This window comes from Methylorubrum sp. SL192, from assembly GCF_026672325.1.
GTDB classification, from domain to species: Bacteria; Pseudomonadota; Alphaproteobacteria; order Rhizobiales; family Beijerinckiaceae; genus Methylobacterium; species Methylobacterium extorquens.
In genome coordinates this window covers 1,022,712-1,077,555 of record NZ_JAPPQV010000003.1, presented here as the reverse complement: position 1 = coordinate 1,077,555, position 54,844 = coordinate 1,022,712, and the positions used below count along the sequence as shown (strand labels likewise).

Annotated in this window: 58 protein-coding genes (2 of these 58 only partly in view); 30 read left to right on the top strand and 28 right to left on the bottom strand. The window is 68.4% G+C overall.

Annotated features, from left to right (window positions below):
* A protein-coding gene (locus tag OVA30_RS05800; RefSeq protein WP_268174883.1) for a GumC family protein crosses the window boundary here: on the bottom strand, positions 1-609 show its 5' portion. Its footprint begins 1,794 nt before the window's first position; the window shows 609 of its 2,403 coding nt (coding positions 1-609); its start codon is at positions 607-609; the stop codon falls past the left edge of the window.
* Positions 610-830: 221 nt separating this feature from the next.
* Between OVA30_RS05800 and OVA30_RS05795 the strand changes: the two genes are divergently transcribed.
* From OVA30_RS05795 to OVA30_RS05785, 3 genes are all read left to right on the top strand, one after another.
* Entirely contained in the window at positions 831-1,409 is a 579-nt protein-coding gene (locus tag OVA30_RS05795; protein ID WP_003601790.1) for a polysaccharide biosynthesis/export family protein, read from the top strand.
* A 172-nt stretch (positions 1,410-1,581) separates the two neighbouring features.
* On the top strand, positions 1,582-2,841 hold the full coding sequence (locus tag OVA30_RS05790; protein ID WP_268174882.1) for a glycosyltransferase family 4 protein: 1,260 nt from the start codon (positions 1,582-1,584) through the stop codon (positions 2,839-2,841).
* A 131-nt stretch (positions 2,842-2,972) separates the two neighbouring features.
* Entirely contained in the window at positions 2,973-4,520 is a 1,548-nt protein-coding gene (locus tag OVA30_RS05785) for an undecaprenyl-phosphate glucose phosphotransferase (RefSeq protein ID WP_268174881.1), read from the top strand.
* Between the two features lie 103 nt (positions 4,521-4,623).
* Here OVA30_RS05785 and OVA30_RS05780 read toward each other — a convergent pair whose 3' ends face one another.
* The 10 genes from OVA30_RS05780 to OVA30_RS05735 form a co-directional block, all read right to left on the bottom strand.
* Positions 4,624-4,983, bottom strand: coding sequence for a hypothetical protein (locus tag OVA30_RS05780; RefSeq protein ID WP_003601795.1), 360 nt, complete (start codon positions 4,981-4,983; stop codon positions 4,624-4,626).
* A gap of 202 nt (positions 4,984-5,185) precedes the next feature.
* A complete protein-coding gene (locus OVA30_RS05775) occupies positions 5,186-5,587 on the bottom strand; it encodes an EF-hand domain-containing protein (RefSeq protein ID WP_003601797.1) in 402 nt (133 codons plus the stop codon).
* Between the two features lie 317 nt (positions 5,588-5,904).
* Positions 5,905-8,424: a TonB-dependent receptor gene (locus OVA30_RS05770; protein WP_326493609.1), complete on the bottom strand. Its 2,520-nt coding sequence runs from the start codon at positions 8,422-8,424 to the stop codon at positions 5,905-5,907.
* A 541-nt stretch (positions 8,425-8,965) separates the two neighbouring features.
* Positions 8,966-9,595 carry a hypothetical protein gene (locus tag OVA30_RS05765; RefSeq protein WP_238507089.1) on the bottom strand — a complete coding sequence of 210 codons (630 nt, stop codon included), beginning with the start codon at positions 9,593-9,595 and terminating at the stop codon, positions 8,966-8,968.
* Between the two features lie 10 nt (positions 9,596-9,605).
* Positions 9,606-10,499, bottom strand: coding sequence for an ABC transporter permease (locus tag OVA30_RS05760; RefSeq protein WP_238507088.1), 894 nt, complete (start codon positions 10,497-10,499; stop codon positions 9,606-9,608).
* Positions 10,496-11,245: an ABC transporter ATP-binding protein gene (locus OVA30_RS05755; RefSeq protein WP_015822387.1), complete on the bottom strand. Its 750-nt coding sequence runs from the start codon at positions 11,243-11,245 to the stop codon at positions 10,496-10,498. The genes OVA30_RS05760 and OVA30_RS05755 overlap by 4 nt, the downstream gene beginning before the upstream one ends.
* Positions 11,242-11,520 (bottom strand): hypothetical protein, encoded by a 279-nt coding sequence (locus tag OVA30_RS05750; protein WP_238507087.1) that lies wholly within the window; start codon positions 11,518-11,520, stop codon positions 11,242-11,244. Before OVA30_RS05750 ends, OVA30_RS05755 begins: the two co-directional genes overlap by 4 nt.
* 12 nt (positions 11,521-11,532) lie before the next feature.
* Positions 11,533-11,967: a hypothetical protein gene (locus OVA30_RS05745; protein ID WP_012253400.1), complete on the bottom strand. Its 435-nt coding sequence runs from the start codon at positions 11,965-11,967 to the stop codon at positions 11,533-11,535.
* Between the two features lie 91 nt (positions 11,968-12,058).
* A complete protein-coding gene (locus tag OVA30_RS05740) occupies positions 12,059-13,045 on the bottom strand; it encodes a YVTN family beta-propeller repeat protein (RefSeq protein WP_268174878.1) in 987 nt (328 codons plus the stop codon).
* Between the two features lie 166 nt (positions 13,046-13,211).
* Entirely contained in the window at positions 13,212-14,480 is a 1,269-nt protein-coding gene (locus OVA30_RS05735) for an ABC transporter substrate-binding protein (RefSeq protein ID WP_003601812.1), read from the bottom strand.
* A 232-nt stretch (positions 14,481-14,712) separates the two neighbouring features.
* Here OVA30_RS05735 and OVA30_RS05730 point away from each other — a divergent pair, with 232 nt between their 5' ends.
* The 8 genes from OVA30_RS05730 (at position 14,713) to OVA30_RS05695 (ending at position 21,286) form a co-directional block, all read left to right on the top strand.
* Complete coding sequence (locus OVA30_RS05730; RefSeq protein ID WP_268174877.1) at positions 14,713-15,246, top strand: DUF3280 domain-containing protein; 534 nt, start codon at positions 14,713-14,715, stop codon at positions 15,244-15,246.
* A gap of 45 nt (positions 15,247-15,291) precedes the next feature.
* Positions 15,292-16,002: a (5-formylfuran-3-yl)methyl phosphate synthase gene (locus tag OVA30_RS05725; RefSeq protein ID WP_268174876.1), complete on the top strand. Its 711-nt coding sequence runs from the start codon at positions 15,292-15,294 to the stop codon at positions 16,000-16,002.
* Positions 16,003-16,007: 5 nt separating this feature from the next.
* Positions 16,008-16,622, top strand: coding sequence for an amino acid kinase family protein (locus OVA30_RS05720; protein WP_268177459.1), 615 nt, complete (start codon positions 16,008-16,010; stop codon positions 16,620-16,622).
* Positions 16,619-18,193 (top strand): DUF6513 domain-containing protein, encoded by a 1,575-nt coding sequence (locus tag OVA30_RS05715; RefSeq protein WP_268174874.1) that lies wholly within the window; start codon positions 16,619-16,621, stop codon positions 18,191-18,193. Before OVA30_RS05720 ends, OVA30_RS05715 begins: the two co-directional genes overlap by 4 nt.
* Before the next feature lie 57 nt (positions 18,194-18,250).
* On the top strand, positions 18,251-18,847 hold the full coding sequence (locus OVA30_RS05710; RefSeq protein ID WP_268174873.1) for a DUF447 domain-containing protein: 597 nt from the start codon (positions 18,251-18,253) through the stop codon (positions 18,845-18,847).
* Between the two features lie 41 nt (positions 18,848-18,888).
* Positions 18,889-19,422 (top strand): SRPBCC family protein, encoded by a 534-nt coding sequence (locus OVA30_RS05705; RefSeq protein WP_268174872.1) that lies wholly within the window; start codon positions 18,889-18,891, stop codon positions 19,420-19,422.
* A gap of 66 nt (positions 19,423-19,488) precedes the next feature.
* Complete coding sequence (locus OVA30_RS05700) at positions 19,489-20,019, top strand: SRPBCC family protein (protein ID WP_015822376.1); 531 nt, start codon at positions 19,489-19,491, stop codon at positions 20,017-20,019.
* A 265-nt stretch (positions 20,020-20,284) separates the two neighbouring features.
* On the top strand, positions 20,285-21,286 hold the full coding sequence (locus tag OVA30_RS05695) for a beta-propeller fold lactonase family protein (RefSeq protein ID WP_442786090.1): 1,002 nt from the start codon (positions 20,285-20,287) through the stop codon (positions 21,284-21,286).
* Between the two features lie 2 nt (positions 21,287-21,288).
* On the opposite strand, the gene OVA30_RS05690 is transcribed toward OVA30_RS05695, so the two are convergent.
* Together OVA30_RS05690 and OVA30_RS05685 are read right to left on the bottom strand one after the other, a co-directional pair.
* Positions 21,289-21,489: a hypothetical protein gene (locus OVA30_RS05690; RefSeq protein WP_003604767.1), complete on the bottom strand. Its 201-nt coding sequence runs from the start codon at positions 21,487-21,489 to the stop codon at positions 21,289-21,291.
* A 52-nt stretch (positions 21,490-21,541) separates the two neighbouring features.
* Positions 21,542-22,576: a hydantoinase/oxoprolinase family protein gene (locus OVA30_RS05685; protein WP_268174870.1), complete on the bottom strand. Its 1,035-nt coding sequence runs from the start codon at positions 22,574-22,576 to the stop codon at positions 21,542-21,544.
* 3 nt (positions 22,577-22,579) lie between these two features.
* Between OVA30_RS05685 and OVA30_RS05680 the strand changes: the two genes are divergently transcribed.
* Positions 22,580-23,275 (top strand): HisA/HisF-related TIM barrel protein, encoded by a 696-nt coding sequence (locus OVA30_RS05680; protein WP_268174868.1) that lies wholly within the window; start codon positions 22,580-22,582, stop codon positions 23,273-23,275.
* Between the two features lie 139 nt (positions 23,276-23,414).
* Here the strand turns inward: OVA30_RS05680 and fae are convergent, their stop codons facing one another.
* The 7 genes from fae to OVA30_RS05645 all read right to left on the bottom strand — a co-directional run bounded on the left by fae (position 23,415) and on the right by OVA30_RS05645 (position 30,379).
* Positions 23,415-23,927: a 5,6,7,8-tetrahydromethanopterin hydro-lyase gene (gene fae, locus OVA30_RS05675; protein ID WP_003604760.1), complete on the bottom strand. Its 513-nt coding sequence runs from the start codon at positions 23,925-23,927 to the stop codon at positions 23,415-23,417.
* Between the two features lie 257 nt (positions 23,928-24,184).
* On the bottom strand, positions 24,185-25,054 hold the full coding sequence (locus OVA30_RS05670) for a triphosphoribosyl-dephospho-CoA synthase (protein ID WP_268174867.1): 870 nt from the start codon (positions 25,052-25,054) through the stop codon (positions 24,185-24,187).
* Positions 25,051-25,965, bottom strand: a complete 915-nt coding sequence (locus OVA30_RS05665; RefSeq protein WP_268174865.1) for an ATP-grasp domain-containing protein — start codon at positions 25,963-25,965, stop codon at positions 25,051-25,053. Before OVA30_RS05665 ends, OVA30_RS05670 begins: the two co-directional genes overlap by 4 nt.
* 275 nt (positions 25,966-26,240) lie before the next feature.
* Positions 26,241-27,212 (bottom strand): methenyltetrahydromethanopterin cyclohydrolase, encoded by a 972-nt coding sequence (gene mch / locus OVA30_RS05660; protein WP_003597572.1) that lies wholly within the window; start codon positions 27,210-27,212, stop codon positions 26,241-26,243.
* The gene (locus tag OVA30_RS05655; protein WP_268174864.1) at positions 27,142-28,266 is read right to left on the bottom strand and encodes an ATP-grasp domain-containing protein; all 1,125 of its coding nucleotides are present in this window, start codon (positions 28,264-28,266) and stop codon (positions 27,142-27,144) included. The genes mch and OVA30_RS05655 overlap by 71 nt, the downstream gene beginning before the upstream one ends.
* Before the next feature lie 110 nt (positions 28,267-28,376).
* On the bottom strand, positions 28,377-29,270 hold the full coding sequence (mtdB, locus tag OVA30_RS05650) for an NAD(P)-dependent methylenetetrahydromethanopterin dehydrogenase (protein WP_003597578.1): 894 nt from the start codon (positions 29,268-29,270) through the stop codon (positions 28,377-28,379).
* A gap of 110 nt (positions 29,271-29,380) precedes the next feature.
* The gene (locus tag OVA30_RS05645) at positions 29,381-30,379 is read right to left on the bottom strand and encodes a beta-ribofuranosylaminobenzene 5'-phosphate synthase family protein (protein ID WP_321162229.1); all 999 of its coding nucleotides are present in this window, start codon (positions 30,377-30,379) and stop codon (positions 29,381-29,383) included.
* A gap of 428 nt (positions 30,380-30,807) precedes the next feature.
* Here OVA30_RS05645 and fhcB point away from each other — a divergent pair, with 428 nt between their 5' ends.
* The 16 genes from fhcB to folK all read left to right on the top strand — a co-directional run bounded on the left by fhcB (position 30,808) and on the right by folK (position 44,816).
* On the top strand, positions 30,808-31,896 hold the full coding sequence (gene fhcB / locus OVA30_RS05640; protein ID WP_268174863.1) for a formyltransferase/hydrolase complex subunit B: 1,089 nt from the start codon (positions 30,808-30,810) through the stop codon (positions 31,894-31,896).
* Positions 31,890-33,536: a formylmethanofuran dehydrogenase subunit A gene (locus tag OVA30_RS05635; RefSeq protein ID WP_268174862.1), complete on the top strand. Its 1,647-nt coding sequence runs from the start codon at positions 31,890-31,892 to the stop codon at positions 33,534-33,536. The genes fhcB and OVA30_RS05635 overlap by 7 nt, the downstream gene beginning before the upstream one ends.
* A gap of 25 nt (positions 33,537-33,561) precedes the next feature.
* On the top strand, positions 33,562-34,497 hold the full coding sequence (gene fhcD, locus OVA30_RS05630; RefSeq protein WP_015822365.1) for a formylmethanofuran--tetrahydromethanopterin N-formyltransferase: 936 nt from the start codon (positions 33,562-33,564) through the stop codon (positions 34,495-34,497).
* Complete coding sequence (locus tag OVA30_RS05625; protein ID WP_268174861.1) at positions 34,494-35,291, top strand: formylmethanofuran dehydrogenase subunit C; 798 nt, start codon at positions 34,494-34,496, stop codon at positions 35,289-35,291. The genes fhcD and OVA30_RS05625 overlap by 4 nt, the downstream gene beginning before the upstream one ends.
* A gap of 163 nt (positions 35,292-35,454) precedes the next feature.
* On the top strand, positions 35,455-35,661 hold the full coding sequence (locus OVA30_RS05620) for a hypothetical protein (protein WP_012253382.1): 207 nt from the start codon (positions 35,455-35,457) through the stop codon (positions 35,659-35,661).
* A 108-nt stretch (positions 35,662-35,769) separates the two neighbouring features.
* A complete protein-coding gene (locus tag OVA30_RS05615) occupies positions 35,770-37,407 on the top strand; it encodes a sensor histidine kinase (protein WP_012253381.1) in 1,638 nt (545 codons plus the stop codon).
* Complete coding sequence (locus tag OVA30_RS05610; RefSeq protein ID WP_015950694.1) at positions 37,404-38,111, top strand: response regulator transcription factor; 708 nt, start codon at positions 37,404-37,406, stop codon at positions 38,109-38,111. The genes OVA30_RS05615 and OVA30_RS05610 overlap by 4 nt, the downstream gene beginning before the upstream one ends.
* Before the next feature lie 333 nt (positions 38,112-38,444).
* A complete protein-coding gene (pqqA, locus tag OVA30_RS05605) occupies positions 38,445-38,534 on the top strand; it encodes a pyrroloquinoline quinone precursor peptide PqqA (protein WP_012317526.1) in 90 nt (29 codons plus the stop codon).
* Positions 38,535-38,581: 47 nt separating this feature from the next.
* Positions 38,582-39,481, top strand: a complete 900-nt coding sequence (gene pqqB, locus OVA30_RS05600; protein WP_268174860.1) for a pyrroloquinoline quinone biosynthesis protein PqqB — start codon at positions 38,582-38,584, stop codon at positions 39,479-39,481.
* A 166-nt stretch (positions 39,482-39,647) separates the two neighbouring features.
* Positions 39,648-40,766 (top strand): pyrroloquinoline-quinone synthase PqqC, encoded by a 1,119-nt coding sequence (pqqC, locus tag OVA30_RS05595; RefSeq protein WP_268174858.1) that lies wholly within the window; start codon positions 39,648-39,650, stop codon positions 40,764-40,766.
* Entirely contained in the window at positions 40,763-41,917 is a 1,155-nt protein-coding gene (gene pqqE, locus OVA30_RS05590; RefSeq protein WP_012253377.1) for a pyrroloquinoline quinone biosynthesis protein PqqE, read from the top strand. Before pqqC ends, pqqE begins: the two co-directional genes overlap by 4 nt.
* On the top strand, positions 41,914-42,648 hold the full coding sequence (locus tag OVA30_RS05585) for a hypothetical protein (protein WP_268174857.1): 735 nt from the start codon (positions 41,914-41,916) through the stop codon (positions 42,646-42,648). Before pqqE ends, OVA30_RS05585 begins: the two co-directional genes overlap by 4 nt.
* Entirely contained in the window at positions 42,629-42,994 is a 366-nt protein-coding gene (locus tag OVA30_RS05580) for a hypothetical protein (protein ID WP_015822361.1), read from the top strand. Before OVA30_RS05585 ends, OVA30_RS05580 begins: the two co-directional genes overlap by 20 nt.
* Before the next feature lie 94 nt (positions 42,995-43,088).
* Complete coding sequence (gene folP / locus OVA30_RS05575) at positions 43,089-43,958, top strand: dihydropteroate synthase (protein ID WP_268174855.1); 870 nt, start codon at positions 43,089-43,091, stop codon at positions 43,956-43,958.
* Positions 43,951-44,343, top strand: a complete 393-nt coding sequence (gene folB, locus OVA30_RS05570; RefSeq protein WP_268174854.1) for a dihydroneopterin aldolase — start codon at positions 43,951-43,953, stop codon at positions 44,341-44,343. Before folP ends, folB begins: the two co-directional genes overlap by 8 nt.
* Positions 44,340-44,816 (top strand): 2-amino-4-hydroxy-6-hydroxymethyldihydropteridine diphosphokinase, encoded by a 477-nt coding sequence (gene folK, locus OVA30_RS05565; RefSeq protein ID WP_268174853.1) that lies wholly within the window; start codon positions 44,340-44,342, stop codon positions 44,814-44,816. Before folB ends, folK begins: the two co-directional genes overlap by 4 nt.
* 105 nt (positions 44,817-44,921) lie before the next feature.
* Here folK and xoxJ read toward each other — a convergent pair whose 3' ends face one another.
* The 6 genes from xoxJ to OVA30_RS05535 form a co-directional block, all read right to left on the bottom strand.
* A complete protein-coding gene (gene xoxJ, locus OVA30_RS05560) occupies positions 44,922-45,776 on the bottom strand; it encodes a rare earth element methanol dehydrogenase accessory protein XoxJ (RefSeq protein WP_268174851.1) in 855 nt (284 codons plus the stop codon).
* Positions 45,776-46,327 carry a methanol metabolism c-type cytochrome XoxG gene (gene xoxG / locus OVA30_RS05555; protein ID WP_012752609.1) on the bottom strand — a complete coding sequence of 184 codons (552 nt, stop codon included), beginning with the start codon at positions 46,325-46,327 and terminating at the stop codon, positions 45,776-45,778. The genes xoxJ and xoxG overlap by 1 nt, the downstream gene beginning before the upstream one ends.
* 193 nt (positions 46,328-46,520) lie before the next feature.
* On the bottom strand, positions 46,521-48,326 hold the full coding sequence (xoxF1, locus tag OVA30_RS05550; RefSeq protein WP_003597620.1) for a lanthanide-dependent methanol dehydrogenase XoxF1: 1,806 nt from the start codon (positions 48,324-48,326) through the stop codon (positions 46,521-46,523).
* Between the two features lie 706 nt (positions 48,327-49,032).
* Positions 49,033-49,806, bottom strand: a complete 774-nt coding sequence (locus OVA30_RS05545) for an ABC transporter ATP-binding protein (RefSeq protein ID WP_268174850.1) — start codon at positions 49,804-49,806, stop codon at positions 49,033-49,035.
* A complete protein-coding gene (locus OVA30_RS05540) occupies positions 49,787-50,521 on the bottom strand; it encodes an ABC transporter permease (RefSeq protein WP_268174849.1) in 735 nt (244 codons plus the stop codon). Before OVA30_RS05540 ends, OVA30_RS05545 begins: the two co-directional genes overlap by 20 nt.
* A 39-nt stretch (positions 50,522-50,560) precedes the next feature.
* A complete protein-coding gene (locus OVA30_RS05535) occupies positions 50,561-51,556 on the bottom strand; it encodes an ABC transporter substrate-binding protein (RefSeq protein ID WP_268174848.1) in 996 nt (331 codons plus the stop codon).
* Positions 51,557-51,782: 226 nt separating this feature from the next.
* Here OVA30_RS05535 and OVA30_RS05530 point away from each other — a divergent pair, with 226 nt between their 5' ends.
* Positions 51,783-52,160, top strand: coding sequence for a 4a-hydroxytetrahydrobiopterin dehydratase (locus OVA30_RS05530; RefSeq protein WP_268174846.1), 378 nt, complete (start codon positions 51,783-51,785; stop codon positions 52,158-52,160).
* A 7-nt stretch (positions 52,161-52,167) separates the two neighbouring features.
* Here the strand turns inward: OVA30_RS05530 and OVA30_RS05525 are convergent, their stop codons facing one another.
* A complete protein-coding gene (locus OVA30_RS05525) occupies positions 52,168-53,043 on the bottom strand; it encodes a dienelactone hydrolase family protein (RefSeq protein ID WP_268174845.1) in 876 nt (291 codons plus the stop codon).
* Positions 53,044-53,337: 294 nt separating this feature from the next.
* On the opposite strand from OVA30_RS05525, the gene OVA30_RS05520 reads away from it, so the two are divergent.
* Complete coding sequence (locus OVA30_RS05520) at positions 53,338-53,904, top strand: DUF1003 domain-containing protein (protein WP_056111326.1); 567 nt, start codon at positions 53,338-53,340, stop codon at positions 53,902-53,904.
* Between the two features lie 69 nt (positions 53,905-53,973).
* Here the strand turns inward: OVA30_RS05520 and OVA30_RS05515 are convergent, their stop codons facing one another.
* Positions 53,974-54,844 carry the 3' portion of an HpcH/HpaI aldolase/citrate lyase family protein gene (locus OVA30_RS05515; protein WP_003597628.1) on the bottom strand. Its footprint extends 104 nt past the window's final position, so only the last 871 of its 975 coding nucleotides appear in the window; its start codon lies off the right edge, out of view — the gene reads right to left on this strand; its stop codon occupies positions 53,974-53,976.

The window sequence follows — 54,844 nt, the reverse complement described above, 5'->3', positions numbered from 1 at the left end:
CAGCGACGCGAGGTAGAGGTCCGCCACCGTGTTGGCGCCGCGCGCGGCGAGTTCGGGATCGCGCGAGCGGAACTCGACGGCGAGGATGCGCGACTTGCCGACCGGATAGACCAGCAGGTGGTCGAGGTAGCTTTCGAGGATGCGATCCTCGGACGGACGATCCATCGGCGCCGAGACGAGCCCGAGCATCATCAGCGTGCGTCGGATCGCCGAGCTGCCCTCGGCCTCCGGATCGAATTCAGGGTTTCCGATCAGCTTCAGGCTGCGAATCGCTTCGCGGGCGATGTCACGCGACATCGCCACCTGGACTTGGCTCGCGACGGCCTGCTCGTCGATCGGCTGGGTCTGGTCCGTCCGCTCGGCAGCGGTGCGAGCGAAGGCAGGGTCGCGGCTTTCCAGCAGAACCTTGGCTTCGCCGGTGTAGCGCGGGGTCACGACCTGCACGAAGACGCCCGCCCCGATCGCGGCCGCGAGCGTCGGCACGGCGATCCAGGCCCAGGAGCGGCGCAGGACGCCGCCAATCTGCGCCACCGCCAATCCATCGCCGGGCCCACCGGGCCCACCGGAGGGCGGAAGAGACGGATCGGTCGACAGCCTGAGGCGCGGCATGGGCAGTCTTTACGAAGGCAGGACGCGGATCGGGGTGATCGATCCGTCTTGGGCCAGTTGAGGTCGTTAAGGTTGACTTCCCGTTAAGAGCCGCGGCCGGCCGTCTTCGGCATTCGAGACGAAAGGTCGAACCCGAGTTGTGATTCCGGTCGGTCACGCGGCCGGATCAGCATTCGTTAACCATGCGCCGCTAAGTAACGCCGAGGTTCTTCACAACGGCGATGGCGATGCAGCGGCGCGCATTTCTCCTGGCCCTTCCGTCCGTCCTCGCGCTCGGCGGCTGCCTGCGTCCGGATTTCCGGACCGTCGATCTCGATGCCACCGGCACCGGTTCCATCGGCACGCGCTACTCCCTGGCGGCGGGCGACAAGCTTCGGGTCATCGTGTTCGGGCAGGACAACCTGTCCAACATCTACGCGGTCGATGGCGGCGGGCGGATCGCGATGCCGCTGATCGGCGTGGTTCAAGTGGGTGGGCAGACGACGGCGCAGGCTGCCCGGCTGATCGAATCGAAGCTCGCCGCAGGATATGTGCGCGAGCCGCACGTGACGGTCGAGGTCGATGCCTACCGGCCCTTCTACATCCTCGGTGAGGTGACGACCTCGGGGCAGTACCCTTACGTCAACGGCATGACCGTCGAGACGGCCGTGGCGATCGCCGCGGGCTTCGGCCCACGGGCAGCACGCGACTACGCGGTGCTGACCCGCGAGGGTCAAGGCGGGCTCATCAACGGCATCGTCCCGATGTCCTACCCGGTGCGACCGGGCGACACGATCGTCGTCAAGGAGCGGTTCTTCTGAGCCGGCTCATCGCGGCGTTCACCAACCCCTAACCGCGATCCACGAAAGCCGGCCGGCAGAGGCCTCTGCCTACCGTTTGCGCTTGCCCTTTAACCGGGTGCTGACGGCGCCATGACGATCTTCCGCCGGTTCGGGCCCCGCATCGGGGCCGCCCGCGCGGAGACCGACTGCCGTGGCCTCTCCCTTCGCCGCTCCTCTGACCGCCGCCCTGACGCCACAGGGTCCGACGGGTCACGCGATCGCGGACCTGTCGTCCCGCGTCGGCACCGGTGAGCGGCACCGCATCCTTCACGTGTTCCGGGCCCCGGTGGGCGGCCTGTTTCGCCATGTCATCGATCTCACCCGCCTTCAGGCGGAGGCCGGGCACGCCGTCGGCCTCGTCTGCGACGCCTCGACAGGCGGCGAGCGGGCCGAACGGACCCTGGCGGATCTGGCCCCCTACCTCGCTCTCGGCGTCACGCGCGTTCCGATGCGCCGGAACCCGCATGCGAGCGACCTTCACGTCTTGCGCACCGTGCGAGCGCAGGCCCTCGCCCTCGGCGCCGACGTGTTGCACGGCCATGGCGCGAAAGGTGGCGTCTTCGCCCGCCTCGCTCCGCTCGGCAGCGCCGGGCGCGGCGTGATCCGCGCCTATACCCCGCATGGCGGCAGCTACAACTACCGTCCGGGCACGACCCTGCACCGGGTCTACATGGCCGCCGAGCAGGTGATGGCGCGGGCGACCGACCTGTTCCTGTTCGAGAGCGAGTACGTCGCTTCGCGTCATGCCGCCTTCGCCGGAGGCTCGCCGCGCCTCGAGCGGATCGTCCATAACGGCATTGCAGAAGCCGAGTTCGCCCCCGTGGAGACGGCGGATGACCCGTTCGATCTCGTCTATGTCGGTGAACTGCGCGAGGCCAAGGGATTGCCGGTGCTGTTGCGGGCGCTCGCGCGGCTACGAGGACAGGGCCGTGAGCTCCGGCTCCTGATGGTCGGCTCCGGGCCCGATACCGAGAGCATCGCCGCGATGGCCGAAAATCTCGGTCTGCGCCATGCCATCGCGTTCGAGCCACCCCAGGCGATCCGGCCGGTGCTCGGCCGCGGCCGCGTCATGGTGGTGCCCTCACTGGCGGAATCTTTGCCCTACGTCGTGCTGGAGGCTGCTGCGGCCGGTCAGCCCCTCGTGGCGACCAATGTCGGCGGCATCCCGGAAATCTTCGGAGCCTTCTCCTCTGATCTGGTCCCGCCCGGCGATTGCGAGGCTTTGAGCACCGCGATCCTCCACATCCTCGATGAGGAGCCATCACGCCGGCAGGGCCGCGCACGGGCGCTCAGCAATTCGCTGCGCACCCGTTTCTCCATGAACCGCATGGCGACCGACGTGCTGTGCGGCTACGCCGCCGCTTTCAGCGCGAAACGCATGCGGACGGCGGCTGTCCCGGCGACGGCTTGAGCGCGGACGGCGGTACGATCGATGTCCCCATTTTCCACAGCCCGGCCCGTCCGCGCATTAGGCTTTCGTGAAGGTCGATGCGGCACACTCGACGACCGGGGAGGCTCGATGTTTTCACGTGGAACATTCCGATGAGCGCCATCGACGTTCGGGATCTGCTGAAGGTCGCGAGGGAGAACGGCGCACTCACATCCGTGCCGACGCCGCTCGCGCTCCACAGCGACGAGAATTCTGACTCCGCGCAGCTCCCCGCGCCGACCCCGCCAAAAGGGGCTTGGCTGTCGCCGGTCGTGCTCGCCGGTTGCGTGCGGCTCGCCGAATTCTGCGGTTTGATCCTACTTGGCTTGGCTCTGCATCAAGCCCTGCTGCGCGGCGTCGTGCCGCTCGCCCCGCGCTATCACGCCGCCATTCTCGCAGTGACCCTGGCGGCGCTCGGACTGTTCCAGGCATCGGGCAGTTACCGGATCAGCGCATTCCGCGATCTGCCGAGAACGGCGGTGAAGCTCGCCACCGGCTGGTCCATCGCCTTCCTGATGGTGGCCGCGGCCATGGTGCTCGCCAAGGTCGCCGACCATTATTCCCGGATCTGGCTGCTCAGCTATTACATGGCGGGTCTCGGCATCCTGCTCGGCGGCCGCGCAGCGCTTTCGGCCTTCGTCCGCATGCAGATGGCCAAGGGGCGCTTCGACCGTCGTACCGCGATCGTCGGCGGCGGACCGGCGGCCGTGGAACTGATCCATGCCCTGGAAGCCAGCGGCGACAACGGCATCCGCATCATCGGGATCTTCGATGACCGGGGCGACGACCGATCCAGCACCGACGTCGCCGGCTACCCCAAGCTCGGCAATGTCAGCGACCTCGTCACCTACGCCCGCCACGCGCCCGTCGATCTCGTGGTGTTCACCCTGCCGATCTCGGCCGAGACGCGCATCCTGCAGATGCTCGCCAAGCTCTCGGTTCTGCCGGTCGACATCCGCCTCTCAGCCCATGCGACCAAGCTGCGCCTGCGCCCGCGCGCCTATTCCTATCTCGGCGGCGTGCCGCTGCTCGACGTGTTCGACAAGCCGCTGGCCGATTGGGACGTTATCCTGAAGGGCGCGTTCGACCGCGTCGTCGGCCTGCTGCTGTTGCTGGCCCTTTCACCGGCGATGATCGCCGTGGCGCTTGCGGTGAAGCTCACCTCACCGGGGCCGGTGCTGTTCCGGCAGAAGCGCTATGGCTTCAACAACGAGCTGATCGAGATCTTCAAGTTCCGCTCGATGTATGTCGACCTCTGCGACGCGGGCGCATCGCAGCTCGTTACCAAGACCGATGCCCGGGTGACGCCCGTGGGCCGCTTCATCCGCAAGACATCGCTGGACGAGCTGCCGCAGCTGTTCAACGTGATCCGCGGCGATCTCTCGCTGGTCGGGCCGCGCCCGCACGCGGTCCAGGCCAAAGCGGCGAACACCCTCTACGATCAGGTGGTGGACGGCTACTTCGCCCGCCACAAGGTCAAACCCGGAATCACCGGCTGGGCGCAGATCAATGGCTGGCGCGGCGAGACCGACACCAGCGAGAAGCTCCAGCGCCGGGTCGAGCACGACCTGCACTACATCGAGAATTGGTCGATCCTGTTCGACCTCAAGATCCTGCTCACCACGCCGCTCGCGCTCTTTAAGACCGACAACGCGTATTGAGGATCCTTGAGACCCGAACGGGACGAGGCCCAGGACCGCCAGAGTGCAGTCCTGGGCCTCTTCATTTCCCAAGAGATAATTGAGATCGGGCCGTGGCGCCGGATTACGGCAGCGCGCCGGCCTTTTCCTTCACCTTGGTCATCGTGTCCTGGCAGGCGGTCTCCTGGCCAGCCTTCTCCTGCTCCTTCGCCTTAGCGAGCAGCGTACGCGCCTCTTCCACGCCCGCCTTCGTCGGCTTGGTCGAGGGATCGGACGGGGCACCGGCCGGCGGCTTGTCGAGGGCCTTGGGCGAGTTCGAGGAGGTGACGCCGCCCGGCGGCTCCTTGCCGGTCACCTGCTCCGCACCGGCGCTGTTGAGCCGGCGCTCCACCGTGGAGATGTCGTCCTTGCAGCTGACGGCCAGGGCGGGGCCCGCGGTGACGAGGACGGCGAGGGCAACGGGCAAGGTCAGGGCAATGCGCATGGGGTTGGGGCTCCTCCGGATCAACTTGTGACGAGTCGGTCCCGTGACCGCTCGCTTCGGTCGGAACAGTCCCCGAAGGCCCCTCAGAGTTCCGCTCTGCGACGCTTCGCCCACGGCCCGGAGCAGGGCCGACGGACATGAAAAAGGGGTGCGGATCTCGCGATCCGCACCCCTTTTCGTCCCGAACGAAGCGTCGGGAAATTTAGCGGATCAGATTGACCAGGGCCGAACCGGCCGGGCTGGCCAGTTCCCTAGCGTCGATGGTGCCATCGTTGTCCGGGTTAGCGGCCTTGAACTGCGCCTCGACGGCGGCAAGGTATTCCTTCTTGTCGAGGGTGCCGTCGTTGTCCGGGTCGAGCTTCTTGAGGTCGGCCTCGCTGACGCGGCCCTTCAGCTCCTTGGCATCGAGCGTGCCGTCCTTATCCGGATCGAGCTTGTCGAAGGCAGCGGAGCCGGCGGCCAGGGCCTCCTTGAGATCGATCGTGCCGTCCTTGTCCGGATCGAAGGCGGCGATATCGACCTTCGTGGTCGTCGTCGGGGCGGCGTAGGCCGGAGCAGCGACGAGCGCAGCGAGCAGAACGGCAGAGGAGAGGCGGAACGCCATCGGGGCAAACTCCTGATCGAAGAGGCCCGGCGAAACCGGGCAAACGGCAAAATCGCGGAGACGCTTGCGACCGCCATACCTCAGGCAAACATGCCACCGGACGAGCGGCCGTTCGGCCTCGCTTAGATTGCGTAACTTGCCCGGGAGAAATTGGCAATAGGCGGGATGGAATTCACAGGTCCCGCCCAGCCGAAAACCCTGGAGTCAGGGTCAAATATGGAAGCGGCGCGGTCCAGGAGAACCGCGCCGCTTGCGTCGATCAAGAGATGTCCCGGACCGGATACGGTCCGGGAGCGTGCTCGGTTCTTAAGACCCGCTCAGCCCTTCCGGACCAGCGGGAACGGCTCCACCACGGGGGCGGCCGGCGGCGGCTCGAACAGGATGCGCAGGCCGCCGAAGGCCGCCACCGGCGCACCGGGCGCGAGGCTGCGGTTTGAGGTGGCGTTGGGCACCCGGACGATCGGGACCTCGTTCACCGGCGAGAAGGTGCCGAAGGTGGCGTAGTTGGCGTTGAAGGCGTTCTCGATGTAGCCGTAGAGTTCGATGTTCGACGCCACGCGGTAGCTCGTGTTGAGGCCGACCACCGCGAAATCGCCAGTGGTCTTGTTCTGGTTGGTCGGATCGCCGACGAGGAACTTGCCCGTGGCGAAGCGCGTGAGCGCGCCGACCCGCCATTCCGGCGTCACCTGATACTGCACGCCGACCTTAAGCTGGTGCGGCGCGACGCCGGGCAGGCGGTTGCCCGGACGCACGAGCACGACACCGCTCTCGTCGCCGCCCGCGCTGTTGAACGGGTTGCCGGGCGCGGCGAGCTCGACCGGCGACTCGAAGGTCGCATCAACGAAGGCGTAGTCGATGAAGGCGTTCCAGCGCGGCGCGTTGTAGAACAGGCTCGCCTCGACGCCCTGCCGTTTGGTCGAGCCGACGTTGCGGAAGAAGGCGCGGCCGATCGTGTCGGGGGCCGGCACGAACAGGATGTCGTCGTCGTTGCGGGTCGAGAAGAAGCCGGCCTTCCACGACAGGATACCGCCGAAATATTCGTCGGGCTGCGGGATGCGGCCGCGGACACCGGCCTCGACGGTGCGCGCCACGACCTGCTTCAGCGGCGGGTCGCCGACGAAGAAGTTGGTGAGCGAGCAGGGCGCCAGCGGATCGGCGCAGGAGAGTTCGGCCGGGGTCGGGGCGCGGTTGGCTTCCGTGTAGCCGCCGTAGGCGACGAGGTAGTCGGGGATGACCTTGTAGGTCGCGCCGACGCCGGGGTTGAAGCGCTGGTAATAGTGGTCGCCGTTCAGCGCCGTGCCGATCTGGTCGCGCAGGACGATCTTGGCCATGTTGAACCGGCCCTGCAGCGTCAGGGTCAGCCGGTCGGTCAGGTCGGTGTTGTTCGAGAAGTAGATGCCGCCGTAATCGTTCGAGGTGTGGACCGAGACCGGGGTGATGATGCCGTCGTCGCTGGAGACGACGATGCCGGGGGGCGAGAAGCCGCGGTCGAGGGTCAGGCCGCCGATGGAGTTGTCGGCCCCGAAGCGGGTGCGACCGCCGTCATACTGGCCGCCGAGCACGAAGCGGTTCGGCAGGCCGAACAGCGTCTCGCGGATCACGGTCTGGACCGTAGCGCCAAAATTGTCGGTGCTGGTACGGGTCTGGTTGAGGAAGGCGTAGGGTCCGCCCTCGTCGAAGCGGTCGGCGAAGGTCGGGTTGATCCCGCCGAAGTTGAAGGTGCGCAGCCGGTCGGTCCGCACGGGGCTGCCGGTGCGGTCACGCAGGAAGAACTGGTTGTCGTCCGCGCCCTCGGAGCAGACGAAACGCTCATCGACCTCGCAATTCTCCACGTCGGCGGCGTCGCCGTTGGCGGTGCGCTGGCGGAACAGGCCATAATAGGCGTTGCCCTGCACGGTGATGGTCGGCGTGACGTCGTAGGTGCCGGAGAGCTGGAAGCGCAGGAAGTCGTTCTTGGTCTGGTCGGGATAGGTGAAGACATCGGAGCGGTCGGCCTTCAGCAGCTCGACCGGGGCAGTGCCGTTGCCGGTCAGGCTGTTGCTGGCGCCGATGACGTTAAAGTGGAATTCGCTCTTCTCACCCTGCACGCCGAGATCGGCGTAGATCTGGTTGAGCCGCGACGGCGAGTGCTTGCGCCAGCCGTCCTCGCCGAGCTTGGTGCCGGCGACGTAGAGGCCGATATTGTCGATGCGCTGGCCGTGCTGGAACGCCACCGCGCCGCGGCCGAACGAACCGCCGAGCACGTTGATCTCGCTACCCTGGTAGGTGAAGCCGTTCTTGAGCGTCACCGCCAGCGAGCCGCCGAGCGCGTTGAGGCCGAAGGCCGGGTTCGAGCCCTCCAGCTCGATCCGATCGACGGCGATGTCGGGGATCAGATCCCACTGCACCGTGTCGCCGAACGAGGTGTTGAAACGGGCCCCGTTGAGATAGACGGCCACGCCCTGCGGCGAGCCGCCGAGCGGCGAGGCCTCGAAGCCGCGATAGGTGATCGTCGGCTGGAAGGGATTGCCCTGGGCGTTGTTGACGCTGATCGAGCCGACGCGCTCGTCGAGTGCCCGCACCGTGCTCGGAAAGCCGACGCGCGAGACGTCGCCCGAGGTCAGCACGCTCGTGTTCTGCGGCAGCTTGTTGCGGTCGATGCCGTCGAGGACCGTGACTTCGCGCGGACCCGACGGGGTCTGGGTGGCGACGACCCGGCGCGAGGCCGCAACCGGCGTGTTCGAGACGACGCTGATCTCTTCGAGCGTCACGGCCTGTCCACCGCCCGCGCCTTGCGCCATCACATGTCCCGGAAGCAGTGCAACCGATGCGATGAGGCTGCCTCGCAGCACCCGCATTGTCATTCCCCAGCCCTTATCATTCGTGCTTGCGGCCCGTTCGAGCGGAACCGTTGCCGGATGTTGCTGAAGGAGGGGGGCAACGACAATCGCTGCCGAGCTTCTACAGGACCAATTATGATGAGACGCTCAAGCTTCCGCCGGCGCGTGGTGTTCTGGCAACATATTTCTGCCGTTCCGTCAAAGACTTACGGACAAAAAGGCAGACTTTACCGGGATCATTCGGCAAGCTTCGATCGGCTTTAGCCGCCCGTTTCGACCAGGATTGCGCCGAGTCTCTTTCGCCCGAAAATCCGGTTGCCCGCATCCCACCGCTTCGGCGCGACCAAGATAGCCGATCCCGGAGCGCAGTGCGAAGTCATGCCGCTCGAGCCAAAGCCGCGTCGCGCCGGGCATCAGACGGCCGGCGGCCGTTCTCGAGGCGAAACGCTTCGACGGCCGCGGCCCGACTCCAGGCACGAAATCCCGGACCGGCCGGCCCGATACGCTCGTGCCGCGGCGTTCGGCGGAAACGGCTTCGTCGCTTCCGACCGAAAGCGGGTCAGAGATGCGCCTGGATGCGGCGGGCGATCTCGCCCAGGCGCTGCTCCAGAATCGTCGGGACCTCGCAGACGTAGGAGACCGACTGGTTGCGCTCGTCGAAGATGCGACGGTCCCAGTTGAACCGGCTTTCCAGGTCCGCAACCTCCTTGGAGGCGACCTTGGTGGAGTCGGATTCCGGGCTGTCCTTGAACTCGCTCACCTTGTCCGCCTCGTCGCGGATGCGTTCGGCGAGACGGCGCTGGCCCTGGGCGTAGCGGCTGATCCCGTTCATCACCGTGCTGCGCTCGCCGTTGATGATCTCGAACACCCCGGCGAAGACGCGGGTCAGGCGCTTGCCCTTCTCGGCCGGATCGGCCTTCTGCGCGAACTCATCGAGCAGGGTGTCGACCTCGCGCAATTCGGTGCGGCGGGAGGCGAGCTTGCGGGCGAGCTGGGCCGCCTCGCGGTCGCTGCCCCATTCACCGGCCTCGGCGAGGTCCGGCCCGGTCCAGAACGAGCCGTAGCCCAGCGTCGTCACCTTGCGCTGCGGGCAGGGCCAATCCGGATCGGTCTTGGGCTGCGCGAGCACGGGCCCCGCCGCGAGGATCAGGGCGAGGCAGAGCGGGGCACGAACGGAACGAGGGATCATGGGAGGTCTCTCAGGCGGCTTCGCCGGCCGGTCCGCCGCGCCGGGCCATGATGCCGCGGCCCGGATCGTAGGCGATTGCGGCGAGGGTGAAGAACAGGAGGCCGGTGCCGACCACGACGGCGCAGGCGACCGGCTCGAAGCGCCCGTAGAGAGCGAAACGCACCAATTCGACCGCGTGGGTGAACGGGTTGGCCTGGCAGATGAGGTAGAGCCACTCGCTCGATGCCCGAACCTGCCAGAGCGGATATAGGGCAGAAGAGGCAAAGAACATCGGGAAGATCACGAAATTCATGACGCTTGCGAAGTTCTCAAGTTGCCGCACCAGCGAGGACAGGAACAGGCCGATCGCTCCGAGCATCAGCCCCGAGGCCAGGAAGGCCGGCAGGGCGGCGAGGTAACCGAGGGGCGGAATGCCGGTCTCCCAGAACCATGCGATCGCGAGGAACGCGTAGGCCTGGACGATGGAGACGCTGACGCCCGCGACCAGCTTGGCCAGCAGCAGCGACCAGCGCGGATAGGGTGAGGTGAGCAGCACCTTCATCGAGCCGACCTCGCGGTCGTAGACCATCGAGAGAGAGGACTGCATGCCGTTGAAGAGCTGGATCATCACCGCGAGCCCCGGCACCACATAGGCCTCGTAGAGCACGTAGGTCTCGTAGGGCGGCGTGATCGAGGTGCCGAGCGTGTTGCGGAAGCCCGCCGCGAAGATGAACAGCCAGACCAGCGGGCGCACCATCGCCGAGAAGAAGCGCTCCTTCTGATGGAAGAAGCGCAGTAGCTCGCGGCGGACGATGCCGCCGAGCGCGATGAGGTAGCCGACCGCATCGAGCCGGCCCGCATGAGGCACGGTCTTCGCGCCGTCCTCGGCACGGGCTGCGGCGGCGGGGTTCGAGGGAGACCTCATGCGGCGGACTTCACGGCTCTCTTGTCGGGTTCGGCGACGAGGCGGCGGAAGGCGGCTTCCAGCGTCTCGCCGGGCCCACCGATCTCCCCGGCGCGGCCACGGGCGACGATGCGGCCCTTGTGCAGGACCACGGCGTCGTCCTCGGGCGAAATCTCCTCGAAGATGTGGGTCGCCCACAGCACCGAGAGCCCCTCCTCCCGCACCAGGGCGCGGACGATGGCGACGATGTCGGCGCGTGATTCGAGGTCGAGCCCAACGGTCGGCTCGTCGAGCAGCAGCAGGCGCGGCGCGTGGATCAGCGAGCGGGCGATCTCGATGCGCCGCGACTGGCCGCCGGAGAGGGTGCGGATCTTGTCGTCGCGCCGCTCGGCGAGGCCCACGCGGGCGAGCAGGGTCTCGATGCGCGCACGCGCCGCCGCCCGGCCGATGCCGTGCAGGCTGGCGTGGTAATGCAGGTTCTGCGCGACGGTGAGGTCGGTATCCAGCGTCCGCGCCTGGAACACCACGCCGAGGCCAGCGAGCGCCCGCGACGGCTCGCGGTCGAGCGGATGACCGAGGATCGAGACCCGGCCCTCCTGATTGTTGTAGAGCCGGGTAATCACCGAGAACAACGTGGTCTTGCCCGCGCCGTTGGGCCCGAGCAGCGCCATGAAGTGCCCGCGCTCGACGGTGATCGACACGTCGGACAGCGCGGCGCGCTGTCCGAAGCGGTGGCTGACGCCGGCGACGTCGAGAGCCGCGCTCATTTCGGCAGCGCCCGCTTGGCGTCGTCGAGCGCTTCCAGGCACTCGTCGAACTCGCCCTCGCCCTGTTCGCGCTCGGCGATCTTCAAAGCGCGCTTGAGCTTCTGCGGGACGGCTTCCGGCGCGAGCTTTTCCGCCTGCGCCTTCACCGCGCTGATGCCCTCGGCGCAGGCGGCCTTGTCGTCGGCGAGCGCCGGGGTCGCAAGCGCCACGAGGGCAAGCAGGGCGCCACCGCGAAAACCTTTCGGTACGGCGAGGGAGGTGCGTGTGCGCATCATGAGATGTCCCCCTCACTTCACCGTAATCGTGCCGGCCATGCCCTTTTCCTCAAGCCCTTGCGCGTACCACTTGTAGGCACCCGGCTTGATGGCGACGAATTCGATGGCGATCTCGCCGGGATCGTCGAATTCGAGGTGATCGGGCGGGCCGCCGCCGTGGATCTCCTTGTGCTCGATCACGATCTGGTTGAACCAGATGTAGCGGAAGAATTCGGGCGCGTAGAACTTGTATTCCTGCCGCCCCTTGGCGACGATGCGCAGGCGGTAGGCCTTGCCGGCCTCCAGCTCGATATCCTTGTTCTCCACCACGAAGTCGTTGCCCTCCTCGTTGCCGAGCACGAGGTCGGGCAGGTTCTGCCGCTTCTTGGTGAGGTCGAGGGCGCCGGCTGGGGCTGCGGCCAGCATCAGGGCCGCGGCAGCGAGGCCGAGGCGCGTCGTCCACTTCATGTTGCTTCCTCCGGTTTCTTGTTCTTGCATCGCCCTTTTCCGAAGGCCGGCAACCACCTTTCGGGACGATGCCTTAGCCGGCGAACTGAGCTTATTTCTTCGAGATCGCCACGCCCCAGGGCAGCAGCCCGACCGGGATGCTTTTCACCACCTTCAGCCCCTCGACGTCGATCACCGAGACATCGTTGGAGGTGCCGTTGGTCGTGTAGAGCTGCTTCTCGTCGGGCGTGAAGGCGAGCTGCCAGACGCGCTGGCCGACGGGCAGGTACTTCTGCACCTCGTAGGTCTTGGCATCGACCACCGCGACGCGGTTGGCCGGCCCGAGCGCGACGAAGGCGCGGGTGCCGTCCTTGGTCAGGCGCACGCCGACAGGCTGGATCTGCTCATCGGTGACGCTCGGAATCTTGAAGGTGATCTTCTTGATGACCTTGCGGGTGGCCACGTCGATCACCGAGACCGTGCCGCCGACCTCTGCCGACACCCAGAGGAACTTGCCGTCCGCCGAGAACTCGGCGAAGCGCGGCCGGGCATCGACCAGCACGTTGTCGATCACCTCGAAGGTCTTGGTGTCGATGAAGTGGGCCATGTTGGTGGTCTCGGAGGTGTTCACGAGAATCTTGCCGTCCGGCGACAGGCCCATTCCCTCCGGCTCGACGCCCACCGGCACCTCGGCCAAAACCTTGTTCTTCTCGATGTCGAGGATGGTGACTTGGCTGTCGTCCTCGTTGGCGACGTAGAGCGGGTTGCCGCTCTGATCGAGGATGAACTGTTCCGGGTCGGGCCCCGAGCGCAGGGAGCGGATCACCTTGCCGGTCGCGGTGTCGAGCACGTCGATGCGGTCGTCGTCGCTGGCGCAGACGAACAGCTCCTTGTCGTCCTTGGAAAGCGTCACGCCGCGCGGGCGCCGCCCGACCTTCCAGGTCCCGGTCACCGCCAGGGTCTCGGTGTCGATGACCGAGACGGTGTTGGCCTTCTCGTTGGTGACGTAAGCGGTAAAGGCTTGCGCGCTTCCTGCGCTCCCGAGCGACACGCCCGCGAGCAGCGCGCATCCCAGTCCTGCCCTCAAGCGAGCGACCATCGGCGTCCTCCCTGTCGTTTCCGGCGCGTCGTCTCGCGCGCCTGCGTCCACATCGGCTGGAGCGACATGGCCCCCGCGGCCCCGTCGCTCAAACAAGAAACAGATGATCGGCTGAACCTCACCGGGCGGTGGATTGCCGCATCGCCCGGATCGCATCCGCAAGCGGTCACGGCAGCTTGCACGCGGTCTCCGGCATGTCGGCCCCCAGCGTATCGAGCGGCGTGCGCTGGTGGATGAAGCCCTGTTCGGGCGCCACCGAGACCATCGCCTTGGGCTGCACCACGATGATCGGCTGGCGCAGCTGGTGGTCCCAGGGCCGGTAGGTCAGGGACACGCCCTTGTAGGCGGGCAGCGAAAATTCGGGCTTCACGAGATGGGCCGCGAGCGTGGCCGGATCGGTGCTGCGCGTCTGCGTCGCCGCCTCGCCGACCGTGCGCACGGCCGCCCAGACCTGATAATCGAGCGGTCGCATCAGACGGCTCGCGAGCCGTCGGAAACGGTTCTGCGCCTGGGCCGCGCCCCAGGTCTCGAGAGTCGGGTGCCACGTGGTCGCGATCAGCCCCTGCGTGCCGGCCACGGGGCGCGGATCGACGGTGCGGAACGGGACGTAATCGCCCCAATCGCCCTCCTCGTCGGCGACCACCGCCAGGTCGTAGTCGAGCCCGCGGGTGAACACCATCGCCTCGGCCCGGGTCGGCGTGTCGCCGCGGGCCTTGGCCAGGGGGCCGAAGGTCCAGGGCTTCTCCGCGGTGATCTTGAGGCCGAACTTGCGGGCGGAGTTCCGCATCGCGTCCGCGTAGGCCTTGTCGCGCTCGGTCGGACCGGTGATCAGAAAGATCTTCCGCCAGCGCATCAGCGTCAGGTACTGCGCCAGCGCATCCGTCTGCATGGCGCGGCTCGGCAGAACGTGGAACAGGTTGGCGCGGCAATCGGCCCCGCGCAGGCGGTCGTCCGGCGCGCCGGCATTGAGGATGACCGCGCCCGTCTCCTTCAGCGCATCGGCCACCGCCAGCACCTCGGCGGCGGGCAGGGCCAGCACGAAGAACCGTACGCCCTTGTCCGCCAGCGCCTTGGCGGCCTCGACCGGATCGCGCTCGCCGTCGAGGGCGACTTCGTCCAGCGCGAAGGTCTGCTTGGTGAAGCGGCCGGTGGTGTTGTTGTCCTTCACCGCCATGCGCGCGCCGGCCACGCCGAGATCCTCGGGGTCGGCCTCGGCATCGTAAGACGAGGGCGCCGGCACCGGGCGATAGAGGACGGCGATGTGGGTCTCGGAGCCGGGGACTGGCGCGGGCGTCTCGTTCGCAGGGGAACCCGGCGGCGGCTCGCCGGTGGCCGCCTTCGGCTCCTGGGCGCGGGCATGGATGGAAGCGGCCAGGAATGCGGCCGGGCCGGTCGCGAGACCGGCGGCGAGGAGGAGCGGAACGGACAAACGCATTGCCCGTCACGCTAGCAACATCTTGCCACCGGCCTCAACGAGAGAAGCATAAGATTTTCATAAGATAGTGTGGTCGGGCGACCGTGGGGCCGGCTTTATCAGGCGCCGCATCGCCGTTGCCGGGCATGCCGATACGCTCCGGGGACGGTCGTGCCAACGCTTGCCAAATCCTCCGGGAAACCGAGTTAAAGCCCGTCCGCGCGGCCCCGCGCCCGTCCGAGGCTCTCACCCCATGCGACTTCGCGCCCTCGTGCCCGTCCTCTTGCCCGCCCTCACCCTCCTGTCCACGCTGAACGGTGCGGCCTCGGCGGAGGATGCGGCACGCAAGGCTGCGATCTTCCCGGCGGAGGCGAACGATCCGACGCTGGCCTATGGCCGCAAGCCGCTGCCGGCCGACCAGAAGCGCCTCGACCTCGTCACCGACGTGCTGCGCAAGCAACTTGCCGAGAAGGGCGGCCTCGAGAGCGTCGATCTCAGCCCCCAGGCGGACGAAATCCGCAAGGAGAGCCCGCTCTACAAGTGCAACGACTGCGTCGCTCCGATCGCCAAGGCGCTGGGCGCGGAACTCGCCGTGACCGCCTTCGCCGACAAGGGCGCCAACCAGTTGTTCAGCCTCGTCGTCACCATCGCCGAAGCCGAGACCGGCAAGGTCGTGCGCCGGGGCCAGGTCGTGATAAGAGCCAACACCGACGACGACTGGTCCCACGCCACGCGCTGGATCGTGAAGAACCGCCTCCTGGCCGAGCCGCTGCCCGGCCGTTCCTGAAGCGGGGCTTGTGCGGGCGCGCAAGGCTGAGCAAGAACGTTTCCCGTGTCCGACATCGTATCGATTTCTTCCGCGCGTCCCCGCCTGCTCGTCAGCGTCCGTGGGCCCGACGAGGCGCTGACCGCGCTCCGGGCCGAGGCGGACCTGATCGACGCCAAGGATCCCGAGCGCGGGGCGCTCGGCGCGTTGTCGCCCGAGACCGTGCGCGCCATCGTCGCGGCCGTCGGCGGGCAAGCCGTCACCAGCGCGGTGGCCGGCGACGGGACCGGGCGCGCGATTGCCGCGGCTATCGCGACCATCGCTGCAACCGGCGTGGATTTTATCAAGATCGCGGTCGGCGCCACCGACGATGCCGCTCTGGCCGAGGCCGCCGCGCAGGCGCCGGGCCGGGTCATCGGCGTGCTCTTCGCCGAGGATGACGTGGCCGAGGATGGGCCGGCACGCCTCGCCGCAGCCGGCTTTGTCGGGGCGATGATCGACACGCGCGGCAAGAGCGGCACCACGCTTACCAGTCTCATGGCCACGCCGCAGCTGGCCGCCTTCGTCGCCGGATGCCGCGCATACGGCCTGATGAGCGGCCTTGCCGGCTCGCTCGGGCTCGGCGACATCCCGGTGCTCGCGCGGCTCGACCCCGATTATCTCGGCTTCCGCGGCGGCCTGTGCCGCGCCGGCGACCGGCGGCAGTCGCTCGATGGGGCCCGGGTCGCGCAGGCGGTCGAAGCGATGCGGGCCGGCCCGCGAGCCGACGCGGCGTGAGGCGTATGACAAGCGCCAGCCCCGCTGCTCCCCGCGTCACGGGGACAATCGACGGCGCCGTCGTCAAGATCGGCGGCAGCCTCGTCGCGGATCGCGCGCGGCTTTGCGCCATCCTCGCCGAATGCGTGGAGGAACCGCCGGTCGCGATCGTGCCCGGCGGCGGACTCTTCGCCGACGCCGTGCGCGCGACTCAAGCTGCGCTCGGCCTCGACGACGCCCTCGCCCACCGTCTCGCCCTCGACGCCATGGGCCGCATGGCCGAGGTGTTCTGCGCGCTCGAACCACGGCTCACCATCGCCCGGAGCCTCGAGGCCGTTGCCGGCGCCCTCGCTCAGGGCCGCTCCGTGATCTGGGATCCAATCGCGCTCAAAGCGGGTCATGCCGATATCGCTGAAAACTGGGACGTCACCTCCGACAGCCTCGCCCTATGGCTCGCAGGCATGCTCGGCGTCGATCGGTGCATCCTTGTGAAGTCGGCAAAACTTACCTCGCAGACCGATCCCGCAGCCCTTGCACAAGCCGGCCTCGTCGATGCCGCGTTCCCACGTTTCGCCGCCGCCTTCGGCGGTACGATCGTGATCCGCGGCACCGAGGATATCAGCCAGAGGCACGCCGCATGAGCGCGCCCGAACATCTCGTCTTCATCACCGGCAAGCTGGCCCATGCCCGCCTCGAAAAGGTCGCGGCCACTCTGCCGGCCGAGCGGTTCACCTGGAGCATCGCCGATGCTGGGGTGAAGGTCGCCGCGCTGATGACGGAGGAAATCATCAAGCGCCGGGTGCAGATGCCCGAGGGCGCGACCCGGATCGTCCTGCCCGGCCGCTGCCGCGCCAACCCGGAGGCGCTGGCCCAGCACTTCGGCCTCCCGGTGGAGCGGGGGCCGGATGAGATCGTTGATTTACCGGCTTATCTTGGTCTGACCGGGCGCAAGGTCGATCTCTCGCGCCACGACCTGCGCATCTTCTCCGAGATCGTCGATGCCTCGAAGATGACGCCGGACCAGATCCTGGCCAAGGGTCTCGACCTCGCCCGGCGCGGGGCCGACGTGATCGATCTCGGCGGGCTGCCCGACACGGCGTTCCCGCATCTGGAGGACAGTGTGCGGGCGCTGAAAGGCGCGGGGCTGAAGGTCAGCGTCGATTCCTTCTCCCTCGACGAGTTGACCCGCGGGGCGCGGGCCGGGGCCGACTTCCTGCTGAGCCTCAACGAGGAGACGCTGGATCTCGCCTTCGAGACCGACGCGGTGCCGATCCTCGTGCCGATGCGCCCCGACGACCTGCCCTCCCTCGACCGCGCCATCGAGCGGATGGAGCGGGCGGGCCGGCCCTACATGGCCGATCCGATCCTGGAGCCGATCCATTTCGGCTTCGTCGACTCGATCGTCCGCTACCGCGAGATCCGCGCGCGCTGGCCGAACATCGAGATGATGATGGGCACCGGCAACCTCACCGAACTGACCGAGGCCGACAGCCTCGGCGTCACCGCGCTCCTCGTCGGCATGTGCTCGGAACTCGCCATTCGCAACGTGCTGATCGTGCAGGTCTCGAACCACACCCGCCGCACGGTGGAGGAGCACGACGCCGCCCGCCGGGTGATGTACGCGGCACGAGAGGACGCCGCCCTGCCTAAGGGCTATGGCCGCGAGTTGCTGGCGCTGCACGACAAGCGCCCCTTCGTGCAGACCTCCGATGAAATTGCCGCTCTGGCCGCGGAAGTGCGCGATCCCAATTACCGCATCGCCGTCGCCGAGGACGGCATCCACGTCTACAACCGCGATCGTCACACCACCGGCATCGACGCGATGGCCTTCTTCCCCGAACTGCGCGTGGAGAGCGACGGCGCGCACGCCTTCTATCTCGGCGGAGAACTGACGAAGGCCGAGACCGCGTTCCGCCTCGGCAAGCGCTACGTGCAGGACGAACCCCTCGACTGGGGTTGCGCCGCCGACCGCACCCAGGAAGACACCACCGCCTTCAAGGCAGCCGGGCCGACGAAAGCCGCCCACACCAAGCATAGCGGCCCCGAGGCGCCCGGCGCCGAGCGCGCGGCCAAGGCCGATCCGGAGCGCGACGCCGCACCGCCGCGGACCGAGACCGGGAGCGGCACGGCATCGGAACGCGACCCGCTCAGCGAGCCGAAGGGCGGCCGCATCGTCTGCGGCCGGCTGGTGCCCGACGAGGACCGGAATTAGTCATTTCTGCATCGGCTTTTTCCGAAAGCCGGTGGCCACCGTTCGGACCGATGCTCGATGCCGCTGATCCTTGAGACCGTCGTCACCACCCTGTCGGCGGCGGGCGCCCTGCATCTCGTGCCGTTCGGCCTGATCCGCGAGGACGAGGATTTCGTGCTCGCCCCGTTCCGTCCCTCGCCCACGATCGACAACCTCGCCGAGCGTCCCTACTTCACGGCCTCGGCCCCGAGCGACGTGCGGGTGATCGCGGGCGTCGTCACCGGGCGGCGCGACTGGCCGGTGGTGGATTGCGATCACATTCCCGGCAAGCGCCTCGCCGAATGCTTCGGCCATGCCGAGTTCGAGGTGGCAGCGATCGAGGACGATCCGCAGCGCCCGCGCTACCGCGGGCGGATGGTGCACGCGGTGAGCCACGTGCCGTTCATCGGCTATAACCGGGCGCAAGCCGCGGTGATCGAGGCGGCGATCCTGTCCACGCGGCTCCACATGCTGGAGCCGGAAAAGGTCCTGACGGAGATGGCCTATCATGCCATAGCCATTTCCAAGACCGCCGGCCCGACTGAGCGCGAGGCCTGGGACTGGATCGAGGACAAGGTCGCGGGGGCCCTGGGTCGCACCGGCCGCGTCCTCGACGGGACGAGCCGCCCCCTGTGAGGCGCCGACAGACTGAACCGATGCTCAAGGAGATACCCGGTTTGAAGCGGATCGCATGGCTCGCTGCGGCGGCGCTCGTCCTCACCACAGTCGGGACGCAAGCCCAGCACGCGCCGACCCGACGCAAGATCGTCGAGAGCGTCACGATCGACGCCTCGCCCGACAAGGTCTGGGCGGTGGTCGGCAACCCAGCCGATGCGGGCTGGATCGAGAACGTGGCGCGCGGCGAACGGCAGGGCAGCGCGGACAAGCCGGTCTTCCGGCTGACGCTGAAGAACGGCCACGTCATCGTCGAGGAGAGCCGCAAGCTCGATCCCGAGCGCAGGAGCTTCGGCTATTACATCCTCGAGAACGAGGTTACCGACCTGCCGGCCAAGGATTACTCGGCCACGATCTCGGTGCAGCCCGAGGGCGCGCAGGCGCGGGTCGAGTGGCGGGCCGCGTTCTACCGCGGCCATCCGAACAACGACCCGCCGCCCGAACTCAACGACGAGAATTCGGAGAAGCGCGTGCGGGCCTGGATTCATGCCAGCCTTGAGAACCTCAAGGCCCGGCTTGAGAAGAGCGGCTCCTGACACAAGTCGCTCGAATGAGGGATGAGGCTGCCATGCTCGGCGGCCTCAACGGGAGGAGAAAAACGTATGAAGTTCAGGACGCTTGCCGCCGTGGCGGCGCTCGCCACGGTGACTTTTTCCGCGCAAGCACATGGTCCCACGCGGCAGAAGGTGTCGGAGTCGATCGAGATCAACGCCCCCGCCGACAAGGTCTGGGCGATCGTCGGCAACTTCCAGGACGGAAGCTGGATTCCGGTGGTCGAGAAGACCGAGGGCAAGGGCGGCAACGAGGTCAAGGCGACCCGCACGCTGACCCTGAAGGGCGGCGCCACGGTCGAGGAAGAGCTCGCCAAGTACGACGCCGAGAAGAAGCTTCTCATGTACCGGATCACCAAGGTCGACGTGAAGACCCTGCCGGTGAACGATTATTCCTCGACGATCGAGCTCGAGGGTGACGGCGCCAAGACCAAGATGACGTGGCGCGGCGCGTTCTACCGCGGCTACATGAACAACGATCCACCGCCCGAGCTGAACGACGAGGCTTCCAAGAAAGCCGTGCTCGGCCTCTACAAGGCGGGGCTGGAGAACGTGAAGGCCAAGGCCGAGAAGGGCTCGTAAGGGTTTGATACGGTCTCCGCTTGATGAAAGCGGGGACCGTATCAGCAAGCCCGCGCGGCGCCTGAGGAGGGCACCCATCGCGCCAGCGCGATGGGATCCCACCGAAGCCCAAATCCGCCATCCCGAAGGGATCAAACGGATTTGGTATGACAACATACGGAGCCGGCATGCGCTGCTCACTTCGGCTCACAGGCCGGCTCCTCCCTCTCCCCTTCGCGGGAGAGGGTGGCCCCCGAAGGGGGTCGGGTGAGGGGCTGGCTCCGCATTGTCCGGAAGCGTCGCTCCCCTCTCCCGCCTCGCATCGGCGAGGCACCCTCCCCCGCAGAGGGGGGGGGCATTTATAGCCCTTGCCTACCTTCTAACATCCGGCGCTCCCGCCCTGGCGCAGGAAGCCCTCGTCACGGCGCAGCTCGGCAACGCCGTCGAGATCATCGACCTCGCGTCCAAGACAATCCTGCAATCGATCCCCGTACCGGGGGCGCCGGCGGGCATCGCCGTCTCGCCCGACCGGAAGACGGCCTACGTCACCCGCCCCGAGGGCCACGGCGTCTCGGTGATCGATCTCGACACGCGCCGGGTGCGTGCGAGCCTCGATCTGCCCGGCGGCCCGCTCGGCATCGGCGTCAACCCGAAATCCGGCGAGGTCTACGTCGCCGACTGGTACGGTGCGCGCGTCTTCGTGCTGCGCCCGAATGCGGACGGCCTGACGCTGGAGGGCGAGATCGCCACCGGGAAATCTCCCTCGGGCATCGCGGTGACGCCGGACGGCGCCACGCTGCTGGTGGCCAACCGCGAATCCGACTCGGTCTCGATCATCGACGTGGGAAGCCGCCGGGAGACGCGGCAAGTGTCCGTGGGCCAGCACCCGTTCGGCCTCACCCTCTCGGCGGACGGTGCCACCGCCTATACCGCCAACGTGGTGTCGAACGACGTCTCGGCCATCGACGTCGCCGCCGGCCGCGAGACCGGCCGCGTCGCCACCGGCCAGCGGCCCTACGTCATTGCGTTCGCCGCCGGCAAAGGCTTCGTGACCGACCAGTATTCCAACACCGTGACGGTGTTCGACCCGGCCAGCTTGAAGAAACTGGCCGCGATCGATGTCGGCGATCATCCGGAGGGCATCGCCGCCACCCGCGACGGGAAGACGATCGTCGTCGCCAATTGGGGCGACAACGCCCTGAGCCTGATCGACCCGTCGAGCCTCACGGTCACCGGCACGATTGCGACCGGCGACGGGCCGCGCGCCTTCGGGGACTTCCTAAGGTAAAGTCAGGCAGCCGCGGGCGGGTCGCCGGAGCCGGTCTCGGTGGGCGAGTTGAGGACGTCCTCCAGCTCATCCACGAGGCGGTCGATCTGGTCCTCGCTCGCCAGCACCCGCGTGGTCCGGCCGTCCTCGGTGACGAAGGCCAGCTCGATCGCCTCCCCGGTGCGGGTGGCCAGGATGCGGGCGAGCTTGTTTCCTGCGGTCATGCGCCTCTCCTTGTGACATGTCCCCGTCAACGCGCGGGAACGGCCCCGTTCCTCACCCGATCAAGCCGACGGCCACCGCCGGGCCGCAGGTCGAAACCCAGGGGGCATCCTCACCGTTCAAGCACCCGGCGATGGTCTCGGTGAGCGGCACCGGGCGGCGTCCGAGCCGGGCGGCCAACCGCTCCGCCAGGAAGCGGCCGGCGCCGCAGACGACGAGCGGCGCGTCCTCCGGCAGATCGGAGCGCGACAGCAGAATCGCGGCGGCATCGTGCAGGGGGCGCAGCTGCGCCTCGGCGAACCACGCGGCCAGCGCCCGCCATTCCTCGGCGCTCCCCTCCCCGCGGTCGCGGCCCACCATGCGGGCGAGCCGGATCTCGGTCTCGGGGATCGACTTGCCCTTCAAGTCGGCGCTGTATTGCTGGTCGGCGCCCTCCGGCAGGTCGCCGGTGAGCCGGTAGATGTCGGCAGTGCTGGCGAAGGTCTCCGCCATCAGCCGCGTGCGCCGGCCGCGCCAGGGCGCGTGGGTGGCAAACGCGAGGAGCGGGGTGCGCACCACGCCGGTATAGACCAGTTCGCCCGTCTCCAGCCGCTCGGCGTCGCTGTAGCCCTGCGCGGCGGGCCGCCCCCCGACGATCGGGATCAGGTCGGCGGTGGTCGAGCCGATATCGACCAGCAGCGCATGAGGGACGTGCCGGCCGATCAGGGCCGCGGTGGCATGCCAGTTGGCCGAGGCGATATCGGCCGCGTGCGCGCGGGCGTTGTCGGCCGAGACGAAACCGGCGCGGCCGGCATAGATCCGCACGCTGCCTTTAAGCGTCGCAGCCGCCCAGGCGGAAAGCTGATGCACCCCATCCGCCCGGTCGGCGAAGCAATCGGTCAGCTCGCCGGTCATGGTGACGGCGTGCGCGGCCTCGCCCCGCACCCAGTCCGGCAATTGCGCGAACGTCTCGTCGAGGGCGGGAACGCCGCGCCAGAGCCGGCACGGCGCCTGCACCGCCTCGACCACGCGGCCCTCCTCGACGAGCGCCGCCTTGACATGCACCCCGCCGAGATCCCACCCGATGACCCTGGTTCCAGTCCGGTTCACGCAATGTCTCACGGTTCTGAGGGGCGGCCGTTTCGGCTGATCCCGGTGATCGACCTGCGCCATGGGCAGGTGGTGCGCGCCCGCGCGGGCGAGCGTGACGCCTATGCCCCGATCGACACCCCCTTGGCCAGAGGCTCGCGGCCCGCGGACGTAGCCCGCGGCCTTCTCGAGGCCGTCGGGGGGGACCGGCTCTACGTCGCCGACCTCGACGCGATCATGGAGGGCCGGGCGCCCGACCGCGCCAGCCTGGAGGCGGTGGCCAGCGCCTGCCCCGGGGTGACGCTGTGGGTCGATGCCGGCTTCTCCGATTTCCCGGGCGTCGCGCGTTTCACCGCGTTCGGGCTCGGTCGCCCGGTGATCGGCAGCGAGAGCCAGCGGGATGCGGATCTCGTGCGCACGCTCGGCGACCGTGCCGTGCTCTCCCTCGACAGCCGGGGCGCGGAACGGCTCGGACCGGACGCCCTGCACGACGATGCGGAGACGTGGCCGGAGGATGTGATCGTGATGACGCTGGCACGGGTCGGCACCGGGACCGGCCCCGATCTTTCCGGGGTGTCGCGGGCCGTCGACGCGGGCGGGGGCCGGCGGATCTACGCGGCGGGCGGCGTGCGCGGGCCGGAGGATGTCGCGCATCTCGCGCGGACCGGCGCTGCGGGCGCGCTCGTCGCCTCGGCGATCCATGACGGGCGGCTGCGCTGAGGTTCAGGGCAGGCCCCAAAAAGAAAGGGACGGCCGAAGCCGTCCCAATCCACTAACGTCCAAGGAAGATCGAAGCCAGTCGCTGGAGCAGACCCCGCGGTGCGGGCGGAGGCTCGCTCTGCCCAGGACTGCCTCCGATCTAAGCGTTGGCGGCGAAGGGGTGGGTCGCCGACTTACGCTGCTCCGTGACGACCGAAGCCTTCGGCTCGCCGTTGACGGCGCGCTGGATCGAGAGCTTGGTGGCCTCGTAGTTGTACTTCTGGATCTTGGCGTCGTCGGCCGCTTCCCAGTGGATGAACACGCCGACCAGCACGTACAGGTCGTCGGCTTCGTCAGCCGGGATGATGCCTTCGGCAACCGCGTCCTGCACGGCCATGGCAACGCCATGCTGGGCCGGGCCAAACATCTGGACGGCCTGACGGGCGTCGTTGATGGTGACCTTGTTGAACATCAGCGTGTTCGGCTTGCACGGCAGGTTCGGCGCGATCACGGCGAGCAGGCTGGTGAAGCCGTGCTTGTTGTTGACCAGACCGTTGCAGAAGGCCGTCTCGGCCGGCGAACCGCGCGGTCCGATGATGAGGTCGATGTGAGCGACTTCGTTGCCGTCGCCGACGAGGGCCTCGCCGACCTGAACCTTGGTGATTTTTGCCATTCGGGGTCTCTCCCTGGATTCCTGAAAAAAGGCCCGCCCTGAGAGGAGGCGGGGCCTGGAAGCCATCCTTGTTTGCGGCGCCCGGCTGAGAGCCGAGCCGGTTTGCCCGGATAGCGGGGCGGACCCTACAGCGGGCCATTCCGCCGAACAACCCGCGCAAAGCCCTGAAATCTGCGATTTTTTGGAGGCCGGGGGGCCTTGACGCGACAAGATTCGTCCCCTCGCGGGCGAGGGCTCGATCAAGGCTCAGCAAAGGCTCAAGCGCCCTCGCCGCGGGCGGACAGGAGCGCGTCGAGAAACAGCGTCGCGACGGTGAAGTCGGCACTCGTGCCAGGGTTGAGGCTGGCCTCCTTCAACGCGCGGTCGTAGGCAAGCAGTGGCTCGACCGGCGCCGCGGCGAGGTCGAGGCCTGCGAGAGAGGCCTGCGCTTGCGCCCGCACCGCCTCGGCCCGCTCGGGGCCGTGCTTGCGGGCGATGTGGCTGTCCGGCACGGCCATGAGATAGGCGAGATGAACCGCCGTCGTCGTCCAGGGCGGGACGAGCCCACGCGCCCGCGCGCCCGCCAGCGCCGGCAGGCCGATCGCGAACAGGTCGCGAAACCCGTCCCCGTAGGCGCGGGCGATGCGGTCGCGCGGGGCGGCCTCCGCCATCGCCGCGCGCAGCGGCGGGAGCGCTTCGTCATCGGTTTGGGACACGTCGTGGCGCTCGGCCCGGCCGAGGCCGCCGGGATTGGCCCGGCGGATCGCCGCGAACACGTCGCGGGAATCGGAGGCGTCGAACCCCGCCAGCACGGCGTTCAGAGCCTCGGCCAGCGGGCCGGGCTGCTCGGCGGCATAAGCGAGCGGCGCGCAGAGGAGCAGGATACCGAGATTGGTGTTCTGCCCGACGGCGGCGAAGGTCGCCTCGACCCCGCCGCGCACCCGCTGTCCGACGCGCGCGCCCGCCGCGGCAAGCGGCGGGGCCGACACGTCGGCACTGGTGACGAAATCGGCCACGACCATGCGGTGGCCGGGGGCGTAGCCATGGACGTTGCCGGGTTTCAGCGCATCGAGTTCGGCGAGGCAGGCGGCCCGGTAGAGGTCGGCCACGGTCGCCGCAGGCAGGCCGCCGGGCGCCGTCCCGCTCATCCGAGCGCCGAGACCAGCCGCGGCGGGCGGGCGGCGCGCACCGCGTTGAGGAAGCCACGCGCCACCGCCCCCGCGATGTCGACCTCCGTCACCTGTTGCAGGCCGGACCAGGCCGGCATGGAGTTGACCTCCAGCACCAGAAAGCCGCCCTCGCCATCCTCGACGAGGTCGATGCCGGTATAATCGACGCCGACAGCGGCGGCGGCGGCCTCAGCGAGTTCGGCGGCGCGGGCCGGCACGTCCCAGGCGAAGGGCCGGCCGCCACGGTGGACGTTGGTGATCCAGCCGTCGCCCTCGCGGATCATCCCGGCGATCGCCCGGCCCTCGCAGACGAAGACCCGGTAGTCGCGCCACAGCCCGTCGGAACGGGCGACGTAGCGCTGAAGGTAGTAGACGCCGCTCACCGCCTCCTGCGCCGGCAAATCGTCGGGGTTTTCGAGGAGCATCAGCCCCTCGCCCTGCGAGCCGAACAGGGGCTTGAGCACGATCGGTTTTCCCGGGCGCGCCTCGCGGGCGACGATCTCGGCCGCCGCCTCGCGTTTCGAGACGACGAAGGTGTCGGGCGTCGGCAAGCCGGCACGGGCGATCAGCAGCGAGGTCGCCGCCTTGTCCACCGAGCGCTCGATCGCCGACGGCCCGTTCCAGACGGTAACGCCGGAGGCGACCAACGCATGGAGCACCCCGAGCCGCATGGTGGTGGCTTCGAACGTGCCGCCCGCGATGGTGCGCAGCAGGACGCCGTCCGGCAGCCCATCCTCGAAGCCGGGCACCTGCAGCGGCTCACCGCCGCCGGTGACCACGGCAACGTCGGCGAGCGAGAACAGCACCGGCTCGACGCCGAAGCCGCGCAAGGCCTCCCGCAGCCGCGCCTTGTGCCAATTGCCGTTGTCGGCCGCGAGCCCGATGCGCATTCGCTCTTTTTCCGTTTTTTTCAGAGCCTGTTTGACCGACCGGGTCGGGTGTTCATGACGGTCGTCATGCTGAGGTGCCGAGCGAAAGCTCGGCCTCGAAGCACGCCGGAACGGTCGCTCTCGTAGCATCGGTTGGCCTGGAGAAGCGTCGCGGCGTGCTTCGAGGCTGCTGACGCAGCACCTCAGCATGAGGAACGAGAAGCTTGCCGAAGCAGTCCGGTCAAATTGGCTTTCGACGACCCTCTCCCGCTGGGGGGAGGGTCTCGATCGTTGCCTCAGACGAACGAGGCGTCCACGAGCTGCGGCTCCAGCCGGCCGCCGCGGAACGACTTGCCGGTCTTGACCGAGGTGACGATGGCCTCGGCCGGCGAGAACAGCGCGCCGTCGATCTTGTAGAAGTCGCCGTTCACCCGCGAAAAGATCTCGGCGAAGGGCGCACCGTGATCGGCCGAGGTGGTGGAGGGGATCTGCTCGGCGAGCTGCTTGGCATCCGCGTCGTCGGCATCGACGAAGAGCTGCACCCGGCCGCCATAGATGATGGCGTCGTTGGTGCGCCCCATCGCCTGGATGAAGTCCGGATGCGGCGGCGAGAGCGGGGCCGAGCCGATGCCGTCGAGGATCTTGTGCAGATCGAAGCCGACGGTGTGGGCCTTGTGCAGCGCGACTTCCAGCACGCGGGCGACGACCTGGGTCGAACCGGCCAGGCTCTGGGTCGGGGCGTAGATGAAGGTCACGTTCTCCGGCGCGAGGCCGGTGGCGGCGGCGACCTTGTTGACCACCGAGGCCGGCGGCGCGCTGCCGGATTCGAGGACGAGCGCGGTCGTGGTCGCGTTGTCGCGATAGCCGAGCTCCTTGTAGAGCTCCTCCACCACGGCCACTGCACGGCCGGGACCCGAGCCGAGGGCGAAGAAGCCGGAATCGCCCTCCTCGTCGGCGAGGCTCCAGCCGGCATATTGCGAGCCGAGGCAGGCCAGGACCGGATCAGCGGAGTGGACGACGACGGTGTAGGGCCAGGAGGCGACCGGGCCGATCGGCGCGATCGTCACCGTGCCGAGGCCGCCGAGGCAGATCTCGGCGATGCGCCGGCCGGCCTCGATCGAGCCGCGGGCGTTGGCGCCGGCATCGACGGTGCGCGCGCCGTTCTCCTGGGCGACGATGAGCCGGAGCTTGGCCGCGTCAGCGACAAGGCTCTCGACCAGCGGCCCGGCCAGGGCGTTGAGGCTCGGCGCGCTCGTGTTGGAACTCATGATTGTTCTCCGTTTCCTCCAGCAACGCGCGGACCGTCTCGGCCCTCGCCCGCAATTCTTGCTTGACCGCCGCGGCGTCCGGCCCGGAGGCCGTCACCGTGCAGAACGGTGCGTCGCGCGCCACGTGGCTGCCGGCCCGCGGCCGGTCATGCACGTGGTCCGGCCAGTCGAGCGGCGGCACCGCCGCGCAGGTCCGGGCCGCGTAACAGATCTCGGCGCCCGTCGCATCCGCCGGGGCGGTCTCGATTGACGGCATCCGGCCGAGCGCCGCCTCGATATGCTGAATCAGCAGCGGCGTCGGGCGGTGATCGAGCACGTCGAGGGTGGCGCCGGGGCGTGGATTGATCTCCAGCAGCCACCAGCTTTCCCCGTCCACGAGGCAATCCGCGCTGGCAAGACCGGTGAGGCCAGTGGCGCGAGCGAGCCGAAGCGCCGCCTCGGCGATCTCCGCGGCGACCGCAGTCGGGACCGGCTCCGCCTCGTCGCGGCCGCGGGCGAGCGCGCCGGCATAACGGAACGGCCTCAGCGGCGAGGGCGCCTGCCACTGCTCGGTCAGCGCCAGGGGTTCGATGCGGCGGCCATCGGACAGAAAGTTCAGGGCGAAGGCGCGGCCGGGCATCCGAGCCTGGAGGTAGTGGCCCGGCGGGGTCGTACCGGCCGCGCTCGCGCGGATATGCGAACCGCCGCAGCCGCCTGCCCGCTTGAGGAGCCAAGCGGCACGTTCGGCGACCGGGCCGGCGCTGACCGCCGGATGCGGGATCGCGAGGCGTTCGCACAGGGCGGCAAAACCGAACGGATCCTTGAGGGCGGCGACCGTCTCGGCGCCCGCGCCGAGCAGGCGGTGGCGGCCAGCGATCTCTGCGATGAGGTCCGGCGCGGCCTCGAAGCCGCTGCCGAGCACCACGCCGAGGGTGCTACCGGCTTGATCCGACAACGCATCGAGCCCTGCCAGCACGCCGGCCCGGTCGCGGGCACCCGCACCGAATCGGCCGGGCAGGGGGCGGTGGCTCTCGGCCAGCGCCAGGGTGTCCTCGTCGCCGAACAGATCGAGCACGAACGGGCGAAAGCCCGCCCGCCGCGCGGCCTGCGCCAGCGCCCGGCCGGACTGGGCGGCGATCAGGATCGCGTCGCCCTCCCGATGCGGAAGCGGTTTCAGGTTCGGGCTCAGCCGGCGATCTCGACGGCGAGCTTGTAGGCGTCGCGGAAATCGAGGCAGAGCGGCTCCTGCGCCTCCAGCATCTTGCGGAACATGCGGCACTGGGTCTGGTACTTGACGTTGCCGACCGCGAGCGCGCCGATGCCGACGCCCTTGCCGGTGGGCAGCGGAACATCGACGGCGTTCACGTCGATGCCGGCGATGCCGGCGGGCGGCACGGCGTTGACATCGGAGGCCACCAAGAGCTTGGGCGCGGATTCGAGATCCTCCGCCGTCAGGATCGAGACGCCGGCGGGGCCGGCCGAGAGGATCACGTCGGCGTCGGTGATCGCAGCACGGCGCGCCTCGGGCAGGGTGCCGTCCACTGCGCCGACATCGATGCCGAAGCGCCACTTCATGGTGAAGGCGATCTTCGAGACGCGCTCCTCGCCGTCATGGCCGACGAGCACGGTCTGCGCACCCTCCAGCGCGCCGATCACCGCCGCGACATAGGCGACGACGCCCGCGCCGCCGAAGATGACGATGCGCTTGCCCTTGAGGTCGGTCGAGAACCGCGCTTTCAGCGCCCGGTTCACCTCGGCGACCATCGCCGCGCCGGTGGTGAAGGAGCCGGCCGGGTCGGCGAAGACGTGGTTGACGAAGGGCGGCACGAAGGCCTTCTTCGCCCGGTCCACCATATCGAGCGCCAGCTCGGCGTTCTTGCCGCCGATGAAGATGCCGGTGCGCACGCCGTCCTGCGGCGCGCGGGAGAAGATCGAATCCTGCGTCAGCGAGACGACATCGGTGAGATCGACACCGGTATAGGGGATCAGCGTCTCGAAGCCGGCATCGATCGCCATGTTCACGTCGAACGGGCTCATGTGCTTGAGCGGCGTCAGCATGTGCAGGATCGAGCGGGCCATGGTCTTCGTCCTCTCGTGACCGCGCCTTTGCCAGGCGCTTCAGGTGCAAAACCGGAACGAATGTCGCCGGTCAAGCGCAGGTTTCTTTGAACCGGGAAAAAGAAAAAGCTCTAAACTTCCGCAACCGAGGCGCCGACATTGCGTCCGCGGGCGATGACGAAGCGCAGGCGGCCGGGCCGCGCCAGCCCCGCCACCAGCGCCTCCGCCTCCTTCTGCGAGGGCACGAGCGCGAAGCCGGTCGGCCCCCAGGAGCTCTGGCCGTAGCCGGGCACACCAGCCTGTGCGATCGCGGCGAGAGCGTCGGCCACCGCGGGGCTGGCGAAGCGCCCGCCCTGGTGCGGGGCGAAATGGTCGCCGATCCGCTTCTGGATCGCGGTGATGCCAGCGCCGAACCCGTTCGGCTCGGCGGTCGCAGCGGCGGGCAGCACCTGCATCAGCACGATCCGGCAGATCTCGGCGGCCTGCCCCGCATCGAAGGGCGGCAGATCGCGGAACGCTTCGGTCTCGCGAGAGCCATGCACACCGGTCATGGCCTCATCGAGGATCAGCACGACCCGCCAATCCTCCGGATAGGGCAACCGGGCGATGACGGGCGGCGGCGCGCCGGAGCCGTCGCGCCCACCGTCCACGATCAGCCCACCCTCGGTGAAGGCGGCGAGCCCGACGCCGGAGCGATTGCCGCGGTCGAGCACGTCGGCGAAGTCCGCCGGCGCGAAGGGACGTCCGTTGAGGCGCGCCAGCGCGGCGGCGACCGCCAGCGCGAGCTGCGTGCCCGAGCCGAAGCCGGCATGAGCGGGAATCGATTCCTCGATCTCCACCGCCACGGCTTCCGGCACATCGAGATAGGCGGCGGCCGCGAGCAGGTTGGCGCGCACACGCTCGGCCTCCGGCCCGCTGGCGGAGACGCGTTTGGCCGGGCGCGCGACGAGTTGGACGGCCGGCGCGTCGAGGGCGAGGCCGATGCTGCCGAAGCGGCGCCCGAGGCCGCCGTTGAGATCGAGGAAGCCGAAATGCAGGCGCGCGGGCGCGCGAACCCGCACGCCGGCCCCGGCCGGCCGGGATGTCGTCGTGCTCACGATCTCCGCCGTCTGGTCCGGGACCTCGGCCACGGTCTCATTCCCTTCCACCGACATTGCCGGCCCAGCCGGCGCGGACGCGCCCAACGATGCGGGCGGCTTCTCACATGCTGCGGCGCCCGCGACAACCTCGCTCGCGACAACAGCATCGGCATCCTGGCCAATGCCGATGCGGTTGTCGCCGCGCGGAACCGTTTTCGTGCGAAAGCGGGACGATCGGGGAGAGCGGGCGACGAACGAAATCCTGACGTCAAACTTCGGCGGGGGCTTGCGGCCTCCGGCACAGGAATGCAAAACCACCCGGCTCCCTTCGCGGAGCCGGTCCGAGCCACTGCCCCCGAACCCGCATTCCGGATTTCGAGGCATCGAGGCTCCACCAGGGGCGCCCGCGCCCTTCGGACGTGACCGTCTTTCGCCCCGCCTCGATGCGGGGATGCCCGAAGAAGCGACGGTGAGGAAGCATGGCAGCCTGGGTGAAGGGAGGCGCAGCGGATGTAGACGCTGCGGTCGAGGCCGCGGCCGACCTGCTCGCCGCCTCACGCGTGCCGGTGCTGGCAGGCCTGAGCGCCGAGGTTTCGGCGCTGCGCGCCGCCTACCGGCTGGCCGAGACCCTCGGCGCCTCGCTCGATCCCGTCTCCGGCCCCAGCGTCTACGCCGAACTCGGCGCGCTCAGCGCCGGTGGTGCGATGAGCACGACACGGGCCGAAACGATCGGCCGGGCGGACGTGATCCTGATCGTCGGCAACCGTCCCTGGGACGGTGAGCTGATCGCCGAGATCGCCGCCGCGGCCCCGAGCCGCGGACGCGCGGCAGGCGCAGAGCGTGCCCTACTCTCGCTGGGCGGTCCGCAGAACGGCGCGATCCGCCATGTCGCCTACGCGGCGGATGCCGGTGGCCTCACCATCTCGCTCGGGCACCTGCGCGCCTTCGCCAAGGGCCATCTCGCCGGTGAGGCCGCCTTTGCCGACCTCGCCAAGCGCCTGTTCGCGGCCCAGTACGGCGTCGTCGTCTACGACCCGGAAGAGGTCGGCGAACTCGGCGCGGAAATGCTCCAGGGGCTGATCCGCGACCTCAACGAATCCACCCGCTTCTTCGCGCTGACGCTGGCCGACCCGTTCCAGGGTCGCGCGGCAGTGCAGCTCTCCGCCTGGACCACGGGACAGGCGCCGCGGGTCGGTTTCGGTCGGCATCAGCCGGAGCACGATTCCTGGCGCTTCGACAGCGCCCGACAGATCGCCGCGGGCGAGGCCGACGCCGCCCTTTGGCTCGCCTCGCTCCCCGCCCCGCGCCCCGCTTGGCTCGGCAGCCTGCCGACGATCGCCATCGTCGGCGAGGGCTCTCAGGAGGCCGCGGGCGAGACGGCGGAGGTCGTCATCACCGTGGGCGTCCCCGGCCAGAGCGTCGGCGGCGCACTCTGGAACGACCGGCGCGGCGTCATCGCCTATGCCGAGGCCAGCGATCCCGCGAAGACGCCGGCTGAAACGGAGACTGCGGCCGGCGTGCTCACCCGCATCCGCGACCGCCTCATCGAGAAGGGTGTCTCATGCTGACCCGTATCCACGGTGGACGGGTGGTCGATCCCACAGCCGGGCGCGACGCCGTCGGCGACGTCTGGATCGAGGATGGCCGCGTCGTCGCCCCGAGCGAGCGCGCCCCCGATCAAACCATCGACGCCACGGGCTGCGTGGTGATGGCCGGCGGCGTCGAGGTCCACTCGCACATCGCCGGCGGCAACGTGGTGATGAGCCGCCTGCTGCTGCCCGACCTCTACGTCAGCGAATCCGCGCCCAACGGCCATCCCTTCGCCCATGCCGGCGGCTCGGGAAGCTGGATCGGCGCCAATTACGCGCGGATGGGCTACACCACCGCGGTCGAGCCGGCGCTGCCGCCCTCGAACGCGCTCGCGACCCATCTCGAACTCGCCGACATCCCACTGCTCGACCGCGGCGGTCTCGCGGTGCTCGGCAACGACGACCACCTGCTTCAACTCCTGCGCGACGGCGAGGGCAAGCAGGCTGTGCGCGATCTCGTGCAGCAGACGCTGGCCCATTCGCGGGGCCTCGGCGTCAAGTGCATCAATGCGGGCGGCGCCTCGGCCTTCAAGGACGGCGTCTTGAAGCTCAGCCTCGACGACGAGATTCCCTGCTACGGGCTCTCGACGCGCAAGATCATGTCGGCCCTGCTCGACGCGGTGGAAGAGATCGGCGTGCCGCACCCGCTGCACGTCCACTGCAACAATCTCGGCCTGCCCGGCGCCGACGACTCGCTCGTCGCGACTTTGGAGGCGGCCGAAGGCCGGCGCATCCACTTCGCGCACGCCCAGTTCTACGCCTACGGCGTGGTCGACCCCGAGAACCCGATGACCGGCGGCTTCCGCTCGGCGGCCGAGCGGATCAACGCGGCGATGGAGGCGCACCCCAACGCGACCTACGACGTGGGCCAGGTGGTGTTCGGCCAGACGGTGACGATCTCGCTCGACATCCTGCGCCAGTTCGGCGGCCGTAAGGGCGCCAAGCCGAAGAAGTGGGTGATCTCGGCGGGCGATGCCGAGGGCGGCGGTGTGGTGCCGTTCCTCTACCGGCCGCGCGGACCGGTCTCGTCGCTGCAATGGGCGATCGGCCTGGAGCTGATGCTGCTCTCCTCGAACCCCGAGCGCACCATCCTGACGACCGACCACCCGAACGGCGGCGTCTTCACCGAATACCCGCGCATCATCCACCTGCTGATGGATGCCGAGGAGCGCGCCAAGGAAATCGCGACGCTGCCGGCGATCGTCGGCGAACGCTCCGGCCTGCCGAAGATCGAGCGCGAGTACAGCTTCAGCGAAATCGCGCAGCTCACCCGCTCGGGTCCGGCCAAGCTCCTCGGCCTGACCGATCGCGGCCACCTGCGCGAGGGCGCCAAGGCCGACGTCGCGATCTACCGCGACGAACGGGATCGCACGGCGATGTTCTCCCGCGCCAAGCTGGTGCTGAAGGACGGGCAGCCGATCGTCGAGGATGGCGAGGTCGTCGCTTGGTTCTCCGGCAAGACGCTCAGCCTCGACGTCGAGGCCGATGCGGGCATGGAAAAGCGCGCCGAGAGCTACCTGCAGGATCGCTTCGGCGCCGGGCTCGACACCTTCGCGGTGCCGGACGCCGCCTTCCCGGAGAATACCGGGACGTTCGAAGACGTGGCGTGCCGGGCGTGATGTCGAGGGTGATGGAATCGAATCGATGAGCGACTTCACCCTCAACGGCATCAAGGTCGAGGACACCTTCGCCGAAGCCTTCGACGTCGCGGGCACCGCGATCATCGTCACCAACGACACGCCGAAATGGGCGATGATCGCGGCGACGGTGATGACGGGCTTCGCGACCTCGGTGATCGGCTGCGGCGCCGAGGCCGGCATCGATGCCGAACTCTCCCCCGAGGAGACGCCAGACGGACGCCCGGGCGTGCGCATCCTGCTGTTCGGCTTCGAGCCGAACGGGCTGAAGGACCAGCTCCTCAAGCGCGTCGGCCAGTGCATCCTCACCTGCCCCGGCACCGCCTGCTTTGCCGGCGTCGAAGGCCCCACCAAGATCAAGCTCGGCGGCGCGATCCGCTATTTCGGCGACGGCTTCGCGGTCGCCAAGCGCCTGCCCGACCATGAGGGCAAGATGCGCCGCTACTGGCGCATTCCCGTCATGGACGGCGAGTTCCTGTGCGAGGATTCGGTGCGCGCGGTCGATGGCGCGGTCGGCGGCGGCAACCTGCTGTTCCTCGGCCGCAAGCATGCCGACACGCTCATCGTCGCCGAGATCGCAGTCGAGGCGGCGAAAGCCATTCCCGGCGCGATCCTGCCCTTCCCCGGCGGCATCGTCCGCTCCGGCTCGAAGGTCGGCGGGCGCACCAAGGGCATGATGGCCTCGACCAACGACGCCTATTGTCCGACGCTGAAGGGCCGGGCCGGCTCGGCGCTGCCGCCCGAATGCGGCGTGGTGCTGGAAATCGTCATCGACGCCCTGACCTCGGCGGCGGTCGCCGAATCGATGCGCGCGGCGTTGCACGCCGCCACCGAGATCGGCGCACAGCACGGCCTCGTCGCGGTCACCGCCGGCAATTACGGCGGCAATCTCGGCCGGCATCATTACCACCTCCGCGACCTGTTGGAGAAACCCGCCGCATGAGCACGCTGAGACTGCGCGGTGATCTGCCGGAGCGGGTCGACCTTCTCAACATCACCCCCCTCGCCCTGAGCGGTCTGTCCGAGGCCGAGGCGGGCAAGCTCGCCATCGGCACGAGCCGTCGTGGCCTGACCCTCGGCGACGTCTTCGAGATCTCCCTCGACGGCTCCGACAGCCTCGTGATCGAGGGCGGCTCGTCCCGGCTCGACCGGGTGGGTGCGGCGCTCTCGCAAGGCTCGATCCGGGTCGAGGGCGATGTCGGCCAGCGTCTCGGCGAAGGCATGGCAGCGGGCACGCTCACCGTAACGGGCTCGGCCGGCCCCTATGCCGGCACAGGCGCCACCGGCGGCACCATCACGATCGAGGGCGATGCCGGCGACCACGCGGGTGGCGCCGTCTATGCCGCCAAGGCCGGGCTCGACGGCGCGACGCTCGTCATCAAGGGCGCGGCCGGCGACCATCTCGGCGATCGGATGCGCCGCGGCATGATCCTGGCAGGCTCCGCGGGCGCCTTCGCGGCCTCCCGCATGATCGCGGGCACGATCGTCGTCTCCGGCGCGCTCGGCGACCATCCGGGCTACGGCATGCGCCGCGGCACGCTGGTCGCGGGCAGCCACGGCACGCTGCTGCCGACCTTCGTCGAGACCGGCACCCCCGACCTCGTCTTCGTCCGGCTGCTGGCCCAGAGCCTCAAGCATCTCGGCGCGGCGCAGGCCAGCCTTCTCAGCGGCACGCTGCGGCGCTACTCCGGCGATCTCGCGACGCTCGGCAAGGGCGAACTGTTCGTTCCGGCCTGATTTCGCGCCGGCCTGATCCGGCACGATTTTTCCAAAGACCGCCGGCAAGTCGCAGAAAAATGACTTGCCGGCCTGCCGGATTCTCCCACCTTGCCTTGGACCGAGGCGCGGGACACCGATCCGGTCGAGCCGACCGCGCCCCCTCCGAGCCGAGGCCGCGCGCATGTTCCTGCTCCTGTCCGTCTGCCTGATCGCCCAGCCGGCGAAGTGCCACGACGAGCGGATCAACCTGAACTACGACAACCCGAATCCCTTCCTGTGTCTGCGCAACTCGCAGAGCACGCTCGCGGCGTGGCAGGAGGAGCATCCGGACTATCACGTGAAGAGTTGGCGCTGCGCCCCCAAGGCGAGCCTGCCGACCGACCTGTAGGACCAACCCGCGAGCGGACCGGGAAAAGCCGGCAATGCGAGCCGGCTTGAGACCCTGCCCCGGCGGTGACATGGTCCGCGCGCCGCCCCCGCGGCGGAGAGGGAGACCATGCGTTCGCTGAGAGTCCGGTTCGCCCTCCTGCTCGGCGGCACGGCGCTGATCGCCCTGCTGGCGGCGACCGGCGTCTTGTGGTCGATCCGGCTGACCGAGAACGTCATCGAACGCACGCTTGCCGCCCAGCACCGGCTGGAGCTTCTGGCGGAATTGTCGGGGCGGCTGGCACAGTACGGCTTTGCCGCAATCGACAGCGTCGGCAATCCGGATGCGCCGCCCGAAGCCCTGTCGGTGACCCGCGACCGGGTCGATCAGGCGCTCAACCATGTCGATGACGCCATCGGCAGCGGCATGGCGACCAGCGCCAACCTTGAGGACCGGATCCAGTACGTCGCCCGCACCCGGCCGCTCGCCAATGTGCGCGCGGCCCGCGCGATGCTCGACCGTCAAGTCACCCTGGTGCGGCGCGAAACCGATCCCGACCTTCGCAAGACAGCGATGCAGGGCGCGCTCAACGCCTTCGGCGCCATGACGGGACCGCCGCTCTCCCTGCTGATCGAGGCGGAGCGGCGCAGCATGACCGCCGGCTCCGAGGCGGCCCGAACCCTTTCACAGCGACTCACCGCCGCCGCGCTGGCCGCGACGGTGCTGGCGCTCGCCTTCGTCGGGGTGCTCTACCGTTCGGTCACGCGGCCGACGCTGGCGCGCATCGAGGAGATCCGCCGGGCGGCCGGGGCCGTCGGCAGCGGCGCGCTCGGGACCCGGCTCTCGGTCGAGACCCGCGACGAACTCGGGCTTCTGGTCGCGAACTTCAACCGCATGGCCGCCCGGCTCGCCCGCCGCGAGGGCCGGCTCGCTGCCGACCGGGCCGCCCTGGAGGACACGGTGGAGGCCCGCACCGCCGACCTGCGCGCGGCCAACGAGCGGCTGGAGATGGTGGACCGCTCCCGGCGCCGCTTCTTCGCCGATGTCAGCCACGAACTGCGCACGCCGCTCACGGTGATCCTGGGCGAGTGCGACCTCGCCCAGCGTTCGGCGGAGCGCGCCGCCGGCCGAACTGTGGATTACGGACCGGTCTTCACCACCATCCGCAAACGGGCGCAGCGTCTCAAGCGACGGGTCGAGGATCTGCTTCGCGTGGCCCGCTCGGAATCCGGCCAGATCGAGCTCGACCGGCGGGCCGTGAGCGCCGTCGAGGTGCTGACCGACGCCGTCGACAGCGCCGGCTCGGAGGCCGCCCGCCGCCGGGTCGAGCTGGTGCTGGAACCGGGGGACCACGACATCGAGATCGCCGCCGATCCGGAATGGCTCCGCCAGGTTGTCGAGAGCCTGATCGACAACGCCCTGCGCCACGCCACCGGCCTGACCCGCATCACCGTCTCGCTGAGCGAGCACGACACGCCGCAGGGCCGCCGGGCGCGGGTCACCATCGACGACGACGGCCCCGGCTTCCCCGCGGGCGGGGACGGGCTGTTCGAGCGCTTCCGCCGCGAGGCCCGGTCGGGAGAAGCGGGATTCGGCATAGGTTTAGCTCTGGCGCGATGGGTCGTTGAGCGCCATGATGGCGCGATCAGCCTCGGCAAAGCCGAACACGGCGGCGGCGCCCGGGTGGTCATCGACCTGCCCTCGCTCGACGATGGCGTCGCGCCGGAATCCTACGGGGCAGGACACGAGAGGATCGGCGCCGCATGACGACGCGCGTATTGATCGTTGAGGATGATATCGACATCCGCGGCATCCTGGCTCGCGGCCTGGAGGCGGAAGGGTTTTCCGTCGGCGTCGCCGGCCGGGTCGAGGACGCGCTGAGTGCCGCCCGCGACGAGGCGCCGGAGGCGGTGGTGCTCGACATCACCCTGCCCGACGGCTCCGGCCACGACGTCTGCCGCAGCTTGCGCGAGGGCGGCTATCCCGGCGCGATCCTTTTCCTGAGCGCCCGCGACGAGGTGCGCGACCGGGCCGAGGGGCTGGCGCTCGGCGCCGACGACTACATCATCAAGCCGTTCGTGTTCGACGAATTGCTGGCCCGGCTCCAAGTTCACCTGCTGCGCCGCCGCGAGGCGGACACCCCGCGCACCGTCTTCACCGCCGGCCGCCTGACCCTCGACGTCAACATCCGCCAGGTCAGCTTCGGTGAGGCCTCCGCGCGCCTCACCCCGCGCGAGGCGGAGCTGCTCGCCCTGCTGATGCAGGAGGTGAACCGGCCGATCTCGCGCGGCGAGATCTTCGACCGGCTCTGGGCGAGCCAGGGCGGCCTCTCGCTCAACGTGGTCGATGTCTATGTCGGCTACCTCCGCTCGAAGCTCTCGGATTTCGTACGGCTGGGCGGCCCGGTGATCGTCACGGTGCGCGGCAAGGGCTTCATGCTCGATCTGCGCGGCCAGGATTTCCGCCACTGACCCCCGCGGCATTTCGCTCCGAGCGCCGTACCGACCTGATGGCCTCAGGCCGGCGTCTCCCGGTCTTTGCTTGAACGCGCTTTCTTTCGCCGAACCGGCGTCCACCTCGTCGGAAAGCGCTCTCAGACCAAAGTTTAACCCGCGTCTCACGCGAAGTTATGCCGAACCGGTCTCGAACTTGGGAAGAAACGGCAAGCTGGCTCTTGCAGGCGGGGCCGGAATTGGCGATATACCTCCGGCGTGCGAAAACGAGTGCGTCGCCAGTATCTTACGATCCTCTTAATTAGTGGGATCGCGCGGTTCCGGCGTTCCATAAAGTCGAGGAGAGACACCATGAAGTGGGCTGCCCCCATCGTTTCCGAGATCTGCGTCGGCATGGAAGTCACGAGCTACGAGTCGGCCGAGATCGACACCTTCAACTAAGGTGATTTGAGCCGGGTTGGGGTTGCAGGCATCAGCGGGTTTTCACCATGCATGTCGTAATCCTGGGCTCGGCTGCGGGCGGCGGCGTTCCTCAATGGAACTGCCGCTGCTCCATCTGCTCCCTGGCCTGGGCGGGCGATTCCCGCGTCAGGCCGCGCACGCAGTCGAGCATCGCAGTCTCTCCTGACGGGGAACGCTGGCTCCTGCTGAACGCCTCCCCCGACATCCGTCAGCAGATCCAGGCCAATCCGCAGATGCATCCGCGCGAGGGCCTGCGCCACTCGCCGATCCACGCGGTGCTGCTGACCAACGGCGATGTCGATCACGTCGCGGGCCTGCTGACCCTGCGCGAGGGCCAGCCCTTCACGCTCTACGCGACACCCGGCATCCTGGCCTCCGTCTCCGACAACCGCGTCTTCGACGTGATGGCCGCCGAGGTGGTGAAGCGGCAGACGATCGCCCTCAACGAGACCTTCGAGCCGGTGCCCGGCCTCTCGGTGACGCTGTTCTCCGTCCCCGGCAAGGTGCCGCTCTGGCTGGAAGACGCGTCGATGGAGATCGGAGCAGAGACCGAAACCACGGTCGGCACGATGATCGAGGCCGGGGGCAAGCGCCTCGCCTACATCCCCGGCTGCGCCCGCGTGACGGAGGATCTGAAAGCCCGCATCGCCGGCGCCGATGCGCTCCTGTTCGACGGCACGGTGCTGGAGGACGACGACATGATCCGCGCCGGCGTCGGCACCAAGACCGGCTGGCGCATGGGCCATATCCAGATGAACGGCGAGACCGGCTCGATCGCGTCTCTCGCCGATGTCGAGATCGGCCGACAGGTCTTCGTTCACATCAACAACACCAATCCGGTCCTGATCGAGGATTCGTCCGAGCGCGCGAGCGTCGAGGCGCGCGGCTGGACCGTCGCCCATGACGGCCTGACCCTCGATCTCTGATCGGGCCGAGGTCTTGGGAAGAGCCCGGTCTGGAAATTTAGTGCCGGACTGAATATGTTTTGCACGATCCAATCGTGCGGCAGCGGCCCTGCCCCGATCGGTACCGGGCCCCATTTAAAAATAAATCCAGGAAACGCGACTCGAAGCTCGGGGGAAACCGAACGCCATGACCGCCCAATTCCCGCCGCCCGTCCCGGACACCGAGCAACGCCTGCTGAGCCACGAGGAGCTTGAGGCGGCGCTCCGCGACATCGGCGCACGGCGCTACCACAACCTCCACCCGTTCCACCGGCTGCTGCATGACGGCAAGCTGTCGAAGGATCAGGTCCGGGCCTGGGCGCTCAACCGCTACTATTATCAGGCGATGATTCCGGTGAAGGATGCGGCGCTCCTGGCCCGCCTGCCGGATGCGCAGCTTCGCCGGATCTGGCGCCAGCGCATCGTCGATCACGACGGCGACCATGAGGGCGACGGCGGCATCGAGCGCTGGCTCAAGCTCGCGGAAGGCGTCGGCTTCACCCGCGACTACGTGCTCTCGACCAAGGGCATCCTGTCAGCGACCCGCTTCTCGGTCGATGCCTATGTCCACTTCGTCTCCGAGCGCAGCCTGCTCGAAGCCATCGCCTCCTCGCTGACCGAGATGTTCTCGCCGACGATCATCTCCGAGCGCGTCGTCGGGATGCTGAAGAACTATGACTTCATCACCAAGGACACGCTGGCCTATTTCGACAAGCGCCTGACCCAGGCCCCGCGCGACGCCGATTTCGCCCTCGATTACGTCAAGCGGCATGCCACCACGCCCGAGATGCAGCGGGCGGCGATGGATGCGCTGACCTTCAAGTGCAACGTGCTCTGGACGCAGCTCGACGCGCTCTACTTCGCCTATGTCGCCCCCGGCATGGTGCCGCCGGATGCGTGGCAGCCGGGCGAGGGCCTTGTCGCCGAGACGAACTCCGCCGAGGCCAGCCCCCCCGCCGCGGCCAGCCCCGCCGCGACGACGGCTGAACCCACGGCCTTCTCGGGGAGCGACGTGCCGCGCCTGCCCCGCGGCGTGCGCCTGCGCTTCGACGAGGTCCGCAACAAGCACGTGCTGCTCGCCCCCGAGCGCACCTTCGACCTCGACGACAACGCCGTCGCGGTCCTCAAGCTCGTCGATGGCCGGAACACGGTTTCGCAGATCGCCCAGATTCTGGGCCAGACCTACGACGCCGACCCGGCCATCATCGAAGCCGACATCCTCCCGATGCTGGCTGGCCTCGCGCAAAAAAGGGTTCTGGAGCGATGAATGCACCGACCCCCGCCCCCTCCCCCGTGGACGTCATTCCGGCGCCGGTGGGTCTGCTCGCTGAGCTGACGCACCGCTGCCCGCTGCGCTGCCCATACTGCTCGAACCCGCTGGAGCTCGACCGGCGCTCGGCCGAGCTGGACACGCAGACGTGGCTGCGGGTGCTGACGGAGGCGGCGGGTCTCGGTGTGCTGCACGTCCACCTGTCGGGCGGTGAACCGACCGCCCGCCCCGACATCGTCGAGATCACGGCCAAATGCGCCGAACTCGGCCTGTACTCGAACCTGATCACCTCCGGCGTCGGCGGTGCCTTGGCGAAGCTCGACGCGCTCTACGACGTCGGCCTCGATCACGTGCAGCTCTCCGTCCAAGGGGTGGACGCGGCCAACGCGGAAAAAATCGGCGGACTCAAGAACGCGCAGCCGCAGAAGATGCAGTTCGCCGCCCGCGTCACCGAACTCGGCCTGCCGCTGACGCTGAACTCGGTGATCCACCGCGGCAACATCCACGAGGTGCCGGGCTTCATCGACCTCGCGGTCAAGCTCGGTGCCAAGCGGCTGGAGGTGGCCCATACCCAGTATTACGGCTGGGCCTATGTGAACCGCGCCGCGCTGATGCCGGATAAGAGCCAGGTCGACGAGTCGATCCGCATCGTTGAAGCCGCGCGCGAGCGCCTCAAGGGCCAGCTCGTCATCGACCTCGTGGTGCCGGACTACTACGCCAAGTACCCGAAGGCCTGCGCCGGCGGCTGGGGCCGCAAGCTGATGAACGTGACGCCGCAGGGCAAGGTGCTGCCCTGCCACGCCGCCGAGACCATCCCCGGCCTCGAATTCTGGTACGTCACCGACCACTCGCTCGGCGAGATCTGGACCCAATCCCCGGCCTTTGCCGCCTATCGCGGCACAAGCTGGATGAAGGAGCCCTGCCGCTCCTGCGACCGGCGCGAGAAGGATTGGGGCGGGTGCCGCTGCCAGGCGCTGGCGCTGACGGGCGACGCGGCCAACACCGATCCGGCCTGCTCCCTTTCGCCGCTGCACGCGAAAATGCGGGATCTTGCCAAGGAAGAGGCTGCCGAGACCCCGCCCGATTATATATACCGCAGCATCGGGACGAATGTGCAAAACCCGTTGAGCGAAAAGGCACCCCTTTGAGACGATCCTTTCTGGCGGTCGCCCTCTCGGCCGCCCTCGTGACGACGCCTTCCGCCTGGGCGGCTTCCGACACCACCCCAGCGACGCCGCAAGAGACGGCGGCCCAAAACCCGGCAACCAAGGGCACCGCACCGGACGCCAGCGACCTGCTGTTCGAGCAGCCGCAGATGAAGAACACCGCGCCCGGCAGCACCCTCACCTACGATTACGCGCGCCGCAGCGGCATCGAGCGCGGACCCTACGGGCCGCCGCTCAGCGACGCGATCAAGCTCACGGTCGAGCCCGGCAAGAGCGCCGAGAGCCGCGACATCCGCGTGCAGATGTTCTCCGGTGGCAACCGCCTCCCGGCCGGCCCCTTCACCGACATGCCCGGCAACCCTGTGCTGAGCCTGTTCCTCGAGAACCACTTGAAGGGTCTCGCCAGCCTGCTGGAAGCCAACCCGCGCTACATCAAGAACGCGATCCGAAAAGGTCTGCGCGAAAAGGCGACGGTGACGCCGATGCAGGTCTCGTTCAAGGGCCGGACCGTCGAGGGCTGGCGCGTCGAGATGAAGCCGTTCGCGGGCGACCCTCAGTCGGAGCGGATGCGCGGCTTCGAAACCATCACCTACACCTTCGTCGTCGCGCCCGACGTGCCGGGAGAGATCGTCTCGATCCAGGCCCGTGCGCTGAAGCCAGATGGCGGCGAACTCCTCGAAGAGAGGCTCGATTATGACCAGAAGGATTCCTGAGGCGCTCGCCGCCGCGTTGCTCGCGGCGGCGATGCTCGCCGCGCCCGCGCGTGCCGACGACAACGACTATCCGACGGATGTGCGGGCCGATTACGTGTTCGGCTGCATGGCCGCCAACGGGCAGACCCGCGAGGCGCTGGAGAAATGCTCCTGCTCCCTCGACGCGCTGGCGTCGATCCTGCCCTATGACCGCTACGTTCAGGCCTCGACCATCCTGTCGATGCGCCAGGGCATCGGCCAGCGCACCGCCGCGTTCAAGTCGACCAAGATGTTCGACGACAAGGTGGCCGAGTTGCGCCGCGCCCAGGCCGAGGCGGAGATCCGCTGCTATCGCGGCGCCTCCTGAGGACAGGCCGCGGCGGGGCGGGACGGAATCGATCTGGCGAAACCCCGCCAGAGGGGCTAGGCCGGCAAACTCGGCCCCTCACCCTCGAGACGCGATGCCGCCCGACGACTCTACTCCGCCGACGCGCCTGAATACCCTGCTGCCCGGCCTCGGCCGGCGCACGCTGGTGATGGGCATCCTCAACGTCACGCCGGACTCGTTCTCGGACGGTGGCCGGTTCGAGGGTGTCGATGCCGCGCGGGCGCAGGCCGCCGCGCTGGCGGAGGCCGGCGCCCATATCCTCGATATTGGCGGAGAATCGACCCGGCCGGGCCACACGCCCGTCCCGGCCGCGGAGGAGCAGGCCCGCGTCGTGCCCGTGATCGAGGCCGTGGCACCGGGCCTGTCCGTTCCGATCTCGATCGACACCTACAAGGCCTCGACGGCGGAGGCCGCGCTGAAGGCCGGCGCGACCCTCGTCAACGACGTCTGGGGGCTGCAGCGCGAGCCGGACATCGCCCGCGTCGCGGCCGATCACGGCGCGCCGGTCATCGTCATGCATAACCGCGAGACGATCGACGGCTCGCTCGACATCATCGCCGACATGCTGCGCTTCTTCGAGCGCTCCCTCGACATCGCCCGCCGCGCCGGCATTCGCGACGGCGACATCGTGCTCGATCCCGGCATCGGCTTCGGCAAGAGCTGGCAACAGCATCTCGAAGCCCTGCGCCGCCTTCCCGAAATCCGGGCGCTGGGCTTTCCCCTCCTCGTCGGTGTCTCGCGGAAAAGCCTGCTCGGGCGCCTGCACGACCGCGAGACGGCGCCGCAGGACCGGCTCATCGGCTCGCTCGCCGCGCACGTTCTCGCCGGCTCGCTCGGGGCCGACATCGTGCGGGTCCACGACGTGGCGCCGCATGTCGAGGCGCTGCGGGTGCTCGACGCGGTGATGCGCCCGGAGAGGGCGCTTGGGACGATCCATGGCTGACCGCATCCTCGTCCACCGCCTCGCAGTCTTCGCCCGTCACGGCGTGCTGCCGGAGGAGGAGCGGCTCGGCCAGCGCTTCTACATCTCGCTGGAATGCCGACTCGACCTCGCGCCGGCCGGCCGCAGCGACGACGTGGCCGCGACCGTGAGCTACGCGGATCTCGCCGAGATCGCACTGGACATCGCCACCAACCGGCGCTTCGCCCTGATCGAGGCCCTGGCCGAGGCGATCGCCGAGACCTGCCTTGCGCGGTTTCCCCGGATCGAGACGATCGCGGTGCGGATCGACAAGCCGAGTGCGCCGATCCCGGCCGTACTCGACTACGCGGCCATCGAGATCGTGCGGGGCCGTTCCGACAGAGCCGCGACCACGGAGACGAGATGACGCGCGCCTATCTCGGGCTCGGCAGCAATATCGGCGACAAGGCCGCGATGCTGGCCGGGGCCGTCGAGCACCTTGCCGCAACGCCCGGCATCCGGGTCGTGGCGCGCTCCGCCGATTACCGCACGCCGCCCTGGGGCGACACCGATCAGGACTGGTTCCTCAACGCGGCGGTCGCCATCGACACCGAGCTGACACCGCACGGGTTGCTGGAGGTCTGCCTGTCGATCGAGGCGGCGCTCGGGCGCGTCCGCGAGCGCCGCTGGGGGCCTCGGGTCATCGACATCGACGTGCTGGCCTATGAGGGGGCGCAAGTTTCCGACGAACGCCTCGTGCTGCCGCATCGCTTCGTGCGCGAGCGTGCCTTCGTTTTGGTGCCGCTCGCTGAGATCGCCCCCGACCTCGTCATCGGTGGCGAGACGGTCAGGGAGGCTCTGGCCAAGCTCGATCGGTCGGGGATAGAGCGGGTCGACTGAGAAAAGGCCCGAACCGGGGTTCGGGCCTTTCGAAGCGCATTCCGACGAAGTGGCGGCCGGTTCGTCGAAAGAATGCGCGTTCAATGATAGACTTCTGATCGGGGATCACTCGTCCGCGGCATCGAGAGGCTTGGTGTCCTCCTCCGCCAGCAGCGGCACTTCGTATTCGCGCAACACCGCCTCGATGTCGGCCTTGCGCTTGCGCAGGACGGTGTTGAGGCTGCGCTTCCAGTCGTTCTCGTTGTGGCGCACGCCCATCGAAACACGGAACGTCAGCGGCGGCCGTCCGGGCTCGTGAAGGAGCGGCACGACATCCATCGGCACGCCGCTCTGCTTGGCCAGCCAGCCCGCGGCCGGCCCCCAGAGGATCGCCACGTCGATCTTCTTCTCGGAGAGATCCGCGATCACTTCCGCCGCGACCGTCTGATGCTTGCGCTCGGCCCCGAAGGCGTAGGGCGCATAGGCATGGATCCGCTCGCCGACGAGTTTCAGCTCGCTCAAGCGGTTGGAGGGCGGCGTCCCGGCGATGATGCCGATCTGCCTGTCCTTCAGCCGCGGGTCGTCGAGGCGCTTGAGGTCCGCCAACTCGCCCTTGCGGGCGACCAGGACATAGGCCGAGCGGTAATACGGGTTGGTGGCCTGGACGATGTCGCCGCCCGACGTGCCGATGATCAGGTCGCACAGGCCGGTCCCGAGGGTGTTGCGGACGAATCCGGGCCCCTGGGTCAGCCAGTAATAGCGCAGCTTGACCTTCAGCTCGTCGGCGACGATCTGCGCGATCTTGTTCTCGAAACCGCCGCCCTTGCGCTCGGAGAACGGCATGTTGCCGGGATCGCTGCAGACACGCAGGACATCCTGCGTGACCAGATCCGGCAGGTGCTGCGCATGAGCGGGCCGCGCCCCTGCCGAGAGCAGGAGCGCGGCGACCGCGACCGAAACGGGTGCGCTTGAGCGGGTCATCAGCCGCCCAGGCACTCCTTCTCAACGGTCTTGGCGCTTTCGGGCTTGTCTTCCTTCTCGCCCGGACGGGCCCGGCCCCAGGCACCGGCGGCGCGAGCGCGCAGGTACACGTAGAGGTCGTTGGCGTAGCACATCACGTTCTTATTATCGCCGAAGGCGGGCATCACCTGGTTGGCGGTGTTGCTGATCTCCTGCTTGCCGCCGGCGAGGATGCCGTAGAACTCCTCGTAGGAGAGGCGCTTCAGCGAGTCCTTGAGGGCGGGCGCGTAGGTCGAGCCCATGCCGTCCGGGCCGTGGCAGACGTGGCACTCGGCGTGATAGCGGCGATAGCCGGAATAGGTGAACCAATCGACCTTCTTGCCGTCGTTGGTGATGTGGAAGGTCGGGTGACCGTCCTTATCGAAGTACTTGCCGTCCTCTTCCTTCGCCGCTGTGGCGGCCTTGAGCACCGGCTCGTCGATCTCTTTGGCGTTCGGATCGAGCTTGTTGGCGAGTTCGGGCTTGGCGTCCTGGGCGAAGGCAACGGTGGCGGCGGGAACCGCTCCGAGCAAGGCTGCACCGACGAGACCAAGAAGAGCGGTTCTTTTCATCGAAGACAACGACGTTTCTCCCGAGACCATCATGTTGCACCGCAACGTAATCTGTGCGGCTACCAAGCAGGCCCTACAGCATAATCATAAAATCATAAAGATGCCGGCGCGATTTCCCGCGCCGGCATCCTTTAGGCTCTATGTCGCAAGCGACTTAGTTGTTCGGCAGCGAGAAGACCGTGAGCTGGCCACCGAGGTTGGTGTAGCTCGACAGGGCCGCATAGCCACCCACCGCGCCGAGGCCGGCGTTCGGGTCGGTCAGGCCAGCCGCGAGGCCGATGCCGGCCCAGCCACCAACGCCCGAGAGGACGGCGACGTGCTGCTTGCCCTTGTGCTCGTAGGTCATCACGTTGCCGATGATGCCCGACGGGGTCTTGAACTTGTACAGTTCCTTACCCGTCTTCGAGTCGACGGCCTTCAGGAAGCCTTCGAGCGTGCCGTAGAACACCACGTCACCGGCAGTGGCGAGCGCGCCGCCCCAAGCCGAGAACTGCTCGGGGTTGGACCACTTGATCTTACCCTGGAGGTTGTCCCAGGCGATGAAGTTGCCCATGCCGCCATGCGAGCCCGGAGCCGGGTACATGGAGAGGGTCGCACCGACGTAGGGCTGGCCCGGGGTGTAGGTCACCCGGAACGGCTCGTAGTCCATGCAGACGTGGTTGGTGGGGACGTAGAACAGGCCGGTCTTGGGCGAGAAGGCCGCCGGCTGCTGGTCCTTGGTGCCGAGAGCCGCCGGGCAGATGCCCTTCGAGTTCACGTCTTCACCGTTCTGCTCGGTCGAGTACTTCGACACGACCAGCGGACGGCCGTAGGTCTTGGAACCCTTGTCCAGGTCGACCTTGGTGGCCCAGTTCACGACCGGATCGAACTTCTCGGCGACGAGCACTTCACCGGTGGCGCGGTCGAGCGTGTAGCCGAAGCCGTTACGATCGAAGTGCGTCAGCAGCGGACGGTCCTTGCCGTCGAACTTCTGATCCGTGAGGATCATCTCGTTGATGCCGTCGAAGTCCCACTCGTCGTGGGGGGTCATCTGGTAGACCCACTTGGCCATGCCGGTGTCGGGGTTACGCGCCCAAATGGTCATCGACCACTTGTTGTCGCCCGGACGCTGCTTGGGGTTCCAGGTGGAGGGGTTGCCCGAGCCGTAGTACATCAGGTCGAGCTTGGGATCGTAGGAGAACCAGCCCCAGGTGCAGCCGCCGCCGGTCTTCCACTGATCGCCTTCCCAGGTCTTCAGCGAGGAGTCCTTGCCGATCGGCTTGCCGAGCGAGGTGGTCTTCTCGGGGTCGACGATCAGCTGATCGTCCGGGCCGATCGAGTAGCCGCGCCACACCTTCTTGCCGGACTTCAGGTCGTAGGCGGTGACGTGGCACTGCACGCCGAACTCGCCGCCGGAGATGCCGACGATGACCTTGTCCTTCACCGGGAGAACGGTGGCGGTGTTGGTCTCACCCTTGGACGGGTCGCCGTTCTTGACCGACCAGTTCACCTTGCCGGACTTGGCGTCGAGCGAGACGAGCGTGGTGTCGGCCTGGTGCAGGAGGATCGCGCCGTCGGCATAGGCCAGACCACGGTTGACCGTGTCACAGCACATGACCGGGATCACGGACGGATCCTGCTTCGGCTCGTACTTCCACACGATCTTGGCGCCCTGGTCGAGGTCCAGCGCGTAGACGATGTTCGGGAAGGGGGTGTGGACGTACATGATGTTGCCGACGACGAGCGGGGAGCCCTCGTGGCCGCGCAGCACGCCGGTCGAGAAGGTCCAGGCAACCTGGAGGTTCTTGACGTTGCTGGCGTTGATCTGGTCGAGCTTGGAATAGCGGGTGTTGGCGTAATCGACCGTCTGGAGCACCTGCTCCGCCGGGTTGGCGACGCCCTTCAGAACGCTTTCGTTGGCGAGGGCCGGGCTTGCAGCCGCGAGACCCGCACCGAGTGCGAGGAGATGTACCGCTCTCATGGATTCCTCCGACAAGTCTTATCCGCCGCTGGATAGCAGCCCGCTACCCACCGTTGATTGACCTGCTGTTTGCGACAGGGATGATATTCGCTCCGGCAGCTCGCGCCTGCCGCACAGAAATTAGGATTATTCCATAGTTCCCGGCGACTTACCCGGCTGGGTCCGCATCCCTTAGCGGCTCCCCGAAACCGAAGCTTGAACGAACTCTAAGAAAATTTCGGGCGCCGTCAACTCGCTTTCGCGCGTCGAATGTCGCACTCACAGGGCCCTTTATCAGGAAACTTGCCTGCTAAATTCAGCATTTTGCGTTGCACAATTTGATGGGCGGCGCACACTTCTCAAGTTTGTTTTGACGAGCTTCAGTGCTCTACCATGGATACGAATGCGCCACTCGCATGGGATGATCAAATTTTCCCATCGCCCATGCGTCCGTGGCACTTTAATTCCTGCCATCGGGGCCGGTGAGGCCCGCTGGCGATGCCGCACTGCAAACAATCGGACCCGCCGAACGATGCGATGACGAGGTCGTCAAGCTGCTCGATCCGCCCCGTGGCGGCCGGGAAATTTTTGCAATGAACCGCTCCGTTTATCCTTAAGGAACGGCAGACGTCCCCAACGGGACAGCGCGGAGCAGGCTGCGACCGCCTCCGATGCGCATTCGACGCGCCTGCGGCTTTGGCAGGGCGCGATTCTCTCGGGCGTGATTCTACTGAGCGACGATGCCGGGAAATCGGGCGGCAAGGCCCTGGCGGGTCGCGTCGGCCCAGGCCCGGTCCCGCTCGCAGCGCGGCCGGTCGAGGGGCAGATCCGCTAGCAGCCGGGCGGGCCGGGGCGAGACCAGCAGCAGACGGTCGGCGATCTCGATGGCCTCGGCGACGTTGTGCGTCACCATCAGCGCGCTCGTGCCGGAATCGGCCACCGCCTCGACCACGAGCGCTCGCAGGGACGCGGCCGCCGCATCGTCGAGGGAGACGAAGGGCTCGTCGAGAACGAGGATGCGCGGCTCGAGCGCCAGCGCTCGGGCCAAGGCCACCCGGCGCTGCATCCCGAGCGACAACGCGCCGGGATAATGCGCCCGCCACAATGCGAGCCCGAGCGACGCGAACAGACTGTCGAGGTCACGCGCCCGGCGCTCGCGCGGCAGGCCGAGCCGCACGTTCTGCTCGATGGTGCGCCAGGGCAGCAGGCGCGGGTCCTGAAACACCATCGCGATGCCGGCCTCGGAGGGCTCCGGGGTCACGCTGCCCTCGAAGTCGCGGTCGAGGCCGAGGAGGATGCGCAGCGTCGTGGTCTTGCCCGCGCCCGAGGGCCCGATCAGGCAGGTGATCTCGCCGGCATGGAGTTCGAAGGCGAGGCCGCGCACCGCCTCGACGGCCTCGGTGCCGGCCTTGCGGCCACGCTTGCGATAGACCTTGCGGTCCACGCGCACCGTCAGCAGCGGCGCCGTCTCGGCGCCGGGTTCAGCGCCAGCGGCGGACATGGGCGTCGAGGGGCTGGAGGAGGAGTGAGTCGAGGGCGAGCATCACGCTCATGAAGACGAGGCTGTAGCCGATCACCGCGGTGACGTCGAAGAGCGTGAAGTAATAGTTGATGGCAAAGCCGACCCCGTTGGGACGGCCCAACAGTTCCACCACCAGCACGATCTTCCAGGCGAGCGAGATGCCGGAGCGCGCCGCCGCCACCATGAAGGGCTGGAGCTGCGGCAGCAGCACGTGGGCGATCCAGGTCCGCCGGTCGAAGCGGTAGGTCGTCGCCATCTCCTCCAGGCCCGGATCGAGGCCGCGGGCGCCCTCGCGCATGATGACGGCGACGTTGGGCAGCTTGTTGAGCGCCACCGCGACGATGGCCGCGGCCTCGGTCAGCCCGAGCCAGACATAGGCCAGCACCGTGATGACGAGGGCCGGCGTGTTGAGGACGACGAGAAGCGGCGTGTCGAGCAGCCGGTCGGCGAGGCGCGAGCGGCCGAGCGCGATGCCGAGCAGCACGCCGAGGCTCATGGCGATGACGAAGGAGACCGCGACCCGGGCGAGCGTGACGCCGACATTGAAGAACAGGCTGCCGCTCTGCGCCTCGCGCAGGATGAAGGCGAACACCGCGCTCGGCGCCGGCAGGGTCCGCGTGTCGGCATAGGCGGAGAGGCCCTGCCAGAGGACGAGGAGGACGGCGAGGGAGAGGAGGCGCGCGAGCAGGGCCATGCGCAGGGTCAGCGGACCGGAACCGTCATCGTGCCGTCGTCAGCCGTTGCCAGAGGCGTCGAGATAGAGGTCCGGCGGCAGGCTCTTGCCCACGCCGAGGAGTTGCGCGCCCGCGAGCCGGTCCAGGGCTGCGTAGATGCGCTCGCCATCCGCGCGCTCGGCGGCGATGGGCCGGCGTGGGATGCCCGCGAGGAAATCGCGCTTGAGCGTGGCGAAAGTGGCGTCGTCCTCCGCCGCCATCAGCGGGCGGACGGTCTCCCACAGGGCTGGCTCGTTCGCCAGCGCGTCCTTGGCGGCGGCCGAGGCACGGGCAAAGCCGCGCACCACCTCGCCCCGGTCGGCCACGGTTTGGCCCTCGTAGAGATAGCCGATCAGCGAGACGGCGCCTTTGGCGCCGAAGGCCCGCATCACGTCGTCGGCCGAGATCAGCCGTTTGAAGCCCTTAGCTTCGAGGCGGGCGCAGAACTGCCAGTAGAGCAGGGCCGCGTCGAGTTCGCCGGTCTCCAGCTTCTGCGCCAGCAGCGGTGGCGCGCCGTAGGCGATCTGCGCGACGTTCTCGAGCTCGAGCCCCGCCGTCTCGCGCGCCTGCGCCCGCAGCAGGATCCAGTTCTTGTCGAGCGCGCCGCCCGCCACCCCGAGCCGCTTGCCCGCGAGCCCCTTCAGATCCGTGATCGGGCTTCCGGCGGGCACCATCAGCGCCCCTTCGGTGGTGGAATAGGGCGAGAAGCGCACGCCCCGCCCCTCGTTGCCGAGGCGGGCGGCGAAGATCAGGTCGCCGACGATGGCATCGACCTGACCGCCGAGGAAGGCGATACGGGCGGCATCGTTGCCAGCGAGCTTGACGATATCGAGGGTGAAGCCATTGGCCGTATCGAAGCCCCGCGCCTTGATGACGGCAGCCTCCCAGGAGGCGGTGCCGAAGGGCAGAACGCCGAGCCGGAACGTCTCGCCCGCCGCCTGGGCGCGGCGCCCCATCGGCAGCGTCGCGGCCAGCGACAGAGCCGCCGTCGCGAGCATTCCGCGCCGTGACAGCATGGGCGTCCTCATGAATTATCGGTCAGGCCGTTCCGTCTCCGGCGGAGGCGGACGGTTTCTGTTGAATTTTTTAATAGGGACTCGCCTCCGCCCCGTCCACAGCCGGTCCCGGCGTTTCCGCTGCGACATGCGGGCCTCCGCCCAGGGGCGCGAGCCCCACCGATCCCGGCTTGCGCCGCCGCCCGTCCCGACGCAGGTTTTCACCGTATTCGATGGGAGGGTGACAATGACGCAAGCACGCGAGGGCGTCCTCGACGACGCGACGGTGGAGCGGCGGCTCAAGGAAGAGTTGCCGCACTGGCGGTTGGAGGACGGCTGGATCCGGCGGACCTACAAGACGGCTTCGTGGAAGGGCACGCTGATGGTCATCAACACGGTGGGCCATCTGGCCGAGGCCGCGTGGCACCATCCCGACCTCACCGCGTCCTACGCCTGGGTCGAGGTCCGGCTGATGAACCACGCCGCCAAGGGCATCACCGAGAAGGATTTCTCTCTGGCAAAGAAGATCGAGGAGGTCGTGGGCTGGCAGCCGGGCGCGGAGGGCGGCGCCCTCGAAGGAACGCCGACCGATCCGCGCTTCGCCTACATCAAGTACGACAAGTGAGGCGGGCTCAGGCGACGCCGTGCTGCCGGAACCAGTCCTGCAGCCGCTTCCATCCGTCCTGTGCCGACTCCGCGCGGTAGCTCGGACGATAATCGGCGTGGAAGGCGTGTCCCGCCTCCGGATAGACGACGAAATCGCAGGTCTTGCCGGCGGCCCGGCAGGCCTCCTTCATCCGGTCGATCGTAGCGACCGGAATGCCCTGATCGGCCCCGCCATAGAGGCCGAGCACCGGCGCCTTGAGATCGGCGGCGACATCGACAGGGTTCTTCGGCATCAGCGCCGAGCTGTCGCCGACGAGGCGCCCGTACCAAGCGACGCCCGCCTTCACCGCCGGATTGTGCGCGGCGTAGAGCCAGGTGATGCGCCCGCCCCAGCAGAAGCCGGTGATCCCGAGGCGGGCCGTGTCGGCCTTGCCCGTGCCCTTGGCGAAGGCGACCGCCGCGTCGAGATCGCTCATCACCTGGGCGTCGGGCACCTTGGAGACGACCTCGCTCACGATCTGCTGGATGTTGGTCAACGTCGAGACGTCGCCCTGCCGGGCATAGAGTTCGGGCGCCAGGGCGAAATAGCCGAGCTTGGCCAGCCGGCGGCACACATCCTTGATGTGCTCGTGCACGCCGAAGATTTCCTGCACGACCAGGATCGTCGGGAAGGGGCCACCCTCGGCGGGCATGGCCCGGTAGGCCGGGATCTCGCCGTCCTGCGTCGAAATCTTCACCTCGCCGGCGACCAGGCCGTTCGTGTCCGTGGTGATGATGGTCTGGGCCGCGACGGGCTGCACGGCGAGCGCGAAGCCCGTGGCGAGACTCGTGGCGATCACGGTGCGCCGTGAGAGGGTCGTCTGAGCCGCGAGGCTCCGCAGGTCGGCATCGAACGCGGTCATGCGTGCCTCTCGGGTATGGATGCGTCAGACGGGCAGTCGCCCGACGGCAGAGTTAGGGCATCGCCCCGAAAGGGGGATGCCGGCTTTTGGAAAAGGAGGACGCGTCGGCCGAAGCCCGCGACGGTCGGCGAACCGCGACGGGTGCGCGCGCAGCCTCGCGCCGCCCGCGCGGTGGCCCAACGCCGAAAGAGCCAGCCGCGGTCCCGGACAAGGCCGCCAGCAGTTTCACGCTCCCCTCGGGATCAGGCCGCGGCTCAGGCCGGTTGCTCCGCCACCGTCCTCCTGAGACCCGCCATGACGCCAAGGCAAGACGAACGGGACAGCCCCGCCCCACGGACGACCTATTCGCCGCCTCAGCCGGAAGGGTTGGCGCCCGCTCTCCTGCGCAACATCCGGACGCTGCAGGAGCGCCGAAGCGCCGCGGAAAGGGCGGCCTCCCTGCAGGATCGCATCGCCGAGGCGATCACGCGGTTCACGGGCAGCATGGCGTTCGTCGCCCTGCACGTCGTGCTGTTCGGCTTCTGGACCCTGGTGAATACGGGCCTGCTGCCGATCCTGCCGAAATGGGACGCGTCCTTCGTGATCCTCGGGACCGCGGCCTCGGTCGAGGCGATCTTCCTCTCGACCTTCGTATTGATCAGCCAGAACCGCATGGCCGCGGCGGCCGACAAGCGGGCCGATCTCGACCTCCACATCAGCCTTCTGGCCGAGCACGAGGTGACGAAGCTCGTCGCAATGGTGTCGGCGATCACGGAGCGGATGGGCATCGAGACGGTCGCCGATCCAGAAGTCGGCGAACTCAGCCAGGATGTGGCCCCCGACGCCGTCCTCGACGAGATCGAGCGGAACGACCGCGCCTGACGCCCGAGCGCCCCAAAAGAAAATGGCCGGGCGAACCCGGCCATTTTCCGTTCTACCGATCGAAGGCGATTACTTCCCGCCCATCGCGTCGGCCTTCTGGATCAGCGCCTCGGCCATGCGGATCGAGGCGATGTCGATGAGGCGGCCGTCGAGCGAGACGGCGCCGCGGCCGGCCTTGGCGGCCTCTTCCATGGCTTCCAGGATGCGGCGGGCCTTGGTGACCTCGGCCTCGGAGGGGGTGAAGACCTCGTTGGCCAGATCGATCTGCGAGGGGTGGATCGCCCACTTGCCCTCGAAGCCGAGCGCGGCGCAGCGGCGAGCGGCCGAGGTGTAGCCGTCCGGATCGGAGAAGTCGCCGAAGGGACCGTCGATCGGGCGCAGGCCGTAGGCGCGGCAGGCGACCAGCATCCGGTTCTGGGCGAACAGCCACGGATCCTGCCAGTGAGTCTGGCGGTTGCCGGCCTCGTCCTTGTCGGTGAGCACGCTGTAATCGGCATTGACGCCGCCGATCACGGTGGAGCGGGCGCGGGTGGAGGCGGCGTAGTCGGCGACACCGAAGGACATCGCCTCAAGGCGCTTGGACGAGGTCGCGATCGCCTCGACATTGGCCATGCCGAGCGCGGTCTCGATCAGCACTTCGAAGCCGATCTTTTTCTCGCGCTTCTTGGCCTGCTCGATCTGCGTCGTCAGCACGTCGATGGCGTAGACGTCGGCCGGCACGCCGACCTTGGGGATCAGGATCATGTCGAGGCGCGGGCAGGCCTCCACGATGTCCACCACGTCGCGGTACATGTAGTGGGTGTCGAGACCGTTGATGCGGATCATCATGGTCTTGTTGCCCCAATCCAGGTCATTGAGGGCCTGGATGATGTTCTTGCGGGCCTGCTCCTTGTCGTCGGGCGCAACCGCGTCCTCGAGGTCGAGGAAGATCACGTCGGCC

What these genes read in the sequence shown, in the direction of transcription:
- fhcD (WP_015822365.1), top strand. Translation starts at nt 33,562, where the DNA reads ATGAGCGACTTCACCCTCAACGGCATCAAGGTCGAGGACACCTTCGCC.
- OVA30_RS05750 (WP_238507087.1), bottom strand. Translation starts at nt 11,520, where the DNA reads ATGATGCGCACACGCACCTCCCTCGCCGTACCGAAAGGTTTTCGCGGT.
- OVA30_RS05545 (WP_268174850.1), bottom strand. Translation starts at nt 49,806, where the DNA reads ATGTCCGCCGCTGGCGCTGAACCCGGCGCCGAGACGGCGCCGCTGCTG.
- OVA30_RS05625 (WP_268174861.1), top strand. Translation starts at nt 34,494, where the DNA reads ATGAGCACGCTGAGACTGCGCGGTGATCTGCCGGAGCGGGTCGACCTT.
- OVA30_RS05620 (WP_012253382.1), top strand. Translation starts at nt 35,455, where the DNA reads ATGTTCCTGCTCCTGTCCGTCTGCCTGATCGCCCAGCCGGCGAAGTGC.
- mtdB (WP_003597578.1), bottom strand. Translation starts at nt 29,270, where the DNA reads ATGGCCCGCTCGATCCTGCACATGCTGACGCCGCTCAAGCACATGAGC.
- pqqB (WP_268174860.1), top strand. Translation starts at nt 38,582, where the DNA reads ATGCATGTCGTAATCCTGGGCTCGGCTGCGGGCGGCGGCGTTCCTCAA.
- OVA30_RS05635 (WP_268174862.1), top strand. Translation starts at nt 31,890, where the DNA reads ATGCTGACCCGTATCCACGGTGGACGGGTGGTCGATCCCACAGCCGGG.
- OVA30_RS05700 (WP_015822376.1), top strand. Translation starts at nt 19,489, where the DNA reads ATGAAGTTCAGGACGCTTGCCGCCGTGGCGGCGCTCGCCACGGTGACT.
- OVA30_RS05610 (WP_015950694.1), top strand. Translation starts at nt 37,404, where the DNA reads ATGACGACGCGCGTATTGATCGTTGAGGATGATATCGACATCCGCGGC.
- xoxJ (WP_268174851.1), bottom strand. Translation starts at nt 45,776, where the DNA reads ATGACCCGCTCAAGCGCACCCGTTTCGGTCGCGGTCGCCGCGCTCCTG.
- OVA30_RS05720 (WP_268177459.1), top strand. Translation starts at nt 16,008, where the DNA reads ATGACAAGCGCCAGCCCCGCTGCTCCCCGCGTCACGGGGACAATCGAC.
- OVA30_RS05520 (WP_056111326.1), top strand. Translation starts at nt 53,338, where the DNA reads ATGACGCCAAGGCAAGACGAACGGGACAGCCCCGCCCCACGGACGACC.
- OVA30_RS05670 (WP_268174867.1), bottom strand. Translation starts at nt 25,054, where the DNA reads ATGAGCGGGACGGCGCCCGGCGGCCTGCCTGCGGCGACCGTGGCCGAC.
- OVA30_RS05795 (WP_003601790.1), top strand. Translation starts at nt 831, where the DNA reads ATGGCGATGCAGCGGCGCGCATTTCTCCTGGCCCTTCCGTCCGTCCTC.
- mch (WP_003597572.1), bottom strand. Translation starts at nt 27,212, where the DNA reads ATGAGTTCCAACACGAGCGCGCCGAGCCTCAACGCCCTGGCCGGGCCG.
- folK (WP_268174853.1), top strand. Translation starts at nt 44,340, where the DNA reads ATGACGCGCGCCTATCTCGGGCTCGGCAGCAATATCGGCGACAAGGCC.
- OVA30_RS05615 (WP_012253381.1), top strand. Translation starts at nt 35,770, where the DNA reads ATGCGTTCGCTGAGAGTCCGGTTCGCCCTCCTGCTCGGCGGCACGGCG.
- pqqC (WP_268174858.1), top strand. Translation starts at nt 39,648, where the DNA reads ATGACCGCCCAATTCCCGCCGCCCGTCCCGGACACCGAGCAACGCCTG.
- xoxF1 (WP_003597620.1), bottom strand. Translation starts at nt 48,326, where the DNA reads ATGAGAGCGGTACATCTCCTCGCACTCGGTGCGGGTCTCGCGGCTGCA.
- OVA30_RS05760 (WP_238507088.1), bottom strand. Translation starts at nt 10,499, where the DNA reads ATGAGGTCTCCCTCGAACCCCGCCGCCGCAGCCCGTGCCGAGGACGGC.
- folP (WP_268174855.1), top strand. Translation starts at nt 43,089, where the DNA reads ATGCCGCCCGACGACTCTACTCCGCCGACGCGCCTGAATACCCTGCTG.
- folB (WP_268174854.1), top strand. Translation starts at nt 43,951, where the DNA reads ATGGCTGACCGCATCCTCGTCCACCGCCTCGCAGTCTTCGCCCGTCAC.
- OVA30_RS05780 (WP_003601795.1), bottom strand. Translation starts at nt 4,983, where the DNA reads ATGCGCATTGCCCTGACCTTGCCCGTTGCCCTCGCCGTCCTCGTCACC.
- OVA30_RS05535 (WP_268174848.1), bottom strand. Translation starts at nt 51,556, where the DNA reads ATGCTGTCACGGCGCGGAATGCTCGCGACGGCGGCTCTGTCGCTGGCC.
- fhcB (WP_268174863.1), top strand. Translation starts at nt 30,808, where the DNA reads ATGGCAGCCTGGGTGAAGGGAGGCGCAGCGGATGTAGACGCTGCGGTC.
- OVA30_RS05770 (WP_326493609.1), bottom strand. Translation starts at nt 8,424, where the DNA reads ATGCGGGTGCTGCGAGGCAGCCTCATCGCATCGGTTGCACTGCTTCCG.
- OVA30_RS05530 (WP_268174846.1), top strand. Translation starts at nt 51,783, where the DNA reads ATGACGCAAGCACGCGAGGGCGTCCTCGACGACGCGACGGTGGAGCGG.
- OVA30_RS05740 (WP_268174878.1), bottom strand. Translation starts at nt 13,045, where the DNA reads ATGGTCGCTCGCTTGAGGGCAGGACTGGGATGCGCGCTGCTCGCGGGC.
- OVA30_RS05680 (WP_268174868.1), top strand. Translation starts at nt 22,580, where the DNA reads ATGTCTCACGGTTCTGAGGGGCGGCCGTTTCGGCTGATCCCGGTGATC.
- OVA30_RS05755 (WP_015822387.1), bottom strand. Translation starts at nt 11,245, where the DNA reads ATGAGCGCGGCTCTCGACGTCGCCGGCGTCAGCCACCGCTTCGGACAG.
- OVA30_RS05730 (WP_268174877.1), top strand. Translation starts at nt 14,713, where the DNA reads ATGCGACTTCGCGCCCTCGTGCCCGTCCTCTTGCCCGCCCTCACCCTC.
- OVA30_RS05775 (WP_003601797.1), bottom strand. Translation starts at nt 5,587, where the DNA reads ATGGCGTTCCGCCTCTCCTCTGCCGTTCTGCTCGCTGCGCTCGTCGCT.
- fae (WP_003604760.1), bottom strand. Translation starts at nt 23,927, where the DNA reads ATGGCAAAAATCACCAAGGTTCAGGTCGGCGAGGCCCTCGTCGGCGAC.
- OVA30_RS05715 (WP_268174874.1), top strand. Translation starts at nt 16,619, where the DNA reads ATGAGCGCGCCCGAACATCTCGTCTTCATCACCGGCAAGCTGGCCCAT.
- OVA30_RS05665 (WP_268174865.1), bottom strand. Translation starts at nt 25,965, where the DNA reads ATGCGCATCGGGCTCGCGGCCGACAACGGCAATTGGCACAAGGCGCGG.
- OVA30_RS05710 (WP_268174873.1), top strand. Translation starts at nt 18,251, where the DNA reads ATGCCGCTGATCCTTGAGACCGTCGTCACCACCCTGTCGGCGGCGGGC.
- OVA30_RS05580 (WP_015822361.1), top strand. Translation starts at nt 42,629, where the DNA reads ATGACCAGAAGGATTCCTGAGGCGCTCGCCGCCGCGTTGCTCGCGGCG.
- pqqE (WP_012253377.1), top strand. Translation starts at nt 40,763, where the DNA reads ATGAATGCACCGACCCCCGCCCCCTCCCCCGTGGACGTCATTCCGGCG.
- OVA30_RS05540 (WP_268174849.1), bottom strand. Translation starts at nt 50,521, where the DNA reads ATGGCCCTGCTCGCGCGCCTCCTCTCCCTCGCCGTCCTCCTCGTCCTC.
- OVA30_RS05785 (WP_268174881.1), top strand. Translation starts at nt 2,973, where the DNA reads ATGAGCGCCATCGACGTTCGGGATCTGCTGAAGGTCGCGAGGGAGAAC.
- OVA30_RS05765 (WP_238507089.1), bottom strand. Translation starts at nt 9,595, where the DNA reads ATGATCCCTCGTTCCGTTCGTGCCCCGCTCTGCCTCGCCCTGATCCTC.
- OVA30_RS05745 (WP_012253400.1), bottom strand. Translation starts at nt 11,967, where the DNA reads ATGAAGTGGACGACGCGCCTCGGCCTCGCTGCCGCGGCCCTGATGCTG.
- pqqA (WP_012317526.1), top strand. Translation starts at nt 38,445, where the DNA reads ATGAAGTGGGCTGCCCCCATCGTTTCCGAGATCTGCGTCGGCATGGAA.
- OVA30_RS05735 (WP_003601812.1), bottom strand. Translation starts at nt 14,480, where the DNA reads ATGCGTTTGTCCGTTCCGCTCCTCCTCGCCGCCGGTCTCGCGACCGGC.
- OVA30_RS05525 (WP_268174845.1), bottom strand. Translation starts at nt 53,043, where the DNA reads ATGACCGCGTTCGATGCCGACCTGCGGAGCCTCGCGGCTCAGACGACC.
- OVA30_RS05690 (WP_003604767.1), bottom strand. Translation starts at nt 21,489, where the DNA reads ATGACCGCAGGAAACAAGCTCGCCCGCATCCTGGCCACCCGCACCGGG.